This is a genomic window from Pseudomonas sp. GNP012 (assembly GCF_054343835.1).
The window spans coordinates 1577381-1633261 of sequence record NZ_JBTGUU010000001.1 but is presented as its reverse complement, the minus strand read 5'-3'; the positions used below and the strand labels follow the sequence as shown (position 1 = coordinate 1633261).

Below are 55881 nucleotides of genomic sequence, written 5' to 3'. Positions count from 1 at the left end.
GGGATCACCTCGAACTCGAACTCACAGGCGCCCGAGGCCTGAATCGCCTGAAGGATACGGATTGTGCTGTCGTACAGCGTGGGGTCGCCCCACACCAGGAAACCACCACACTGGTCGTCGGACAGTTCTTCATTGATCAGCCGTTCGAAGGTCTGTTGTTTGACCAGGTTCAAGTCGTCGACACTGCTCCTGTAGTCCACCTCACCGCGCTCGCGCTCGGGGCTGTGGGCCTGGACGAAACGGTAAGCGTGGTCGGTGATGTAGCGTTCGCAGATTTCGCGCCGCAAGTCGATGAGCTTGTCTTTGCTCTCCCCCTTGTCCATGAGGAAAAAAATATCGACCTGATTCAGCGCCTTCACCGCTTGCATCGTGATGTAGTCGGGATTGCCGGCGCCGATGCCGATGATCAGGAGTCTTTTCATCACAGCAGGTCCTCGGGGTCGGTGCCCGGCAAGCGCAACCGCCAGCGGCCATGGAACCTCAGCTCCACCGCCGACAGGGGTTCGACGTCGATCAGGCTGGACGATGCGCCCTGTAACACGTGCGTCAGCGCGGCGCGAATGACAAAGGGATGGGTAATGGCAACGATGTGTCCGGGTGTCGACTGCAATGCGGTCAACCACGCCCCCACCCGTTCGCCCAATTGCACCAGCGACTCGCCACCGTGGGGTGCCGAAGCCGGATCTTCCAGCCAATGCTCGAGCGCCCCGGGGTCGTTTTTTTGCAGAGCGCCGATGCGCTCACCACCCCAACGCCCGAAGTCGCAATCTTTCAGTGCATCGACAATTTCCGGTGCGCTGCTGAAAAGCTCAGCGGTTTGCCGGGTGCGCAGTTCCGGACCGCAGACAAGGCGTGGAACGCCCTTGAACTGATTGCAACGCGAAAGCCTGAGCGCTTGCCAATCCATCTCCAGAGGTTCGTCCAATGGAAAACGCGCCAGTTTCTGTGCGACGGTTCGAGCGTGACAAATCAGGGTTAAACGGGTCGCCTGCACCGGCAATCACTCCAGGGATGGAAAGGAACAACGGCGTCAGGGGGAGCGCCATCGTGCAATTGTGCCGCAAGCGAGCTGGCCTTGGGGGCGTTTAATTTTCCTGTTTGAAGCGGGCTCCGTCAGGCATTTCCCGGCGGATTTTCTGTTATCACTGACTGCAACCAAGGCAATTGCCTACAAGACTTTGCGACATCGGCGTAGCCCCTTGCTGTAGGCACTTCGCCCCTTTTTCGGGCACGGTCGGACCATGCGAAAATTAACTAGACAGGCAGCACGCGATAATTAAATACTCTTTTCAACGGACTGTTAAAACATGTGCCACGCTCATCCAGCAGGAGCCCGGATGCCCTTTCTCCAACACCCTATCAATGTGCCAGGCCCGGCAACGCCAGCGGCCGAACCGTCCGTTCCTCGTTTAATGCAGGCAATCCAAGGAAGCATCTGACAAGAAAAAAGTGGCGCCTGACAACGATCAGATGTCCACCGAATAAATGTGTGGAAAAACCGACAGTGATAGTCAGGTTCGGCTCAAACCGCCGGATCGTTTGATACAGGAGTGTCTCCATGCTGGTCTTGCGTCCAGTCGAGTTGGCCGACCTGCCAAGGTTGCAGAAGCTGGCTCGTGAAAGCCTGGTGGGCGTCACATCCCTGCCCGACGATAGCAAACGGTTGCGCGAAAAAATTCTCGATTCCTGCGCCTCGTTCGAGAAAGACGTCGAGGGTCATGGCCCGGAAAACTATTTCTTTGTCCTCGAAGACCCGGCGACGCAGCACCTGGTCGGCTGTTCGGAAATCCTCGCCACGGCGGGGTACGGCGAGCCGTTCTACAGCCTGCGCAACCGGCACTTCACCAGCGCCTCGCGGGAACTGAACATCGAGCACGGTGTACCGGCCTTGTCGTTGTGTCACGACCTCAGTGGCCACACCTTGCTGCGCGGCTTCCATATCGATGCCGCACGGGTACGCACCGCCCATTCCGAACTGCTGTCGCGGGCGCGCCTGTTGTTCATCGCGGCCCACCCCCGGCGTTTTTCCGCAACGGTGATCACCGAAATCGTTGGCTACAGCAGTGATGAAGGGCACTCGCCATTCTGGGATGCGGTGGGCAAGCATTTCTTCGACCTGCCCTACGTCGAGGCCGAACGGCTTTGCGGCCTGCAAAGCCGCACCTTTCTCGCCGAACTGATGCCGCAGTATCCGATTTACGTGCCCATGCTGCCCAAAGCGGCACAGGACTGCATCGGCAGCATCCACCCCGATGGCCAGGAGGCCTTCGATATCCTCGAGCGTGAAGGTTTCGAAACCAACAGCTACATCGATCTGTTCGATGGCGGCCCGACGCTCTATGCGCGCACCTCGGGCATTCGGTCGATCACCCACAGCCAGTGCGGCCTCACGCAGCCTGGCCCGGTGATTGATGCCCGGGGCAGCTATCTGGTGAGCAACGAGTCCTTGACGGATTATCGGGCCATCGTCGCCGATCTCGATTACATCGCCGGGCAACCCGTCACGCTGGACACGGCCATGTGCACGGCGTTGAAGGTCACCGAAGGCAGCCCGGTCAGGCTGATCGCCCTGTGAGTGCCCGCCTGGGTCAACGCCAACGCCCGAACACCCATGAACAAGGAACAGCCGCATGATTGTCCGACCGGTCCAGATCACCGACCTGCCCGCCTTGTTCACGCTGGTGCGCCAGGCCAGCCCCGGACTCACCAGCCTGCCGGCCGACGAAGAACGCCTGGCCTACCGGATCCGCTGGGCCCAACGTACCTTCGCCGGGCAGGTCGATCGGGCCGATGCCGATTACCTGTTCGTGCTCGAGGACGACGAGCAGCAGGTGGTGGGCGTCAGCGCCCTGACGGGTGGAATCGGTCTGCGCGAGCCCTGGTACAACTACCGGGTCGGGCTGACGGTCAATGCTTGCGCGGACCTGGGTATCCAGCGCCAGATCCCGACCCTGTTCCTGAGCAACGAATTGACCGGGCAATCGGAAGTCTGCTCGTTGTACCTGCGCCCGGATCAACGCCAGGGAAGCAACGGCCGTTTGCTTTCGCTCGGGCGTTTGTTGTTCGTGGCCGAGTTTACGCAGCTGTTCGGCAACCGGCTGATCGCCGAATTACGCGGCAGTACCGACGAACGAGGCGGCTCACCGTTCTGGGACAGCCTCGGCCGGCATTTTTTCAAGATGGATTTCAGCCATGCCGACCACCTGTCCGGGCTGGGCAACAAATCGTTCATCGCCGAACTCATGCCACGCCAACCGCTGTACACCTGCCTGCTCACCGAACAGGCCCAGGCGGTGATCGGCAAGGCCCACCCGAACACCGAGCCGGCCCTGAAAATCCTCAGCGCCGAAGGTTTTGCCCACAACGGCCATATCGATATCTTCGACGGCGGACCGGTCATCGAGGCCCCGGTTTCCGGGATCCGCACCGTGTGCGACAGTCGACCGCTGCAACTGGCCATCGGCTCGCCGGACGCTAACGATCCGCTCTGGCTGATTCACAATCGGCGCCTGGAAAACTGCCGCATTACCTGCGTCCCGGCCCGACTGGCGGGCAACAGCCTGGTGGTCGATCGCCTGACCGCCAAGCGCTTGCAGCTGCAGCCCGGCGACTCGGTGCGCGCCGTGCCGCTGCTCAACCAGCGGCACCAGGCCGCAGCGGCGTGACCTATCAGCTTCCTGTCTCAGGCGTCAATCCGGCTTACCCGGCAAATTCGTCATCATTCTGCCCCTGCGCGCGTGATAGCCTTTTATCTCTTCGGCGTTGACACTTTTGCTCAAGCCCTTCCATTCCATTGGTGGAACTCATATGTCCAGGCTTTCCCATCAAGATTTGCGCCGCAATTTTCGCCAACTGTTCGCCTCCAACACCTGCTACCACACGGCCTCGGTGTTCGACCCGATGTCGGCGCGCATCGCCGCCGACCTGGGCTTCGAAGTCGGGATCCTGGGTGGCTCGGTCGCCTCGCTGCAGGTGCTGGGCGCCCCTGACTTTGCCCTGATCACCCTCAGCGAGTTCGCTGAACAGGCCACCCGCATCGGCCGCGTTGCCCAGTTGCCGGTGATTGCCGATGCCGACCACGGCTACGGCAATGCGCTCAACGTCATGCGCACCATCGTCGAGCTCGAGCGGGCCGGCGTCGCCGCGCTGACCATCGAAGACACCCTGCTGCCCGCGCAGTTCGGCCGCAAATCCACCGACCTGATCACGGTCGCCGAAGGCGTCGGCAAGATCCGCGCGGCACTGGAAGCGCGCTGCGATAAGGAAATGGCGATCATCGCCCGCACCCACGCCGGGATTCTGCCGGTGCAGGAAATCATCAGCCGCACCCGGCAATACCAGCAAGCCGGGGCCGACGGGATCTGCATGGTGGGCGTCAAGGATTTCGACCATCTGGAGCAGATCGCCGAGCACCTGAGCGTCCCGCTGATGCTGGTGACCTACGGCAACCCGCTGCTGCGCGACGACAAGCGCCTGGCCGAACTGGGTGTGCGCGTGACCATCGACGGCCATGGCGCCTACTTCGCCGCGATCAAGGCGACCTACGACAGCCTGCGCGAACAGCGCCAGATCCTCACCCAGACGTCGGACCTGAGCGCGACCGAGCTGACTCACACCTACACGCAACCTGAGGAATACATCCGCTACGCGGAAGAGTTCATGAGCGTGAAGGAATGACGGTTTAACCCGATACACCGCCTTCGCGAGCAGGCTCGCTCCCACAGTGGATCTGCGGTGAACACATCATTTGCATCCACCAGTGATCATTTGTGGGAGCGAGCCTGCTCGCGAAGAGGCCATCACTGCCAACATCCCCGCTGCCTGACACTGCGCCATCGCGGGCAAGCCCGCTCCCACAGGTCACGCCGAGTCGAGCAGTTCGCGATGGGGTTTGCCATTGCCGCAACAGATCACGCGGTTACGCCCGGTGGTCTTGGCTTCGTATAGCGCATGATCGGCGTCGTTGAGCCAAAGCGTCGCGTCGGTATGCGTCGGGTCGAATGACGCCAGGCCAATGCTCAGGCTGACTTTCAGCGCCGGACTCTGCTCGTAGCCCAAGGTGGCGAAGCGATCACGCAGGGCATCCATGACCATGGCGGCGCGGTTCAGGGGCAGGTCCGGAAGGATCACGCAGAACTCGTCACCGCCGTAGCGCCCGGCCACATCGGTCGCTCGCAGGTTCTGCTTGAGCATTTTGCTCAACTGACGCAGGACGATATCACCGGCAACATGGCCGTAGGTGTCGTTGATGGCCTTGAAATGGTCGATGTCGATCAGGGCAATCGCCCCGCCTTTTTGCTGGCGTTTGCAGCGCTGGAACTCGACTTCCAGCTGGTCCTTCCAGGTGCCATGGTTGAACAGGCCCGTCAGGCTGTCGGTGCGGCTCAGAGCCAGCAGTTCACGCTTCTGACGGCCGAGGGTATGGGCCTGGCGGAAGCAGATCCAGCCCAGCGCCAACGGATACAGGCACAGCAAGGGCAAACAGGCATAGAGCTGCAGCGGGCTGGTCGCTGGAATGAACGCCGGGGCGAAAATCTGCAAACCGACACCGATGCCCAGCACTTGCGCGGCCGTCCCGGCCAACAGGAAGCGCATGCCGCCGATGGCCACGTTGTTCATGGCCATCATGGAAATGGTGGTCGCGCTGGGCAGTGGGTTGAAATGCATCGCGGCAATCCAGAAGCCGCCGAGAAAGGCATCGATCAGCAGATTGCGGTGTTCGGCGTGATAAGGCCTTTTCGCCCGACGCGCCCATTGGTAAGCCACGTGCGGCCAGACCAGGCCATTGAACCACATGAAACCCCAGACCCAGGGCGCCGGATCGAGTGGATACATCGCCGCGCTCACGCACACCAATCCCAGGGCCAACCCCAGGATTCGCGATGTATAGAGCCTCCTGGCCAATGAGAACGCCTTTCCTCCCGCTTTTTCCATAAGGCCTCTGTGCCACTCGACGAAATGCGATAACAGCCTGTGCCTGTGCGCTGGAGTCTATCAGGGCGAGATTAAATAGCCATCACCGGCTGGCGGGCTGAATATCGCGACATCACCCTCGCATAAAAGCAAAAGCCTCACCCCAGAAACGGCTATACATGAAAGAAGGGGTTGATCAATGACCATAAGAGGAGGCCCATTGCAGACCTTTCAAGTATTGATCATCGGCAGCGGGTTTGGCGGCCAATGTGCAGCAATCAATTTGCTCAAGGCCGGCATCGACGATTTTCGCCTGCTGGAGCGGCGGGATTTCTTCGGCGGCACCTGGTGCCAGAACACCTACCCCGGCGCGGCCGTCGACGTGCCTTCGCCGCTGTATTCGTTGTCTTTCGCGCCCTATCGCTGGACGCAGATGTTCGCCGAACAGGCCGAGCTGCATCGCTACACCCGCCACGTGGTGGAACACTTCGGCCTGCGCGACAAGGTGGAACTGGACGCGAATGTCGAACGCATCGAATGGGACGACACCAGCAAGCGCTGGACCGTCTACACCGCCGGCAAGGGCACGTATTGCGCGCAGTTCCTGATCAACGCGACCGGGCCGCTGAGCCAACCGGTGGTGCCGCGCTTCGAGGGACAGGAGCGTTTTCAAGGTAAAACGTTTCACACCAACAACTGGGATCACGGCTACGACTATCGGCAAAAACGCGTGGCCATCGTCGGCAGCGGCGCCAGTGCGGCCCAGGTGATTCCGGCCATTGCCCCGGATGTCGGGCACTTGCATGTGTTCCAGCGCACGCCCCACTGGGTGTTGCCCCGGGCTGACCGCAGCTTTGGCCGTTTCCAGCGCTGGCTGCTGGGACTCAAGCCGGCCTACAAACTGCTGCGCTGGGGGATCTACTGGCAGTTCGAAACCCGGGTGATTGCCTTCAAGTATTCGAAGCCGGCGATACACATGGTCCAGCGCCAGGCCCTGCGTTTTCTCAAACGCCAGGTGCCGGACGCCGAACTGCGGCGTCAACTGACGCCGGACTACACCATCGGCTGCAAACGGGTGATCCTGTCCAGCACGCTGTACCCGGCACTGGCGCGGCGCAACGTGACGCTGCACAGCCGCGAGCAAGGCATCGCCGCCATCGACGAAACCGGCATCGTCACCCTGGATGGCCAGCACATCGACCTGGACCTGATCGTCTGGTCCACCGGCTACGACGCCACCGACGGGGTGATTTCCTACCCGGTAACGGGAAAAAACGGCACCCGCCTCAAGGAGGTCTGGGCGCAATACCCTCGGGCCTACCTCGGCACCGCCCTGCCCGACTTTCCCAACCTGTTTATCGTCACCGGGCCGAACACCGGGATCGGCCACACCTCGGCGCTGTTCATCATCGAATCGCAGATGAATTACATCCTCGACTGCATTCGCACCTTGCAGGCTCAAGGTTTACGCAGCATCGAAGTTCGCCATGAGGCGGAACGTACCTACACTGAAATGATCCACCGGGAAATGGAACGTACCGTGTGGAAGTCCGGTGGTTGCCACAGTTGGTATCAAAGCAAGAGCGGTCATGTGATTGCGATGTTTCCGGGGTTCAGTTTCAGCTTTCATCGCTTGACCCGAGCGCTGAAACCCGCCGATCACATTTTGTCCTGAGCAGATAGAAGGGAGACGCGTGATGCTTTTGTTGTTCGTGGTTCTCGCAGTGTTCGTCGCCTGGAGCTGGTTGACCTACCCGGCCATCGGCTACTGGCTCTATGACTTGAGCATGGCGGCCGAGGCCAAGCTGTACCGGCTGCATAAAATCGTCGTGCCCATCCCCGAGATGACCGTCTCGACCTGGCAAGGCGGGCCGTACGAGGCCACCAGCAGTGTGCTGATGCTCCATGGTTTCAGCGCCGACAAGAACCTCTGGCTGCGTTTCGCCCGGCACTTTGTCGGCAGCCACCGGGTGATCATCCCGGACATCGCCGGCCATGGCGAAACCGGCTTCAAGGCCGGCGGCGGCTACGACATCCCGCTGCAGGCCAAGCGCATGATCCAGCTGCTGGACGTGTGCGGCGTCGAGAAAGTCCATGTCATCGGCAACTCCATGGGTGGCTACATGGCGGCATGGCTCGCGGCCAATTACCCGGAGCGCATTGTGTCCCTGGCCCTGATCGACCCGGCCGGGGTCACCTCGCCCGAGCCCAGTGACCTGGAGCGGCATTTGGCCAAGGGCCACAACCCGTTTCTGATTCATTCGCGGGAAGAATTCCGGCGTTTCTACGCCATGACCATGGCGTCCCCGCCCTGGGTGCCGAAGCTCGTGCTCGATGCCGTGGCCCAGCGCTATGAACAGTCCCGCGAGGAGCTGGAAGAAATCTTCCGCGATTTCCGCGCCAGCCCGCCGATGGAGCCCCGCCTGCCCGACATCACCGTCCCGGCGCTGTTGCTGTGGGGGCGCAAGGACCGGCTGATCGACGTCAGCAGCGTGGCGGTCTGGAGCAAGGGCATCGCCGACCTGCGCGTGCATATCTGGGACGCCATCGGGCACATGCCCATGGTGGAAGCGCCCTCCGGTTCGGCGCGCCTGTATCGGGATTTTTTGGCATCACTGCGCTCGGAGAGTCCACAGGATCAACGACTGCATTAGGTTTGCAGTCCTTTGCAGAATGAAGTTCGTCAGAAACTTCGTTTGTCGGCGTCGCTCAAGGCTGCGATCTTTTGACCATCCTTTACGTCACCGCGCCAGGAATCCTGTTCATGACCCCCCCGAATTTCGTCAGCCCTGACCTGATCCGCCAACGCTTCTCCAAAGCGATGTCCGACATGTACCGCGAGGAAGTGCCGTTGTACGGCGCGTTGATGGAACTGGTGGAGCAGACCAACCGTCATGTGCTGCAAAGCGATCCGCAGATCCTGCAACAGCTCACCAGCACCGGCGAAATCGAACGCCTGGATCTGGAGCGCCATGGGGCGATCCGCGTCGGTACGGCCGATGAGCTGGCGACCCTCGCCCGCCTGTTTGCGGTGATGGGTATGCAACCGGTGGGTTACTACGACCTGACACCGGCCGGCGTACCGGTGCATTCCACGGCGTTTCGCGCAGTGCATGAAGCGTCCTTGCAGATCAGTCCGTTCCGGGTATTCACTTCGCTGCTGCGCCTGGAGTTGATCGAAGACCTGGAACTGCGAGCGTTCGCCCAGTCGATGCTCGACCGGCGCTCGATCTTCACCGCCCAAGCCCTCACGCTCATCGAGCGTGCCGAATCCGAGGGTGGCCTGACCGAACCGCAAGCCCTGGAATTCGTCGAACAGGCCCTGGAAACCTTCCGCTGGCACCACAGCGCCACCGTCACCGCCGAGCAGTATCAGAAGCTCAGCGCCCAGCATCGGCTGATCGCCGACGTGGTGGCGTTCAAGGGCCCGCACATCAACCACCTGACGCCACGGACCCTGGACATTGACATCGTCCAGGCGCAAATGCCCGCCCACGGCATTACCCCCAAAGCGGTGATCGAAGGTCCGCCCCGCCGCCAGTGCCCGATCCTGCTGCGCCAGACCAGTTTCAAGGCCCTCGACGAGCCGATTGCCTTCACCGATCAGAACGAAGCTCGCGGCAGCCACAGTGCCCGCTTCGGCGAGATCGAACAGCGCGGTGCCGCCCTCACGCCAAAAGGCCGCGCACTGTACGACCGCTTGCTCAATGCCGCGCGGGACGAACTCAAGGATTTCCCCAACGAAGCCAACGCCGCGCGCTATAACGCCTTGATGGCGCAGCATTTCAGCGAGTTTCCCGACACCTGGGAAGGCATGCGCCAACAGGGCCTGGCTTACTTCCGCTACTTTGTGACGGAAAAAGGCCTGGCGGCGGGCAACCTGAAAAATACCGCCCTGGAAGACCTGCTCGGCAGCGGTTACCTGCGAGTTGAACCGTTGGTGTACGAAGACTTCCTGCCGGTCAGCGCGGCGGGGATTTTTCAGTCAAACCTGGGGGACGCGGCGCAAACCCGTTACGGCGTGCACTCCAATCAGCAGGCGTTCGAAAAGGCCCTTGGGCGTTCGACGATCGATGAGTTGGCGTTGTATGCCGAGAGCCAGCGGCGTTCGATCGAACAGTGTTTCGCGGCGTTGGCCGATGTTGTTCCAGCCGATGAAAAAGGCTCTTCACGCAATCCCGGGCAACACCGATAACGCAATACCTGTAGGAGCCAGCCTGCTGGCGATGGCCTCAGATGCGCCGCGTTTATCCAGCTCACCCGCGTTATCGTTAACGACCATCGCTGGCAAGCCAGCTCCCACAAGGGACCGCGCCTACGCTGAAACTGTAGGAGCCAGCCTGCTGGCGATGGATTCAAGTGCGCCGCGTTTATCCAGCTCATACGCGATATCGTTAACGACCATCGCTGGCAAGCCAGCTCCCACAAGGGACCATGCCCACGCTGAAACTCCAAACAAAAACGGGCGACCCGCAGGTCGCCCGTTTTTTTTTATATCCGAAACTTTCAATACAACCAATAAAGTGTTCGCCCAGTGCGATGGCCTCGGCAATCCATGCACTGGTAAAGAGCCGTACACTGGGCGAACGGAAAGCATTTTAGTAGATGAGAATCAATATGTCCGCACTGCAAAGATGAAATTTATCGACACAATGTTTAAGGAAATGTCGACTTGAATACGAGGCTGCACAGCGCTTTAAACGCGCCAGTTAAACGCTATGAGCTGATTATTCCTGTACAAGACTTTTACAAAAACAATCAGCCCATATAACTCAATCTCAATGCTTGCTGGTCACCGTCAATATGTCGGTGTAAACCACGTTTACGCTTTGTCCGACTTTCAAGTCCTTGAGTTTGGCCTGGACTTCAGGTCGCTTGACGTCAACCGTCTTGGACTTGCCTTCCGGGTTTTCAAAAGTCACCTGGTGTTTTTTCAGGTCGATGTGGGTGATTTTCAGCTGCACTTTCACCTGACGGTAAGCTTCGCCGCCGGGGTTGTCGCTACCGGGTGCTGCGCGCACTTCGCCAGTGACTTCGGCAGTGCCCGGCAAGCCTTTGTCGACATCGGTGTCGAGGAAGGCGGCAACGGCGCTGGTCACCCTGATGTCAACCGTGTCGCCGGCCTTGAGGTTGTCGAGGTTTTTCGCCTTTTCGGTCAGTTGCACAGGGAATTCATTACCCTGCGGACCTTTGAGGACCACGATACGGTTTGCGGTATCGACCGAAACGACTTGGGTGGCAACCTGATCGACCACCACAACTTCGGACAACGGGAGTTCGGCGGCAACCGCACCGAAACTGGCGGCAGACAACAAGGTTGCGAGGGTGATGGCTTTGGTCAGTGCGTGGCGTTTCATAGGCAGAACTTTCCCTGTGATGAATGACAACAGACGGCGTTGACGCAAAGCGCAATGCCATGTGTGCGATGAGCATAGACGCTGTTCAGCGAGTGGTCGCAGCAGGCCGCTGATTTTCTAATACCCGGTCATTTCCAGATAGCCGTTCCCTGCATGACTGCCACTGAGGCGCACCGGGCCTTCCCAGTACGGTATGCGCAAATCCATCCACGCCTGGGGATTGAGCGCGGTGATGGTGATATCGAGGTGTCTGGAGGGGATCTTGATCGACCAGCGAATGGGCATCTCGCGCCCGGCCACGCTGGCCCTGTCTTGCGGCGTCAGGCTGATGTCGCCGGCGTGCAGCAACTGTGTCTGCCCCCGGGCGTCGATCCAGGTGCCGGTGAGGTAAGGCTCGCCGTCCTTTTGCCGCATGCGATACAGCATCACCTGCTCGCCGCTGTCCAGATGCAGGGATAACCAGTCCCAACCGCTCTGGTTGGCCGTAAGGGGCTGGCTGCTCCATTCGCGGTCGAGCCAGGCCGGGCCACTGACCTGAAAGGTCTGGCCGTCGATTTCCAGGGCGCCGCTGGCCTGGAAAAACGGCTGGCTGTAGTAATAAGAGGCCTGACCCTGTTCGGATTTCTGGCTGAACCCCTTGTCCCCTTGCAGCACCAGCGGACCTGTCGAGATCAACCGCAGCCGGTAGCTGAAACGCTTGTCGCGGGCGCTGAGCAGCAGGTCGGCCAAGGGATCGTCGGCTGTCGCTTGGCTGCTCAACTGCCAGTCGTCGATCCATGCATTGAACGGCGCAACGCTGACACCGGCCTGACCGACGCCGCCACGGGCGTAGCGTTCCGCCGCGTGATGCACCGTCGCCGACGTCACCGCCGCGTGACCGAGCCAGATCGTCTGGTTCTGCCAGCCGGCTATCTCGGGGGTAGCTTTCAAGGCGCTGCGGAACAGCGTCCATTGCGCGCCGAACTCATGCCCCTGAGCGTCCTTCAGGTTGGCGGTGATGTACCACCATTCGATGCGAAAGCCATCGTGGGGGCCGTGATCCGCCGGGAAGCTGAACACCCGACCGGGCACCACCTTGGTAAACGCAGCGGCCTGGTTGCCCAGCCCGGCAAAACCTTTTTCTACCGGCGCCGGTTGATCGCAGCCATTCAACAGCAGCACCAGCAGCGCCAGGAGCAAGACGCCGAGATTAATTTTCATGGGTAAAGGTGCGCAGCAAGTCCGCCGGCTGCGTGCGGTACAAACGCAACAACGGCCAGGCCGAAGCCAGCAATGTCGCCACCAGCGCCAGGCCCATCAATTGCAACAGTTGCAACGGGAACACCCGCAACGGCAGGCGCCAGCCAAAGGCCTGAACATTGATCACCGTGTCCAGGCACCACGCCAGGGCGATGCCCAACGGCAACGCCAGCACCAGGGTCAGCAGCGCCAGCAACCAGGTTTGCCCGAGGTTGAGCAACATCAAATGCCGGCGTGTCACGCCCAGCGCCCACAGCGGCGCCAGTTGCCCGAGACGGCTCTGGCTTTGGGTCAACAGGCTGATGAACAGCGCCACGCCGGCCACGCACAACGTCAGGCTATTGAGCGCAGCGGTGGCGGCGAAGGTGCGTTCGAAGACTTGCGTGGACCAGCCCTTGAGCCGCGCCTGATCGACGATGCGGCTGTCGTCCAGGGTAAAACGCGCCTGCAGCGCCGTGACGAACGCCGGGATCGACGCCGGTTCGATGCGCAGGTTGAAGCGGTTCGGTGTCAGTTGCGGCCAGCCGCGCAGCAGGTGGTGGATGTTGACCAGAATATGTCCCTTGGGATTGCCGTAGTCGGCGTAGATCCCGACGATCCGTGGTGACCACGGGCCAGTGGGCGTCGGCAGCGTCAGGTGGTCGCCCGGTTGCACGCGCAGGCGCCGGGCCAGTTGTTCGCTGAGCATCACCGCATCGTCCTTGGCCAGTCGTTCCCAAGGGTTGTCGCCCAGGGCTTCGAGCAACGGCCAGTGCTGGCGGTAGGTCGGGTGGTCGATGATCCCGGACAGGTCCGTCGGCCAGCCCTGCAACTGGATCGACACCTGCCAGTTGGGCAGCACCGCCGCCAGTTGCGGCTGCTGGTCGAGCCAGCTGTGCAGCTCCCTGGCCTGGGCCGGGTTCTGTGGGTTGAGGTAAAGCTCGGCCGTCAGCCGTTGCTCGAGCCAGTCGTTGAAGGTCTGACGAAAGCCTGCGGTCATGCTGCCGGCACCGATATTGGCGGCCATGGCCAACAGCAGCGCCATCAATGCCAGGCTCAACGCGGGAAGTTGCTGGCGGCAATCGGCGACAAACCATTGGCCCAGTACCGAGCGACTGCGCTGTGAAGCGAGACTGAGCAGCGAACTGAGCACCACCGGCAACGCCAGTGCGGCGCCGATCAACAGCGCCGCCATCAGCACGAAGCCACTGACCAGGCTGTCGCCGAAGATCAGCGCCAGCAGCGCGATCACCCCGGCCATTGCCGCCACCCAAGCCTGGCGTCGCAACCAGCGTGCATGGGCCTGATGCCAGGCCTGCGGGTCGGCCAGCGCCAGCAATGGCAAACGCGCCGCCCGCAGCAGACTGTTGACACCGGCCAGCAACGCGCCGATCAGACTCAGACCGATACCACTGAACCACCATGACAGGCCGAGGTTCAACTGCCCCGCCACTTCGGCGCCATACAAGCCACGCAGGCTGGCGGCGACATCCGGCAACAGCACGCCGGCCAGCAGGTAGCCGCTGACCACCCCGGCCACACCGCCGATCAGGGCCAATCCACCCAATTCGACGGCGAGACAGGCGATAAGCATGCGCGCACTCACCCCACAGGCACGCAGCGTGCGCAGCAAACCCCGGCGTTGCTCCAGCGCCAGCCCGATGGCGGCATGCACGATAAACAGACCAACCACGAACGACAGCACCCCCAGGGCCGCGAGGTTCAGGTGAAAGCTTTCGGTCAGGCGAGTGAGGTTGTTTTCTTCGCCAGCGCTCTTGAGTTGCAGCTGTCCATGGAGGGCGTGCGGCAGCGGCGCAGTGAAATCCTTCGGTAGCAGCAGTCGCGACAGTTGATCCGGCATCCCGAGAATCTGCTGGGCAAAACCGATGTCCACCAGCAGCACACCGGGCGCCATGTCGGCCTGCTCCTGCAGCGGCGGCAGTGCCACGCCCGCCAGGTTCAGTGGCCGGTCACCTTCGCGCAAGCCCAGTGCCTGCATGGTTTGCAACGATATCCAGGTACTGCCCGGCGGGCTGAAAAAGCCGACCACCTGCTCAATCGCCAAGGCCTGACCCGCCACCGCCGCGCCCGCCGGCAGCGACACCGGCTCGATGCCCATCAATTGCAGGCGCTGATCTTCATGCCCCTTGAGCGTGACCCGGCCTTGCAGCACCGGTGACACGGGCCAGCCCGCGCGGCGCAGATCGACAAACCATTGCTGCGCGAAGGTGCCGCCACCGGGCGCACTGAGACTGGCCTGGGGCTCGCCGCCGATCAACTGACTGGCGCGGGCATAGCTGTCGCGGGCCTGGCTGTTGAGTGCCTGGACGCCGGTCAACAGGCCGGTGGCCAGCCACAACCCGGTCAGCACACTGAAAAACTGCACCGGATGCTGGCGCCAGTGGCTGAGCAGCGCGCGCAGGGTCTGGCCAAAGATGCCCATGTCAGCGCTCGCCCACAGCGACCAGGCGACCACCGCACAGCAAGGCCTTTTCCACCAGCCGCGCCGCCACGCCAGGACTGTGGGTGACCATCAGCAAGCTGGTGGGACTGTCGTCGAGCAGTTCCAGCAGCAACTGCAACACCTCGGCGCCGGTGGTTTCATCGAGGCTGCCGGTGGGTTCGTCGGCCAACAACAATGGCGGGCGCGACGCCAGCGCCCGGCCCAGCGCGACCCGTTGCTGCTGGCCGCCGGACAGTTGCTCGGGGTAGCGCCGCAACAGCTCGCCCAAGCCCAGGCGCCGCACCAGATGGGCTTGCCAGCGTGGGTCATGACGCCCGGCCAGACGCGCCTGAATCGCCAGGTTGTCTTCGACCCGCAGGCTGCCGATCAGGTTGAATTGCTGAAACACCAGGCCGATTTCCGTTCGGCGCCAGCTCGCCAGTTGCCCTTCGTTCATCTGTTCCAGGCGATGCCCGCCACTGCGGATGCTGCCGCGGTCGACCTTGTCCAGCCCGGCGATCAGGTGCAGCAAAGTGCTTTTGCCACTGCCTGACTCGCCCATCAGCGCCAGGCTGCTGCCGGGCCTGAGCGTCAGGTCGACGCCTTGCAGCACCGGCAGCGGCCCCTGCGGTGTGGCGTAGCTTTTGAAAACGCCATGGACTTCAAGCATGGGTCAACCTGCTGGGTATGCGTGGCTCAAGGATAGCGGCCCTGAATGTTTTTTGTCCGTTGCCGATGATCGCCCTGCCCGTGCCCCGCCCTACCCTCGAAGCTGGTCTAGCCATAACGATAAAAAACGGAGACGCCATGCCTCGTTTCACCTTGAGCCCTCGTGGGCTGCTCGCTTGCCTGATCACTGCCTGCCTGGCGCAACCGGTGGTCGCCGCCGATGCACCGGTCGCGGCCAGCCCGCAAACCATGGCCAGTAACGCCGCCGTGCTGAAACAACTGCCCTTCACCGACCGCACCGACTACGAGTCGGTCACCAAGGGGCTGATCGCGCCCTTCAAGGGCCAGGTCAAGGACGCCTCGGGCAAGGTCATCTGGGATATCCAGGCCTATGACTTCCTCGCCAAGGACCAGGCCCCCGAGTCGGTCAACCCGAGCCTCTGGCGCCTGGCCCAACTCAGCGCCCATGCCGGATTGTTCGAAGTCAGCCCGCGCTTGTATCAGGTGCGCGGCCTTGATCTCGCGAACATGACCATCATCGAAGGCGACGACGGGCTGATCATCATCGACCCGCTGACCATGGCCGAAACCGCCAAGGCAGCACTGGAGCTGTACTACCAGAACCGCCCGCACAAACCGGTGGTGGCGGTGATCTACAGCCACACCCACGTCGACCACTTCGGTGGCGTGCGCGGGGTCATCGACGAAGCCGACGTCAAGGCCGGCAAGGTCAAGGTGTTCGCCCCTGCCGGGTTCATGGAACACGTGATGAGCGAGAACGTCTACGCCGGCAACGCCATGAGCCGCCGTGCACAGTTCCAGTTCGGCAGCCTGCTGCCCCGTGGCGAAAAAGGCCAGGTCGATGCCGGCCTGGGCAAGAGCACGCCGAGCGGTGGCACCGTCACCCTGATCCCGCCCACCGACCTGATCGACAAGGCACTGGAAACCCGCACCATCGCCGGCCTCGAGGTGGAATTCCAGTTGACCCCGGGCACCGAGGCGCCCGCGGAAATGAACCTGTACCTGCCGCAGTTACGCGCCTTGTGCATGGCGGAAAACGCCACGCAAATGATGCACAACATCCTCACCCCGCGCGGCGCGCAAGTGCGGGACGCCAAGGCCTGGGCCGAGTACCTGGACGGCAGCCTGGCGCGATATGGCGACAAGAGCGACGTGTTGTTCGCCCAGCACAACTGGCCGACCTGGGGCGGCGAACGCATCCGCACCTTCCTCGCCGACCAGCGCGACATGTACGCCTTCCTCAATGACCGCACCCTGCACCTGCTGAACCAGGGCCTGACGCCGCTGGAAATCGCCGACTCGATCAAGAAACTGCCAGGCAGCCTGGACCAGAAGTGGTACACCCGTGGCTACTACGGCTCGCTGAGCTTCAACACCCGTGCGGTGTATCAGCGCTACATGGGTTTCTATGACGGCAACCCGGCCAACCTCAATCCACTGCCACCTGTGGAAACGGCGAAGTACACGGTCGAGGCCATGGGTGGCGAAGCGGCGGTACTGGAGAAAATGCGCGCGGCGATGAACAAGGGTGAGTACCGCTGGGCCGCGCAACTGGGCAATCAATTGCTGTTCGCCAACCCGGACAACGGCGATGCGCGCAAAGCCCAGGCCGAGGCGCTGGAGCAGATGGGCTATCAAAGCGAAAACGCCACCTGGCGCAACATGTACCTGACCGGCGCCATGGAACTGCGCAACGGCGTACCGCCCCATGCGGGCACTTCGGTGTCGGTCGACATGGTGCGGGCGATGAGCCCGCAGATGTTCTTCGACTTCCTGGCCGTGCGCCTGGACAGCGAAAAGGCCGCAGGCCATGACCTGACCCTGAACTGGACCTTCGAGGACCTGAACAAGGACTTCAACCTGACCTTGCGCAACGGCGTACTTACCCACCGCGCCGGCCTCAATGCCCAGGCGGATGCCAGCGTGACCATGAGCAAGGCCACCCTGGAACAGATCAGCCTCAAGCAACTGGACATCCCCACGGCGATCCAGAAAGGCCTGATCAAGCTGCAAGGCAATGGCAAGAAGCTTGGGGAGTTGATGACCAGCCTCGATACGTTTGCGCCGCAGTTCAATATCGTTACCCCGTGAACCCAGATCCCCCGTAGGAGCGAGCTTGCTCGCGATGGAGACCAACGATGACGCGGGGAACCTGACACCCCGCGTTGCTCTCAGGTTTCTCGTCGGAACGCCGCCCGGAGCAAGCTCGCTCCTACAGGGTCAGTTCAGAGCGGCGCCACGCCTTCGACGATGATGACCTCAGCCAAAGCCACTCCCTCACGATACCCCCGCGCCTCCTGATACAACGTCGAGTGATAGCACGCCACCGCCTGCTCGTAGGAATCAAACTCGATCACCACACTGCGCTGCGGCGTCGCCCGACCTTCCATCGCCTCGCTACGCCCTCCCCGCGCCAGAATCCGACCGCCATACAGAGCAAACGCCTGTGGCGCCCGCCGGGTGTATTGGCTGTACTGATCAGAGTCAGTGACATCCACATGAGCAATCCAGTACGCCTTCATAGTGACCTCTCGGTTTATTTTGTATTATGGTATACCATACTACCCATCCCACAAACACTGAGACTCCAGCATGGCCTTCAACAGCATCGAAGAAATCATCGAAGACTACCGCCTCGGCAAAATGGTCCTGCTGGTCGACGATGAAGACCGGGAAAACGAAGGCGACCTGTTGCTGGCCGCCGACTGCTGCACACCCGAGGAAATCAGCTTCATGGCCCGTGAAGCCCGTGGCCTGATCTGCCTGACCCTGACCGACGAACACTGCAAACGCCTGGGCCTGGAGCAAATGGTGCCGAGCAACGGCAGCGTGTTCAGCACCGCGTTCACCGTGTCCATCGAGGCCGCCGTCGGCGTGACCACCGGTATCTCCGCCGCCGATCGTGCCTGCACCGTGGCCGCCGCCGTCGCCGCCAACGCAGGCCCTGCCGACATCGTGCAACCGGGCCACATCTTCCCGCTGCGCGCCCGGGAAGGCGGCGTGCTGACCCGCGCCGGTCACACCGAAGCCGGTTGCGACCTGGCCCGCCTGGCCGGCCATACGCCCGCCTCGGTGATCGTCGAAGTGATGAACGACGACGGTACCATGGCCCGCCGCCCGGACCTGGAAGTGTTCGCGCACAAGCACGGGATCAAGATCGGCACCATCGCCGACCTGATCCACTACCGCCTGAGCACCGAACACACCATCGTGCGTATTGGTGAACGTGACTTGCCGACGGTGCACGGCACCTTCCGTCTGATCACCTTTGAGGATCGCATCGAAGGCGGTGTCCACATGGCCATGGTCATGGGCGATCTGCGCCGCGATGAGCCGACGCTGGTGCGCGTGCATGTGATCGATCCGTTGCGCGACCTGGTTGGCGCCGAATACAGCGGGCCGACCAACTGGACCTTGTGGGCCGCCTTGCAGCGTGTCGCCGCCGAAGGCCATGGCGTGGTGGTGGTGCTGGCCAATCACGAATCCTCCCAGGCGCTTCTGGAACGCGTGCCGCAATTGACCCAGTCGCCCCGGCAGTTCAGCCGTTCGCAGTCGCGGATTTATTCAGAGGTGGGCACCGGCGCGCAGATCCTGCAGAACCTGGGTGTCGGCAAGCTGCGCCATCTCGGTCCACCGTTGAAATATGCGGGCTTGACCGGGTATGACCTGGAGGTGGTGGAGAGCATTGCGTTCACCGAGTGATCCTCGGTTTAGCGCAATTCCCTGTGGGAGCGGGCTTGCTCGCGAAGAGGGAGTGTCAGTCGGCCCAAAGTTGTCTGACACACCGCTTTCGCGAGCAAGCCCGCTCCCACAGGGGGAATGCGTCGACACTGAAAAACCACTTTTGGCAGATAGCCGGTACGGCAAAGTGCTTGCACAAAGTTTGGAATACCATAATATGATATTCCATAGACCGGACAGTCAGCACTGACTCGACGGACCTACTGCTCCCGATAGGCGGGCACTCGAAAGCCCCGCTCATAAACACAACAATGAGGGCGTGAAAATGGTGTTGAACAAACGTGCGACCGCAGTTCTTTTTGCGGGACTGCTGAGTGTGACCAGCCAGGCATTGCTGGCGGCCGAAAGCGTCAACTTCGTGAGTTGGGGCGGCAGCACCCAGGATGCGCAGAAGCAGGCCTGGGCCGATCCGTTCAGCAAGGCCAGCGGCATCACCGTGGTGCAGGATGGCCCGACCGACTACGGCAAGCTCAAGGCCATGGTCGAAAGCGGCAACGTGCAATGGGACGTGGTCGATGTCGAAGCCGACTTCGCCCTGCGCGCCGCCGCCGAAGGCTTGCTCGAACCCCTCGATTTCAAAGTCATTGATCGCGACAAGATCGACCCGCGCTTCGTCACCGATCACGGCGTCGGCTCGTTCTTCTTCTCCTTCGTCCTCGGTTACAACGAAGGCAAGCTCGGCGCCAACAAGCCCCAGGACTGGTCCGCGCTGTTCGACACCAAGACCTACCCCGGCAAACGCGCCCTCTACAAATGGCCAAGCCCTGGCGTGCTCGAACTGGCGCTGCTGGCCGACGGTGTAGCGCCAGACAAGCTCTATCCGCTGGACCTGGATCGCGCGTTCAAGAAACTCGACACCATCAAGAAAGACATCGTCTGGTGGGGCGGCGGCGCGCAGTCGCAGCAACTGCTGGCCTCCGGTGAAGCGAGCATGGGCCAGTTCTGGAACGGCCGGATTCATGCCCTACAGGAAGACGGCGCCCCGGTCGGCGTAAGCTGGAAGCAGAACCTGGTCATGGCCGACATCCTGGTCATTCCCAAGGGTTCGAAAAACAAGGACGCGGCGATGAAGTTCCTGGCCAACGCCAGCAGCGCCAAAGGACAGGCCGACTTCTCCAACCTGACCGCCTACGCCCCGGTCAACGTCGACAGCGTGGCACGCCTGGACTCGGCGCTGGCCCCGAACCTGCCGACGGCCTACGCAAAGGATCAGATCACTCTTGATTTCGCATACTGGGCCAAGAACGGTCCGGCCATTGCGACACGGTGGAACGAATGGCTGGTCAAATGAAAATGACGGCAACCGCGCCTCGTCCTTCCACGGCCTCCGGGAGCGCCATTGGCGCTGCCGGTTCGGCAGTCGGCCAGACCCTTGCAAAGCAACCCTCGCCTTCGCTGAAACAGCGTTGGCGTGGCGCCAGCAACCTGGTCCCCGCCCTGCTGTTTCTCGGCCTGTTCTTTCTCGCGCCGCTGATTGGCCTGCTGCTGCGCGGCGTGCTGGAACCGGTGCCGGGCCTGGGCAACTACGAGCAACTGTTCGCCAACTCGGCCTATGCGCGGGTCCTGCTCAACACCTTCTCGGTGGCGGGCCTGGTGACGCTGTTCAGCCTGTTGCTGGGCTTCCCGCTGGCCTGGGCTATCACCCTGGTGCCCCGTGGCTGGGGGCGCTGGATCCTCAACATCGTGCTGTTGTCGATGTGGACCAGCCTGCTCGCCCGCACCTACTCCTGGCTGGTGTTGCTGCAAGCCTCCGGGGTGATCAACAAGGCGTTGATGGCGATGGGCATCATCGATCAACCACTGGAGATGGTGCACAACCTCACCGGTGTGGTGATCGGCATGAGCTACATCATGATCCCGTTCATCGTGCTGCCGTTGCAGGCGACCATGCAGGCCATCGACCCGATGATCCTGCAGGCCGGTTCGATCTGCGGCGCCAGCCCCTGGACCAACTTCTTCCGGGTGTTCCTGCCGCTGTGCCGGCCGGGGCTGTTCTCCGGCGGTCTGATGGTGTTCGTGATGTCCCTCGGTTACTACGTGACTCCGGCGCTGCTGGGCGGTGCGCAGAACATGATGCTGCCCGAGTTCATCATTCAGCAGGTGCAGTCGTTCCTCAACTGGGGCCTGGCCAGCGCCGGCGCCGCGTTGTTGATCGTGATCACGCTGGTGCTGTTCTACTTCTACCTGAAGCTCCAGCCGGAATCCCCGGTTGGCGCCAGCAACGCGAGGTAAGCCGTCATGCTCCTGACCCCCAATGCCATGAGCCGCCGGATGCGCTTCGGCCTCTATGCCACCACCGGGCTGATCGGTCTGTTCCTGCTGCTGCCGATCGTGTTCATCGTGCTGCTGTCGTTCGGCTCGTCGCAATGGCTGGTGTTCCCGCCGCCGGGCTGGACGCTGAAATGGTACGGCCAGTTCTTCTCCAACGCCGACTGGATGAACGCGGCCATGGCCAGCCTCAAGGTCGCGGTGCTGACCACGTTCTTCGCCGTCGCGCTGGGCCTGCCGACCGCGTTCGCCCTGGTGCGTGGTCGCTTCCCTGGCCGGGAAATGCTCTACGGCCTGTTCACCCTGCCGATGATCGTGCCCCTGGTGATCATCGCCGTGGCGGTGTACGCGCTGTTCCTGAAACTGGGCTACACCGGGACCATGTTCGCCTTCGTGGTCAGCCATGTGATCGTGGCATTGCCGTTCACCATCATCTCGATCATCAACTCGCTGAAGCTGTTCGATCAGTCGATCGAGGATGCGGCGGTGATCTGCGGCGCCTCGCGCCTGCAAGCGGTGTTCAAGGTGACCTTCCCGGCGATCCGCCCGGGCATGGTCGCCGGCGCCCTCTTCGCCTTCCTCGTCTCGTGGGATGAAGTGGTGCTGAGCGTGATGATGGCAAGCCCGACCCTGCAAACCCTTCCCGTGAAAATGTGGACCACCCTGCGCCAGGACCTGACGCCCGTGATCGCCGTCGCCTCGACGCTGCTGATCGGCCTCTCGGTATTGGTCATGGTGATCGCCGCCGCTCTGCGCCGGCGCAACGAAATCAGCGCTTGAGCGCCAGGAGTACGACATGAGTGCAGTGATCAAAGATTCCGCGCAGCAAAATGACAAACCCCTGGTCAGCCTGCGCAACCTGAACAAGCACTACGGCGACTTCGCCGCCGTGGACAACATCTCGCTGGACATCAAGGACGGTGAATTCCTCACCTTCCTCGGCTCCAGCGGCTCGGGCAAAAGCACCACGCTGTCGATGCTCGCCGGCTTCGAAACGCCGAGCAGCGGCGAGATCCTGGTCAACGGCCAGTCGCTGGTCAACGTGCCCCCGCACAAACGCGACATCGGCATGGTGTTCCAGCGCTACTCGCTGTTCCCGCACCTGTCGGTGCGCGACAACATCGCCTTCCCGCTGACCATCCGCAAACTGGCTGCCGCCGAACGCGAACGCCGGGTCGATGCGATGCTCAAGCTGGTGCAGCTTGAGCAATTTGCCCATCGCCGCCCTTCGCAACTGTCCGGTGGCCAGCAGCAACGCGTCGCCATTGCCCGCGCACTGGTTTACGAGCCACGCATCCTGTTGATGGACGAACCCCTCGGCGCGCTGGACAAGAAACTGCGCGAAGACTTGCAGGATGAACTGCGCCAGCTGCATCGGCGCCTGGGCATCACCATCGTCTACGTGACCCATGATCAGGAAGAGGCCATGCGCCTGTCTCAGCGCATCGCGATCTTCAGCCACGGCAAGATCGTTGGCCTGGGCAGCGGTTATGACCTGTACCAGAACCCGCCGAACGCCTTTGTCGCCTCGTTCCTGGGCAACTCCAACTTCCTCAAGCTCAAGGCCCAGGGCAATGCGGTGGCGACCTTCGAGGGGCAACCGCTGTCGATCCGACTCACCGCCGGCCTGCAAACCGACCAGGACGTGCTGCTGATGGTGCGCCCGGAAAAAGCCCTGGCCCTGAGCAATGAACAAGCCCTCGCCGAACCGCTGGCCGCCGGCTGGAACGAAGTCTCGGCCAAGGTCGTGGAAGTGTTGTTCCTCGGCGAAAGCCAGACCTGCAGCGTGATCACCGCAGGCGGCACCTCGATGACGGTCAAGGCACTCTCCGCCGCTGGCATGCCGCTCAAGGCCGGCGACCCGGTACGAGTGCGCTGGGCCACCGCGGATGCCTGCGTCTACACCGAATGGGCCGAAAGCGACCTGAACAAGGCTGCCGGCGCGCACTGATCCATTGGCCTGCGCGCGCGGGCCACTATAATGCGTCACCCTCGGGCCACCACAACGTCGGGTTGTGGTGGCCTTTTTTCTGTCGCCTGTAAGATAAATTGGACAACGGATTCCTAAAATCCCGGTTTAATGCTAAATAGTGCTCAGTATTTTTAACACCCGACCCTGTCGTGCCACACAGTGCAACGAGAATAACGATATGAAAGTCCATTTCGAGAAAAGTGAAGTGTTTGGGACCCTCCACCTGCAAGCGGCGGTGGCAGCATGATCGAAGTTACCGAAGTTTCCATTGCCGAGCTGCGCGCCGCGCTCGAATCCGGCCAGACCACCTCGGTTGAACTGGTCCAGGCCTATCTCGCGCGGATCGACGCCTATGACGGCCCCGAGACGCCCACGGCACTGAACGCGGTGGTGGTGCGCAACCCCGAGGCTCTCGCCGAAGCACAGGCCGCCGACGCCCGTCGCGCCAAGGGCCAGACGCTGGGTCCGCTGGACGGCATCCCTTACACCGCCAAGGACAGTTATCTGGTCAAGGGCCTCACCGCCGCTTCCGGCAGCCCGGCCTTCAAGGACCTGATCGCCTATCGCGATGCGTTCACCATCGAGCGCCTGCGCGCCGCCGGGGCGATCTGCCTGGGCAAGACCAACATGCCGCCGATGGCCAACGGCGGGATGCAGCGCGGCGTCTACGGCCGTGCCGAGAGCCCCTACAACGCTGACTACCTCACCGCCCCTTTCGCCTCCGGTTCGTCGAACGGTGCCGGCACGGCCACCGCGGCCAGTTTCGCCGCTTTCGGCCTGGCGGAAGAAACCTGGTCGAGTGGTCGCGGCCCGGCTTCGAACAACGGTTTGTGCGCCTACACCCCTTCGCGCGGAGTGATCTCGGTACGCGGCAACTGGCCGCTGACCCCGACCATGGACGTGGTCGTGCCGTTTGCCCGGACCATGGCCGACCTGCTCGAAGTGCTCGACGTGGTGGTGGCCGATGACGCGGATACCCGCGGTGACCTGTGGCGCTTGCAGCCTTGGGTGCCCATTCCGAAATCGTCCGAGGTACGCCCGCAATCCTATGCCGCGCTGGCGGCGAACAGCGAAGCGCTCAAAGGCAAGAAGTTCGGCATTCCGCGCATGTACATCAACGCCGACCCTGAAGCCGGCACCAGCGAAGCGCCGGGCATCGGTGGCCCGACCGGCCAGCGCATCAACACCCGTCCTTCGGTGATCGGTCTGTGGGAACAGGCGCGCAAGGCCCTCGAAGACGCAGGGGCGCAAGTGATCGATGTGGACTTCCCGCTGGTCTCCAATTGCGAAGGCGATCGCCCTGGCGCGCCGACCGTGTTCAATCGCGGCATCGTCTCCAAGGAATTCCTGCACCATGAACTGTGGGACCTGACCGCCTGGGCGTTCGATGACTTCCTGCAGGCCAATGGCGATCCGAAATTGAATCGCCTGGCGGATGTCGACGGCCCGCAGATCTTCCCTCACGACCCGGGCACCCTGCCCAACCGTGAGGGCGACCTGGTCGCCGGCATGGACGAATACGTGCGCATGGCCGAGCGCGGCATCACGCCGTGGGACCAGATCAGCACAGTGCCCGACGGCCTGCGTGGGCTTGAGAAGACCCGCAAGCTCGATCTGGAAGACTGGATGGATCGCCTGGGCCTCGACGCGGTGCTGTTCCCGACGGTCGCCGATGTAGCGCCTGCGAATGCCGATGTCGATCCGCAGTCGGCGGATATCGCCTGGAGCAACGGTATATGGGTCGCCAACGGCAACCTCGCCATCCGCCACCTCGGCGTGCCAACGGTCACCGTGCCGATGGGCGTGATGCCGGACATCGGCATGCCGGTCGGCCTGACCTTTGCCGGGCGCGCCTATGACGACTCGTCACTGCTGCACCTGGCATCGGCGTTCGAGTCCACCGGCAGCAAACGCATGATCCCGCCGCGCACCCCGCCATTGGCGGCTGGCAAGCGCTAATGCAGGCGCTGGCTTAGCAAGCTCGCTCCTACAGACGCGGTCTCCTGTAGGAGCGAGCTTGCTCGCGATGGTCGTTAACGATAACGCGTGTGATCTGGATGAACGCGGCGCTCTTGAGTCCATCGCCAGCAGGCTGGCTCCTACAGTTTTCCGGGATTTTCAGGGATCGACCTGAGCCATCAGTTCCGGAATCGATTCCGGCCGATTGGCAAAACGCTGCGCCAGCACCGCACAGACCATCAGTTGAATCTGATGGAACAGCATCAACGGCAGGATCAACACACCAATGGTGCTACCGGCAAACAACACCTGCGCCATCGGCACGCCGGTCGCCAGGCTTTTCTTCGAGCCGCAGAAAAGAATGGTGATGCGGTCTTCCTGATTGAAGCCGAACGCCTTGCCCAGTACGGTCGAGGCCACCAACACCAGCGCCAGGACCACGCAGCACGCCACCACCAGCCCGACCAGGTCCAGCAACGGAATCTGGTGCCAGAGACCTTCGATCACCGCCTCGCTGAACGCGCCGTAGACCACCAGCAAAATCGAACCCTGATCGACGAACCTCAGCCAACTCTTGTTGCGCGCCACCCAGTTGCCGATCCAGCGCCGCGCGATCTGCCCGGCAATGAACGGCAGCAGCAACTGCACGCTGATCTTGAGGATGGCGTCGAGGGTCGAGCTGCCTTCGCCATGCACATTGAGCAGCAGGGTCACCAGCAAGGGCGTGAGGAAAATCCCGAACAGGCTGGACGCCGCCGCGCTGCAGATTGCCGCCGGGATGTTGCCCCGCGCCAGCGAAGTAAAGGCAATCGCCGACTGCACCGTGGCGGGCAGCGCACACAGGTACAGCATGCCCATGTACAGGTCGTTGCCGATCAGCGGTGACAGTACGGGTTTGAGCGCCAGGCCGAGCAGCGGGAACAGCACGAAGGTCAGGCTGAACACCAGCAAATGCAGGCGCCAGTGCCCGGCACCGGCAATGATCGACTCGCGGGACAGCTTGGCGCCATGCAGGAAAAACAGCAGCGCGATGGCGATGTTGGTCAGCCAGCCAAAACCGACCGCGACCTGACCGCTGGCAGGCAGCAGGCTGGCGAGCGCGACCACGCCAATCAGGGTCAGGGTGAAGTTGTCGGGTAACAAACGGGGGCGCGTCATGGGTTGATCATCCGGGGGTTGCCAGTACGTGAAAGCGACTCTAACGTGACTGGATATTACCGACTAACGCCGATGAGCCCACCGATGCCGCCTAAAGGACATGACAAAAGTATCCGGCGCAGTATTCCCGGGCTGTCCAGCCTGCCCAGGCCGCTCTACGGCCGTACCGAATCGCTGCCCAATCGCGCCCTGACCCGGCGCCACAGCCACCCGTGGGTGCAGTTGTCCTATGCGATCCAGGGCGTGCTCGAAATCCAGACCGGCATCGGGCGCTTCGTCGCCCCGCCGGAGCGTGCGGTGTGGATTCCGGCGGGCATGCCGCACCGGGTGTTCAGTTCGCCGCGCACGGAAATGCGCAGCCTGTACATCGATTGCAGCGTCTCGACCTGGGCGCCGCCGGGCTGTCATGTGTTGGCGGTCAGCGATCTGTTGCGCGAGTTGATCCGTGCCTTCAGTCAGATTCCGGTGGAATACGATCAGGACGGAGCGCACGGCCGGTTGGCCCAGGTAATTCTCGATCAGTTGGCTGAGGCCCCCCAGATCGACCTGATGCTGCCGCTGCCCCAGGACAGCCGATTGCGGCAAATCGCGCAAAGCCTGGAGTCGCACCCCGAGCAACAAACCACCCTCAGTCACTGGAGCGAGCAATTCGGCGTCACCGAGAAAACCCTCAGTCGCCTGTTCCTGCGCGACACCGGCCTGACCTTTCGCGCCTGGCGCCAGCGCTTGCGCCTGCTCGGCGCGCTGACACCGCTGGAACAGGGCGAGCGAGTGACCGACGTGGCACTGGCCTGCGGCTACGACTCGACGTCGGCGTTTATCGCGGCGTTTCGTCAGCAGTTTGGTGAAACGCCGGGGGAGTTCTTCCGCTAGGCCTGCACCGTACAACCTGTGTGAGCGGGCATGGGATTTGTGCTCGACATCAATCAAATGTGGGAGCGGGCTTGCTCGCGAATGCGGAGTGTCAGTCGACACATTCTTGACTGACACTCCGCATTCGCGAGCAAGCCCGCTCCCACAATGGATGTTCGTCGCCCGCAGGATTTGTGTTCGACTCTCGGTGTTACTGATCGGACTTGATGCTGGTCCACACCCGCGTGCGCACCCGCTCAAGCTTTTGCGGCAATGGCTGCACGACGTACAGCGTCTTCAATGCCTCACTGGTCGGTGTCAGGTTCGGGTTGCCGGTGATGTCCTTGTTGATCAGCGCCAGCGAGTCCTTGTTGGCATTCGGATAACCGAGGAAGTCGCTGATGGGCGCGATGACTTTCGGGTCCAGCAGGTTGTTGAGGAATTCGTGGGCCTCTTCGACGTTCCTGGCGCTTTTGGGGATGGCGAAGGTGTCGAACCAGATCGGCGCGCCCTCTTTGGGCAGGCGCCAGTCGACGACCACACCGTTGCCCGCCTCTTTGGCGCGGTTGCCGAACTGATAGAAGCTGCCGGAATACCCGATGGCCACGCAGATATCGCCGTTGGCGATGTCGGTCATGTACTTGGCGGAGTTGAAGTAGGTGACGTAAGGACGGACCTTGAGCATCAGCGCCTTGGCTTTTTCGTAGTCATCCGGGTTCTGGCTGTTCGGGTCCAGCCCCAGGTAATGCAGGGCCAGCGGCAGGATCTCCGACGGCGAGTCGAGCATCGCGACGCCACAGGCCTTGAGCTTCTCCATGTTCTCGGGCTTGAAAACCAGGTCCCAGCTGTCCACCGGCGCATTCTCGCCCAGCGCCGCCTTGACCTTGGCCGGGTTGAAACCGATCAGCACGGTGCCGTACATGTAGGGCACGCCGTACTGGTTGCCCGGGTCGTTCTTGTCCAGCAGCTTGAGCAACGCCGGGTCCTGGTGCGACCAGTTCGGCAGTTTGGACTTGTCGAGTTTCTGGAACACGCCCGCCTTGATCTGGGTTTCGATGAACTGGTTCGAGGGCACCACCAGGTCGTAGCCCGAGTTGCCGGTGAGCAGCTTGGCTTCCAGGGACTCGTTGGTGTCGAAGGTGTCCCAGGTCACCTTGATCCCGGTGTCCCGGGCAAAATCCTTGGGTACGGACGGCAGGATGTAGTCTGCCCAGTTGTACACCCGCAATTCGCGCGGTTCGGCGTGCACCGCGCTGGCCAGCAGCGACAGTCCGCAAACGGTGGCGCCCAGTATGCGTTTCATTGAGTCCATGGATCATTTCCCCAAGTGTGGCGTGAGTTCGATGGTTTTTATGTTCTGTACACGGCAGCGGCCTTGAAAATAGCCAAGGGCAAGGAAGTCAGCTTCTGGTTGTGATTCTTGCCGAGGGCGGGGCTGGTTCACAGCGTGAGTCAGGCCAAAAGGAGATCGAAACGGCCAAAATACCTGTCCGCATTGATCAGCGTCGCGAGGCGTTTCACCGACAGTGCGGCGGCCAACCCGTAAATCGTTTTTTCTGTGGGAGCGAGCCTGCTCGCGAATGCGGTGTATCAGACACATTGATGTCGACTGGCACACCGTCTTCGCGAGCAGGCTCGCTCCCACATGGGCGCGAAGTCGCAGGTGTATTGCCCGGCAGGCTATTATCAAACGCGGTGAAAGTCGTTTTCGTAGAGGGATACGGCATGTCGCGCAGGGGTATGGACGATCACTGTTGTTGAATATCGGTGCGGCGGATTTTCATCATACTGACCTCATCGGCAGTGTTCACTGGCTGCCTGTGTGCACTCAAGGAGCAATGCCCATGAACGATCGGATAGAGCTGTTCGGCGCCAATACCGGCAACAGTCTGCGGGCTGCGATCGCCCTGGAAGAGTCGGGCATCGCCTACACGGCACGCAAGCTCGACCTGTATGCACAGGAGCACCGCGGGCCGGACTTCCTGGCGCTTAACCCGGCCGGGAAAGTGCCGACCCTGATCGATCACGGCACGACACCCCCGCTGGTCATCAACCAGTCCAACGCCATCATCCAGTACGCCGACTCCATTGCCCCCGGAAAGCTGGCACCGGCGCAGCCGGGACCTGTGCGCACCCGGGTGATCGACCGCTATTTCTTTTTCGTGACCGATGTCATCGCCCCCAGCCATGCCGCGTTTTTTCTGCACCAGGCAGGGCAAGACAAAGCGGCGGCAATCATCGATCTGCGGGTGATCGAACAACTGACCTACTCGGAAAGTTTTTTGACCGGCGAATTCATGGCCGGCGAACAGTTTTCCATGGCCGACATCTCGGCGTTCACCATTGCCATGGCATTCCGTGACCGGCTGGACTGGAAGCTGCTGCCACAGCTATCGCGCTGGTTCAACTCGGTTGAAGCCAGGCTGGCAGTACAACGCGGCCTGAATGTGTTCAAGCATTCCTGAGCGATCAGCGAACACAAAAATGCCCGACACGCCGCCGTCATTGTGGGAGCGAGCTTGCTCGCGATGGACTCAAGAGCGCTGCGTTTAGTCAGTAAACACGCGGTATCGTTAACGACCATCGCGAGCAAGCTCGCTCCTACAATGACGGCGACGCGCCGGGCATTTTCAATCGAGCACCCAACGATTTTGCCTCAGTCGGTATAGCCGAACTTCACCGCACGGTTTTCCTGCGCCTGGCTGCGCGTAGCGAGGCAGTAATACAACGGGCATGTCACCACCAGCCCCACCAGCCACGACAGGTCCGCGCCGTCTACCAGATTGGCGTATGGCCCGACATACAGTGAAGTGTTGGCGAATGGCAACTGCACGATGATGCCGATGAAGTAGGCGATGATCGCGTGCAGGTTGAAACGCCCGTAGACGCCGCCGTCTGCGCGGAAGATCGAGGCGATGTCGTAGCGGCGACGCTTGATCAGGTAGAAGTCGATCAGGTTGATCGACGCCCAGGGCACCAGCACCAGCAACAGCGCCAGAATCAGGTCGATGAACTGCGAAATGAAGTTCGCCGAGGCACCCAGCGCCACCACGCAGCAACCCGCCAGGATGATGCCCGACAACACCACGCGCACCTTGATGCTCGGTGTCCACTGGCTGGCGAAGGTCTGGATCGAGGTGATGATCGACAGCACCGCGCCATACAGATTCAGGGCGTTGTGGCTGATGATGTTGAGCAGGAACAGCACCATCAGGATCGGCCCCAGCCAACCGGTGGACTGCTTGACCGCCGCCATCGCCTCGGTGCCTTCGGGCGTCGCCAGTACCGCCACGGCACCGAAGGCGAACGACAGGATCGTGCCCAGGGTCGCCCCCAGGTAAGTGGCGAAGAACGGCCGGGTGATGCCGATGTCCGCCGGCAGGTAGCGCGAGTAGTCCGACACATACGGCGAGAAGCTGATCTGCCAGATGATGCCCAGCGAGACCGTGGCCAGCCAGCCCGACAGGTTGAACCCGCCGCGAGTGAAGAAGTCCGCCGGCAGGTCATGGGCGAAGATGTAGAGGAAACCGGCGAGCAACGCGCTGCCCATGACCCAGGTGCCGATGCGGTTGAGGGTGTGGATGAAGCGATAACCGATCACCCCGATGGCCGTGGCGCTGAGTGCGCCGATCAGAATGCTCGCCGGTACCGGAACCGACGGCGCAATGCCGACAATCGATTTGCCAGCCAACACGATGTTGGAAATGAAGAAACCGATGTAGATCAATGCGGCGAAGAACACGATCAGCAGCGCGCCATAGCGGCCGAACTGACCACGACTCTGGACCATTTGCGGAATGCCCATGCACGGCCCCTGGGCCGACGCCAGCGCAATCACCACGCCGCCGACCAAGTGCCCGAGGGCAATCGCCAGCAGGCCCCAGAACAGGTTGAGGTGGAACACCTGGACCACCATGGCACCGGTGACGATGGGCAGTGGCGCGATGTTGGTGCTGAACCACAGGGTGAAAAGATCGCGGGCCTTCCCATGGCGCTCTGCGAGTGGAACGTAATCGACCGTATGGTTCTCGATCAACGGATCTTGCCGGGACATCTGGGACATGTGCATGAACTCGAGTTTGTCTGTTCTTATCTTTGTATGAAGCCAAACCGGGGGGACTCTCTGGTCGCCCCTCAGATGCGGACCATATTATGGTATTCCAAACTTTAAACAAGACTGATCCGGTCTTTGAACAAGCATCTGAGCCGGTATCCTGCCCGATTCACGCCCACACTGGCTAGCCGATAGCCCCGTATCCATTGGGTTTGCGACGCCAGCCGTACGTTTATCGGTTCACTCAAAAAGACCTTGCAATCGATGTATTACGGTATACCATCAGACCTACAAACACATAAAAACGCGTCACACCACCCGAGGACCGTCCAATGATCGATGCCGCCATCTACAAACAAGTCATGGGCTCGTTCCCTTCCGGAGTGACCGTGATCACTACGCTCGATGAAGATGGGCAAATCGTCGGCCTGACTGCCAGCGCCTTCAGTTCGTTGTCGATGGACCCGGCCCTGGTGCTGTTCTGCCCCAACTACAGCTCCGACTCCTATCCTGTCCTGATCAAGAACAAGCGTTTTGCGATCCACGTGCTTTCCGGCGGTCAGCAAAGCGAAGCCTATGCCTTCGCGCGCAAAGGCAAGGACAAGGCCCAGGGGATCGAGTGGACGCTCAGCGAGTTGGGCAACCCGATCCTGGCCAACGCCACGGCGGTCATCGAATGCGAGTTGTGGCGCGAATATGAAGGCGGCGACCACGCCATCATGGTCGGCGCGGTGAAGAACCTGATCGTGCCCCGGCAGAGCAGCGGGCCACTGGTGTATTGCCACGGCAAGATGGGCGCCCTGCCTGTTCTGGCCTGACCTGCGGTATTGCGCATACCTTGTGGGAGCGAGCCTGCTCGCGAAGGCGGTTTGTCAGTCACATCCATCTCGCCCGGCAGACCGCTTTCGCGAGCAGGCTCGCTCCCACAGGTTGCTCACCAGAGAGAAAGATTTGCACAGATTTCGTATTATGGTATACCAATAACCATCAGGCCCGCAGTCGACAGGCCAACAACAAAAGATCCGAGGTAAGCGTCATGAAGTTTTCCCTGTTCGTACACATGGAACGTTGGGACGAAAGCGTCAGCCACCGCCAGCTGTTCGAAGACCTGACCGAACTGACGCTGATGGCCGAAGCCGGTGGTTTCAGCACCGTCTGGATCGGTGAACACCACTCCATGGAGTACACCATTTCGCCAAGCCCGATGCCGTTGCTGGCTTATCTGGCGGGCAAGACCACCACCATTCACCTGGGTGCCGGCACCATCATCGCGCCGTTCTGGCATCCACTGCGGGTGGCCGGTGAATGCGCGTTGCTCGACGTGATCAGCAACGGCCGCATGGAAGTCGGTTTGGCCCGTGGGGCCTACCAGATCGAATTCGACCGCATGGCCGGCGGCATGCCAGCCTCCTCCGGCGGCCAGGCGTTGCGGGAAATGGTTCCGGTGGTGCGGGCCTTGTGGAACGGCGACTACGCCCATGACGGCGACATCTGGAAATTCCCGACCTCCACCAGCGTGCCCAAGCCGATCCAGCAACCGAACCCGCCGATGTGGATCGCCGCCCGCGACCCGGACTCGCACAACTTCGCGGTGGCCAACGGCTGCAACGTCATGGTCACGCCGCTGATGAAAGGCGACGAGGAAGTCCTCGACCTGAAGAACAAATTCCAGGCCGCCCTGGACAACAACCCGGACGTGCCACGCCCGCAACTGATGGTGTTGCGACACACCCACGTGCACACCGCCGACGATCCAGAAGGCTGGAAAGTCGGGGCCAAGGCGATCTCGAAGTTCTATCGCACCTTCGATGCCTGGTTCGGCAACAAGACCACCCCGGTCAACGGCTTCCTTGCGCCGAGTCCGGAAGAGAAATTCGCCGGGCGCCCCGAGTTCGAACTCGAGAGCCTGCACAAGACCGCCATGATCGGCACCCCGGAAGAAATCATTCCGCGCATCAAGTACTACCAGGAACTGGGCGTGGACGAATTCAGCTTCTGGTGCGATAACAGCCTGCCCCACGCGCAGAAGAAAAAATCCCTGGAGCTGTTTATCAAGCATGTGGTGCCAGCGTTCCGCTGATTGCGCCGCCCTGCTCCCGAATGCGAGGCCGGGGGTCAGCCCACCTCAACTGTGGGAGCGGGCTTGCTCGCGAAAGCGCCGGGTCAGTCAACATGGATGCTGGCTGTGATGACGCCTTCGCGGGCAAGCCCGCTCCCACAGGGATTGGTGTACCGGACACACCGCGTTCGCGAGCAAGCGCGCCCCCACAAGAGTCGATTCCAATGATCACTGATCGTCTCCCATCACTCGCCCTTCCCTCCGGCGCCGCGCGGGCTTACCTGCGCGGTGAATGGACCGCCTCGCACCTGCATTTCAAGCGCCTGCGCGCCAGCGTTTCGGCCAAGCAGAACGGTTTCTGGCAAATAGTTCACTGAGCCCACCCGAACAGCCAATCACGCACCCCGCGTCTCGCCATGGCATGGCGCGTGCGGTGTCTTGTATTCGCCTTTGATCAGGTTTGCCCAATGAACAATAACAACGCGCTGTTGATCATCGACATGCAGCAGGAGGACGGCTTCGTCCTGGAAAACGTCGACAGGGTGGTCGCCCATACCGCCGCCCTGCTCGATACCGCCCGCAATCAGCGGATACCTGTCATCTATACCCGCCACATCAATCAGGCCGACGGCAGTGACCTGCCCCACGGCGAACCCCTGGCCGCCGACGGTGGCCCCGGCGGTTACCGCGCCGGCACCCGGCAGGTGGAAATCATCGAGTCACTGTCGCCGCAACCCGGTGAATGGATTATCGACAAGGGCCGGTACAGTGCCTTCCACCGCACCGACCTCGATGCCCGACTCAAGGCAATGGAGGTCGACACGCTGATCATCTGCGGCGTGTTGACCGACGTCTGCGTACTGACCAGCGTGTTCGATGCCTTTGCCCTGGGTTATCGCGTACGCCTGGTCAGCGATGCCTGCACCACGACCACCGAGGCCGGGCATTATTCGGCCCTGCTGATCATGGCCAACTGGGTCTACTCGCTGGAAATCCTCACCACGACCGAATGCCTGCGCGCCCTGGAACACCGCGACTACCTGAGCCTGATCCCCGAGCGTCCGGACCTGTTTGCCCACCAGCCCCATGAGCTGCCCGGCACCATCGCCCGTCTGCAATCCCGTCTCGTCCGGACTCAGGAGTGATCGCCATGCAAGTCGAAAAAAGAAGCATCGATTTCATCCCCGAAACCGAACGCCACGGCAAGCCGGGTTCGCTGTTCTATATCTGGTTCGGCGCCAACATGAACATCACCACCATCGCCTCCGGCGTGTTGCCGGTGGTGATGGGGCTCAACCTGTTCTGGAGTGCGCTGGCGATCATCGTCGGATCGTTGCTGGGGGCGATTTTCATGGCCTCCCACTCGGCCCAGGGACCGAAGCTGGGCATTCCGCAAATGATCCAGAGCCGGGCACAATTCGGCGTATTGGGGGCGGTGTTGCCGCTGCTGTTCGTGATGCTGATTTACCTGGGCTTTTTCGTCAGCAACACCCTGCTCGCGGCCCAGGCGCTGGAGTCCGTCAGCCCACTGCCGATGTCCGGCAACATCTACCTGATCGGCGCGTTGTGCTTCGTCGTCGCCCTCTATGGCTATCGGTTGATTCACCGTTTGCAGAAGCTGCTGTCGATCCTGTCGCTGGTGGTGTTCATGGCCGCCACGGTGCTCGCCTTGCAGTTGCCGATCCCGGCCGAACAATGGCTGCCGACCGGCTTCTCGTTGTCGAAGTTCCTGGTGGCGGTGAGCATCGCCGTGACCTGGCAACTGTCCTACGCGCCTTACGTCGCCGACTACTCGCGCTACCTGCCGAGCAATACGCCGACCGCCCAGGTGTTCTGGTACAGCTACGCCGGCACGGTCAGCGGCGGCGCGTGGATGATGATTCTCGGGGCGATCCTGAGCGTCGGCATCGGCGACTTTTCCAGCAACGTCGGCAGGCATGTCGCCGGTCTGTTCGGCACTGGTGCGGTGCTGCTGTTCGCCTTCATTGTCTATGGCCAGGTGTCGATCAACGTGTTCAACCTGTACGGCGCGTTCATGTCGACCATCACCGTGATCGAGCCTTTCGCCCGACTCAAGGTGACGCCGCGGGTGCGCGGTGTGTTCATGCTGCTGATCAGCCTGGTGGCCACGGCCCTGTGCACCATCAGTCAGGACGACTTCATCAACTTCTTCTTGAACTTCATCTTCTTCATGAGCTACTTCCTGATCCCGTGGACGGCGATCAATCTGGTGGACTACTACTGCCTGCGCAAAGGGCAATACCAGATTGATGACATCTTCGACCTGAACGGGATCTATGGGCGCGTCAACCGGATTGCCTGCGGCAGTTTCCTGCTGGCGATCGTCCTGGAAATCCCGTTCATGAACACCACGCTGTACGTCGGCCCGGTGGCCACGGCGCTGGATGGGGTGGATCTGGCGTGGGTGGTCGGGTTGCTGGTTCCGGCGTTGAGTTATTACTGGCTGATGAAAATGACCGCACGCGCCAGCGTACCTGCTTAGTCATCAGCATTTGACGGCAAAAAGATCGCAGCCTGCGGCAGCTCCTACAAAGGTGAGACGTACATCCCTGTAGGAGCTGCCGCAGGCTGCGATCTTTTGATTCTCAACGGCCGACCAAATTGCAGGCAAAAAAAATCCCGGGCAGCTGATGGACGCCCGGGACTTAAAAATGCATAAACCGTGGTGGTGAACGCGGCGCGGATATTACGGAATATTTCGGCCTGTAACAAGATATTTTTTATTCACTATCCAGTTACTAAACGCTCTAAGCCCTTATATATCCACATGTTTTTTAAGGGCGACTACAAGAACCAGCGGTACTCACGCGCGCTGATGTCATGCAGAAATGCCAGATGATCCTGACGTTTGTTTTCGCAATAGACGTCCACAAACTCCGCCCCCAAGCCTTCGCGCACGGCTGAATGATGTTGCATGGACTGCACCGCTTCGAGCATTTCCAACGGGAAATCGATGCCACTGCTGCGGTCTTCGTTGAGCGGTGCAATCGGCTCGCGCTCCCCTACCAGGCCCTGCTCCAACCCCACCAGGATCGCCGCCAGCGCCAGATACGGGTTGGCATCGGCGCCCGCCAGGCGATGTTCGATGCGCAGGTTCTTGACGTCCGACTCCGGAATACGCAAGCACGCATCGCGATCCTCGAAGCCCCAACTGGCGCGGGACGCGACGTTCACCGTGCCGCTCAAGCGGCGCATGGCATTGTGGTTCGGGGCAAAGATCGGCATGCAGTGCGGCAACACCTCCAGGCAACCGGCCACGGCATGGCGCAGCGCCCGCTGACCGTTCGCCGCCAGCAGGTTGTTGCCGGCCTGGTCATACAGGCTGACGTGCACGTGCATGCCGCTGCCGGGGTGTTGCAGGTAAGGTTTGGCCATGAAGCTGGCGCGCAGGTTGTGCTTGAGCGCCACGCCCCGGGTGCTGCGACAGAACAGGGCGGCCCAGTCGGCGGCGCGCAGGCCGTCATCGCAATGGCCGAAGTTGATTTCGAACTGGCCCGGGCCGAGTTCGGCGGTAATCACCGTGGCATCGATGCCTTGGGCTCGCGCGGTCTCGACCATTTCATCGAGCACCGGCGCGAAGCGCGACAAGCGTTCGATGTGCATGTTCGGTTGATCATCGGCGTCGCCAGTCAATTCATCGCGGGGGAACTGCGGGAGGCCGTCCTTCAAGCGGCTGTCGAACAGGTAAAACTCCAGCTCGAAGGCCACCACCGGGAAAATCCCTTTGCGGTGCAGGCGGTTCAGCACCTGGGCCAGCACTTCACGGGGTTCGAATTCGATGGGTTTTTCCGTGCCGTCGGAGGTGATCAGCATCTGGCCCAGAGGCTGCTTTTCCCAGGTCACCAGCTTCAAGGTGCCAGGCACCAAACGCCGCAGCGCATCCGGGTCACCATCGTTGAAGCAGTAGTCACCAATCTTGAACAGCCCGCCCTGGGTGCCGAGCAGCACGCAGTTTTGCGGCAGTTTCAGTGCACTGCCGACAGCGACTTTCTCCAGCATTTCGATCGGGTAGCGCTTGCCGTAGAAATGCCCCGGAATGTCCAGGGAGATCAGGTCGACGTATCGCACTTCGGGGTTGCTGTGGCGGAAGTTGCGAACTTCGGCCAGCAGTTCAGAGCACACGGCATCCATCGTCTTGTTCCTTGTTGTTATCAGGTGTAAACCCAAAGCACGCGGGTCAGTTGGTCGGACAGGTTGCCGTAGCGGCAGTGCGCATGGCTGGCCAGTTGAAAGCTGTCGCCGGGATGCAGGGTCACCGGTTCGTTGTCGTCGAGCCACAGGGTCAGTTGCCCTTCGAGGACATAACCGCCCTGCTCCGAGCTGTCCTTCATGTGCCGGTCGCCGCTGCTGGCGCCGGGTTCGAGCTGGCTTTCAAGCATCGAGAACGACGCACGCATTTTTGGCGAAACGAGGATGTCGGTGATGCCGTCGGCGTAGTACAGCGTGCGACGCTCGTCCGGGCGGGTGACCCAGGACAACGCCATGGGTTTGGGCAGGCTGTAGAAATAGGTGGTCGGCACGCCGAGGGTTTCGCTGATCGCGGTCAGATCCGCCACCGTCGGGCGCGACAGGCCGCGCTCGACCTGGGACAGAAAACCGACGGAGCGGCCGATTTTGTCCGCCAGTTCCTTCAGGGTGTACTTCTTGTGCTTGCGCAGGTCCTGGATCAGGATCGCCAGCGCCGAGATCTCTTCTTGCATGTCCATCTTGAGGCTTCCAGAAAGTGTCGCTTCAAATGCTGTCGCGCAGTCGATACCAGGCCTTGCCGATGGCTTCCAGCGGCGCGGCCAGGTATTTGCCGCCGGGGAAACTGCCGTTGTTCAGGCCCTGGTACAGGGACAGTTCGTCGGGCTGACCGAGTACCGCGTCGGACACCGCCCGCGCCGCGGCCAGTGTCGGCAGCACGCCATGCCCGGAATAGCCCTGCATCCAGTACAGATCGCCGCGCCGCCCGATATCCGGCGTGCGCTTGAGGGTCAGGTCGATGTGTCCGCCCCAGGCAAACTCCAGCGCCACGCCCGTGAGTTGCGGGAACACTCGCTCCAGGAACGGCCGGGTCGCCGCGGCGATGTCCTTGGGCATCCCGCCCAGGTAAGTGCAACCGCCGCCGAACAGCAGGCGGTTATCCGGGGTGCGGCGGAAATAATCGAGCACGAACTGGTTGTCGGTCACGCACACGTTACTCGGCAGCAGCGCAGTGGCCTGGTCCCTGGTGAGCGGCGCGGTCGCGACCTGATACGTGCCGACCGGCAACACGCAACTGGCCAATTGCGGGTCGAGCCGATCGAGGTAGGCGTTGCACGCCAGCACCAGCACATCGGCGCGAATACGACCGCGCTCGGTCGTCACCACAAAGCCTTCGCCCTCCTCGCCATAGCTCAGCGCCTTGCTTTGCTCGTAGATACGGCCGCCAGCCCGCTCAACCGCATCCGCGAGGCCCAGCGCCAGTTTCAGCGGGTTCAAATGCCCGCCCTCGGGGTCGAACAGGCCGGCCTGATAACGCTCGCTGGCCACCCATTCCGGCAGCTGTTGCCGGGGGATGAATTGCAGTTTGTCGTGACCCCACTTGTGGCTGGCCTCGTGCTGCCACTCGGTCAGCAGCCCCACTCGCCGCGGCATCACCGAAGTCCAGAGATGGCCGGCGCGATAGTCGCAATCGAACTCATGGCGGCCAGGCAGATCACGCAATTCGCGCGAGGCCCAGCGCATGCCGTCCCACAATCGCCGCGCCCGCTCGTATCCCAGCGCTGCTTCCAGCGGTGGCATGTCGCACGACCAGCCGAGAATCGCCTGCCCGCCATTACGCCCGGACGCGGCCCAGGCCACCCGGCTGGCTTCGAGCAAGGTCACCCGCTTGCCGGCCAGCGCCAGGCGCAACGCCGTGTGCAATCCACTGAAACCGGCCCCGATGATCAGCACTTCGGTGTCTTGCTCACCTTCCAGTGTGGTCCGATTGACCAGTCGATCGGCGCAGCTATGGGCGTAGTAACTGGCGACATGTCGGGTGGATTGCTGAAACATACGGCCTCGTGAAATTTTGTATTTTTAATTTCATGAAAAAATACACGGTTAATTTCATGCAGGCAATCGAGACGTAAAAAATCCCGCTTCGGCGAACCCGAGCGGGATTGTTTTGTTCAGGCGCGATGTTCGAATCAATCAGGCCACGGGAATCATCGGATCCGCCGAAGCCAGTGCGGTGACTCGATCTGCCGCCGGTGGGTAGATCCACTGGGTGTTGATCTGGGTCTTCAGTGCCTTGGCCTCTTGCTTGATCAACTTGACCTGACGGTCCCAACCCTCGGTGTAGACCGCGCCCCAGGCGCCGAGGTCCAGGCAGGTCACGTATTTGGGCTGGCTGTACGGCGTCGGGTCGACACCGAGGATCTGCGCCGCCACGTTGTTGCCGGCGTGACGGCCCAGCGAAATCGCGTGCTGACAGGTCATCAGGGCGTAGTTGCCGATCTCGTCACTGGCTGCGTAGGCCACGTCGCCGGTGGCGAAGATGTCGTCCTGGCCAATCACTTTCAGGTGGGCGTCGACATGCAGGCGGCCCAGGCGATCGCGTTCGGCCGGGATCTGTTCGGTCAGGGAGCTGGCGCGAACGCCGGTGGTCCAGACCACGGTCCTGGCATCGATACGCGCACCGTCGGACAGAGTGACGCCGTTGGCATCGACCGACACAACCGAGGCTTTCAGGTGCCATTTCACGCCGGTCGCCACACTGGCCTCGACGATCGATTCAGCGATTTCCTCGCCCATCGAGCCGCCGATTTTATCGCCACGGTCAACGATGATCACATTGATGTCGGCTCGGTCGCCGAGGATGGCCCGCAGGCGGGTCGGCATTTCAGTCGCCGTTTCGATCCCGGTGAAACCGCCACCGGCCACCACCACCGTGTTGCGCGCGTTGCTTTCGGGTTGATTGGCCAGCGCCTTGAGGTGGTTTTCCAGGCGCACGGCCTGTTCGATCTGGTCGACGTCGAACGCATGTTCGGCCACGCCCGGAATGTTTGGCGAAGCCAGGCCGCTGCCGGTGGCCAGAACGAGTTTGTCGTAGCTGCAGACCTGTCGGGCACCGGCGGCATCGACATAGCCGACCTGCTTTTGCTCGATATCGATGGTCTGCGCCGCGCCCTTGATGAACTTGACCCCGACAACATCGAACAGATCGCCGATCGGCGCAGCCAGTTGGTGGGCGTTCGGTTCGTAGAAGCGCGGGCGCACACGCAGCTCGGCCTGGGGCGCCAGCACGGTTACCTCAACGTCGTTGTGGCCGTGAATGTCGAACAGGCGCGTGGCGCTCAAAGCTGTCCACATACCACCGAAACCTGCGCCGATCACCAGAATGTGCTGTTTCATTTTTAACTCCAGGGGATAAACAAGGGTTGTGAGTCAAGCTCATCGGGAGCAAGCATGAGGTCGGTGTTTTTCGAGAGTCGTCGACCTATGCCGCTCGAACAACTACGACTCTATTGATCCGAGTTAAATCCTGCAACCCGTTTTTTTTGATGGCTGCCATCGAACGCGTCGATGCCTGCGCAGAAAAGCCTCAAGAACGTACATGACAAGGGTTTTTCGAGCTGAAAAAGAAAATTCAGGACACGACGATTCGTTGCCTGGCTTAGGCTCGGCTGCTAGAATTGGCGACTAATCAAGTCGGAGATCTGTATGTCTCTTTACAGCGCAGGTGTCGAGTACGGCATCCACTGCCTGCTTTTTCTCGTCGGCAACGGCGGCGATTCGCGCGAAGCGAGTGTCCGCGACCTTGCCGAACTGCAAGGCGTTCCCCTGGACTATCTGGCGAAAATCTTCACCAAGCTGGCCAAAAGCAAGCTGGTGGTCGCCACCGAAGGCATGCGCGGAGGCTTCAAGCTGGCCCGGCCCGCCGACGAAATAACCCTGCTGGATATCGTCAACGCCATCGACGGCCGCAAGTCGATCTTCGATTGTCGGGAGATCCGCGGCCGTTGCGCAGTGTTTGACGGCACCCCGCCGGCCTGGGCACTGGACGGTCCGTGCGCGGTCCATGGGGCGATGATGGTTGCGCAAAAACGCATGGAAGAGGCCCTCGCCCAGCAAACCATCCTCGACATCGCCAGGAAATTCGGGCGCAAGGCCCCGGCAGAATTCGGCGTCAAGGTGGAGAGCTGGATGAACGAGCGTCGGGAAAGGAAAAGCAGCGCCCAGGCCAATGAGCAGATCATTCCTGCGACCAACCTTTCAGACTGCCCCCCATAAAAAAACCGGATGCACGCCAGGCATCCGGTTTTTCTCGGTTCAGGCGAAAAACGGTGGGTGACCGATTTTCACCCTCTCGCACTTACAGGCAGTCGCGCACGATTTTGCGCAGGTCGCCGGATTTGGCCCAAGGCGGCCCCTGATACAACGAAACCCGGCTGCCGTCCTTGTGTTTCACGATATCCAGCACTTCATCGGCCGTTATCACGCTCGGTGCGGTGATCCGGTAGCCGTTGGAAATCGAAATCTGGGTCGTATTCGATACTTCCGTCTGCCAGGCGGGCAAAACGCACGCCGCATACTCTTTTGGCGTCTTCTCGCTGTGCTTGCTGACATTCGGCTCGCCCGGTACCAGCGACGCCGGCAACGAACATCCGCCCAGCAATGCCAGCGCGACTCCCCCCATCAACATCCGCATGCTGCTTCCTTAAATTCGAAAAGAGAAAATGTAGCTTGCCGTCGACCGTACATCCATCCCGACGATTCGGCGAGTCATTGATATCACTTCGCCCAATTAGTTCCTTGCAGGCTGTCATTTGACATTGTCCTGCCGTGAACCAGAGCAGACAGCGCATTTTCCCGTTCGCTTTTCCCGACCAAAGGAAACCTCGCTGATTCAGATGAACACAACATCCGCTCCGGTAAACGGGTCTAAAATTGCGGAATGCAGCGTTCAGGAGGTCATCATGTGGCTTAACGAATCGGAACAGCAACTTCGGCGTGATCTGCAAGGGCTTGCGTCAGATTTGCGCTGGTCGGCGGTGGAGCTTTTGCGCATAGAGCAGCAGTTGCGCCAGCTCGGCAGCGAAGTCGACGCGCAAGCCGTGCAAAGGCTGTGTGCCTTGTTTCAGGGTGATGAAGAAAAACTGTCCGGCTATGCCGAGGAAGTGAAAGCCAAGGTCATTAGCCGCAACAAGGCTCAATAGCGGGGGCGCTGCCATGAACAGGCCACTATTGACGCTGGTCGTCGCACTGACCGCGTTGGCAGGCTGCAGCACCCACTCGATCTATCAGAACCAGCCGCTGGTGGCGAAAGTCGACACCGGCATGACCCACGAGCAAGTCCGGCAAATCGGCGGCCAGCCCCTGGCGGTCACCGATCGTACCGTTGAACCCGGTACCTGCTTTGACTACAAACTGACTCACGAAGGCCATCAGCAGGCGTACAACGTCAGTTTCGATGGCCGCGGCATGGTCGACCACAAGGGCTTCATGACCTGCGCGCAATGGAGTCACACGCAGCAAAAGGCCCGGGAACCCTCCCGGCCCAGTGGAGGCGGTGGCTATTAACACTGTAGGAGCGAGCTTGCTCGCGATAAACGTCCGGACAACGCGTTCATTCAAACAGGGCGCGTCATCGTTGACGTCCATCGCGAGCAAGCTCGCTCCTACAGGAGATTGACGTCATTTTGTTTGATGGCGGCCGGCGCGCGCCCTGTAGCCGGGCAGTGACGCGGCAAACGCCAGTGCCTCCTCTCGACTGTTGAACGAGCCAAGCCGGTCACTCCGGGTGCATACCCGCCAGGGGCCGTTGTTCACGCTGAGTACGTCATAGCCGTTCATATGCATCTTGTTCAGCATCGAAACGTTCATGGTCACCTCCTCCTGGGCAGTGCTATCAGGTCGACTTGTTCACCTTACACCCGCCCTTCTCCAAAATACCGACCAGACGTCGCCATGGAAATTCCCTTGCCATCCCTGGATGCGTTGTAGCCCCTAGGGGGCGTTAGCCAACGCCGTCGCAGCCCTGTCGATCAAGGCCGCCACTTCGGCGGGCATCGACGCCAATGACGCATGACTGGCGTTCAAGGTCAGAATCTCCCGGGCGTTGAGCCGCGCGGCCATCCATTGCTGGTTCTGTGGCGCGATCATCCGGTCGGCGGTCGAGATCTGATACCAGGATGGCTTGTTCTTCCAGGCCACCGTGCCAATGGTATCGCCGAAGGTACTCGCCAGCGGCGCTTTCTGGGTGAGGCCCATGACCAACCCTTCGGTCGCCGGCAAGTCCTGACAGAAGCTCTCGTGGTAGAGCTCGGGCTTGACCCACAGATAACCGTCGCTGTCCGGCGTCAGGTTGGCCGCTGCCGCAGGCAGGTGCCGTTGCGTGATACCGCCGGGGCTTTCACCAGCGTCCGGGGCGAACGCGGCGATGTACACCAGCCCGACCACATTCGGCAAATCACCCGCTTCAGTGATGACTGCGCCGCCATAGGAATGCCCCACCAGCAGCACCGGACCGGACACCTGGGCGACCATCTTGCGCGTACGCTCGGCATCCTCGGCCAGGGACGTCAGCGGTAACTCGACGGCACGAATGTGCGTGTCGCCCCGGCTGAGCAATTTGACGATGACCTTGTTCCAGTGGGCGGCACCGCCCCAGAAACCATGGACCAGCACGATCGTGGGTTTGTCACTCATCACCATGACTCCGTTTGCCGATGGGGTTGCTCGTCGCTCGTGTCAGCCCTGATCGCCGCCGCCCACGGGCATGACCATGCCGGTGATATAGGACGCTTCGTCGCTGGCCAGAAACAGAATAGCCCCCGCCTGCTCATCCAGGGTGCCGTAGCGTTTCATCAAACTGCTGTCGAGGGTCTGGTCGACGATCTGCTGGTACCAGAGTTTTTCCTGCTCGCTTTGCTCGGCACCATTGCGGGGTATGCGTCGCGGCGGTGCTTCAGTGCCGCCAGGCGCCGTGGCGTTGACCCGCACGCCACGACCGGCGGTTTCGAACGCCAGACAGGCGGTCAAGGCATTGACCCCACCCTTTGCCGCACCGTAGGGCACGCGATTGAGGCTGCGGGTGGCGATGGAAGAGACGTTGACGATCGCCCCGCTGCCCTGCTCCAGCATGAACGGCAGCGCAGCATGGCAACACCACAAGGTCGGGAACAGCGAACGACGGACCTCGGCCTCGATCTGCGACGCCTCGTAGTGCTCGAACGGTTTGGCCCAGATGGTGCCGCCGACGTTGTTGACCAGCACATCGAGGCGCCCGAAGCGCTCGACGGCGGTTTGCATCACCCGGCTGCATTCGTCGTATTGCTCAAGGTCGGCGGTCAGGGCCAACACCTGAGTGGTCGCGGCCAATTGTTGCTGCACTTCGAACACCAGCTCGGAACGATCCACCAGGATCAGCCTCGCCCCTTCGGCTGCCATGCGCTCGGCCACCCGCTGCCCGATGCCTTGGGCAGCGCCGGTGATCAGCGCGACTTTTTCGTGAAATCTGTTCATGTGTACCTCATGAAGAAGGTTGCAGTTCAACTGTGGGAGCGAGCCTGCTCGCGAAGAGGTTCTTCCAGTCGACACGTGGGTGTCTGCCAGACCGCTTTCGCGAGCAGGCTCGCTCCCACAGGAGGTCTTTACCCAGCCAGGGAAATCACCTGCGGCTCACGCCGCGCTGGCAGCAAACTTTTCGTAGTAGAAGTTCGCAAGCGCGATGCCTTGCTCGCCAATGAACTGGCTGACGGCCTCGACCATCGGCGGCGGGCCGCACAGGTAGACGTCGACATCACCCTCGTTCAAATGCTTTGGCTCGATGTGCTGGGTCACGTAGCCCTTGAGCGGATGCTGGCTCTCGGGGCTGGCGACGCAGGCGCTGAAGGTGAAGTTGGGGATGCGCGCGGCAAACGCTTCGAGGCGGTCGATTTCCACCAGGTCGAAATCGTGGGTCACGCCGTAGATTAGATGCAGCGGATGATCGCTGCCCTGCTCGGCGATCTTCTCCAGCATCGCGGTGAACGGCGCCAGCCCGGTGCCACCGGCCAGCAGCAACAGCGGCCGACGGATGTCACGCAAGTAGAAACTGCCCAGGGGACCTGCCAGGCTCATGCAATCGCCGGCCTTGGCCATGCCGGTGAGGAAACTGCTCATCAAGCCACCGGGCACGTTGCGGATCAGGAAGCTGACTTCGCCATCGCGCTGCAGCGAGCTGAACGAGTAGGCGCGGGTCTGTTCGCTGCCGGGGATTCCCAGGTTCACATACTGCCCAGGCAGGAACGCCAGTTTGCTCAGGGCTTCGCCCTTGATCGACAGTGCAATGGTGCTGTCGGACAGCTGGCGCACGGCGCTGATGGTCGCGTCGTAGCTGGCCTGACGGGTGCGGCAGACCTCGGAGGACGTCGGCACCCGCACCACGCAATCGCTCTGGGCGCGCATCTGGCAGGTCAGGACAAAACCCTGCGCGGCCTCTTCAGGGCTGAGGGCGTCTTCGATGTACTCCTCGCCCAAATCGTACTGACCGGCTTCGGCAAAACACTTGCAAGTGCCACAGGCGCCGTCGCGGCAGTCCAGCGGGATGTTGATGCCCTGGCGGTAAGCGGCATCGGCCACGGTCTCGCCCACGTTGGCGTCGATGAAACGGGTGACGCCGTCTTCGAAATTGAACGCAATGGAATGGGTCATGACGCCAGCCTCACAAGTGGTAAACATCGATGACCTGACGAACGTAGTCGTTCTTCAGGATCACTTTCTTGGCCTTGATCAACGGGTTTTCACCGCGCATGTCGAGGGTGTAGAAACTGCTGCCGAAATAGCTGTCGACGGTCTTGTAGCGAAAGCTCAGGGTGTGCCAGTTGAAGCGCACCTTGCACAAACCGTCGGCCTGTTCGAGCAGCTCGATGTTGCTGATGTTGTGGGAGGTGCGGGTGTCCGGCACGCTGGCGCTGGAGCGCTCGGTCTTGATGCGGAAGACGCGGTCTTCCAGGCCGGTGCGGTTGCCGTACCAGATCAGCGAGATTTCCCGCTGTGGGTCTTCGGTCAACTCGTCGTTGTCGTCCCAGGACGGCATCCAGAACGTCGCGTCCGGGGCGTAAAGTTCCAGCCACTGGTCCCACTGGCGGTCGTCCAGGTAACGCGCTTCGCGGTAGAGAAAGTCGCGCACGCTGTCGTAGGTGATGGTCATTGCACGTCCTCCACGGCGATCAGTTTCGACTGCTCAAAGGCCAGGGCCTTGAGCATGGTCTGCTGCCAGTATTTGTGTTGCAGCACGAACAGACCTTCGTCTTCGGTGCGCACACCACTGAGCAGCGGGTGCAGGTCGATCTCTTTGGCGGCTTCGTCAGCGCCTTCGATCCAGTGCTCGGCACCACGGGACATGTCGTTCCAGGTGGTGACGCTGCCCTGGTAGCTGGTCTGGCAGGAACGGAATTCCTCCAGATCGTCCGGCGTGGCCATGCCGCTGACGTTGAAGAAGTCCTCGTACTGACGAATCCGGCTGGACCGGGCGTGGTCGCTCTCGCCTTTGGGGGCGATGCAGTAGATGGTGATCTCCGTACGGTTGACCGAGATCGGCCGGGCGATGCGGATCTGCGAGCTGAACTGGTCCATCAGGTACACGTTGGGGTACAGGCACAGGTTGCGCGAGTTCTCGATCATCCAGTCGGCGCGAGCCTTGCCGAAATCCTGCGCCAGCTCATCGCGGCACTCGTACAGCGGACGGTCCTCGGGGTTGGCCCAGCGGGTCCAGAGCAGCATGTGGCCCTTGTCGAAGGAATAGAAACCACCGCCCTGCTTGGCCCAGCTGCCGGCGCTCATGGTCGGGTTGGTGTCACCGGCTTCACGCTGCTTGCGCTGGTTCTGGGTGGCCGCGTAGTTCCAGTGCACGGAGCTGACGTGGTAGCCGTCGGCGCCGTTTTCGGCAGTGAGTTTCCAGTTGCCTTCGTAGATGTAGCTGGAAGAGCCCCGCAGCACTTCCAGGCCATCGGCGGACTGGTCGACGATCATGTCGATGATCTTCGCCGACTCGCCCAGGTGCTCGACCAGTGGCACAACATCGGCCTTGAGGCTGCCGAACAGGAAGCCGCGATAGGACTCGAACCGCGCGACGCGGGTCAGGTCGTGGGAGCCTTCGCAGTTGAAGCTCGCGGGATAACCGGCGTTGGCCGGGTCCTTGACCTTGAGCAGCTTGCCGGAGTTGTTGAAGGTCCAGCCGTGGAACGGACAGGTGTAGGAACTCTTGTTGCCGGACTTGTGCCGGCACAGGGTCGCGCCACGGTGGCTGCAGGCGTTGATGAAGGCGTTGAGAACACCGTCCTTGTTGCGCGCGATGAAGATCGACTGGCGCCCCATGGTCGTGGTGTAGAAATCGTTGATATTGGGGATCTGGCTTTCGTGGGCCAGGTACAGCCAGTTGCCTTCGAAGATGTGTTCCATCTCCAGATCGAACAGACGCGGGTCGGTGAACATCTCGCGCTTGCAGCGATAGAGGCCCTGCTCGGGATCGTCTTCAAGCAGGGAATGCAAATATTCGGGTCGCAGGGTCATGGCCACCGCCTCCATTGTTATTGTTCAGGCAGGGGTCATGCTAGGACGGGGCGATGGGGCGGACTATCCGCGGGGTGCAGACCTTTATCCGTTTTGTGCAATGGGGTATTGGATGGGAAAGGCTAAACCTGTGGCGAGGGAGCTTGCTCCCGCTGGGTCGCGCAGCGGCCCCAAAACCTACAACTTCGGTGAACCAGAAACACCGCGACCACCGAATTTGCGACTGCTTCGCAGCCGAGCGGGAGCAAGCTCCCTCGCCACAAATTATCGGGTGAACTCAATACCGACGCTTGAGGGTATCGGACGGCAATTCGCCGAACTGCTTGCGGTAGCTGTCGGAGAACCGTCCCAGGTGCAGGAAGCCGTAGTCCATGGCCACTTCGGTGATGTTGCGCACGTTGCATGTGGGGTCGCTGAGGCAGGCGTTGATGGACTCAAGGCGCTTGCGGCGGATGTAGTTCTTCGGCGTGTCACCGGCATTGCGTTCGAACAACCCGTACAACGAACGCAAGCTCATGTGGGCCTGGCGCGCCAGTTCTTCGCTGTCGATGTCCTGCTTGAGGTTATTGGCGATGTAATCGGCAATCGCTTCGAACGTGGCCGCCTGCGAGCCCGGATCTAGGCGACTGACGTTGGTCTTCATCAGGCTGAGCATCTTGCTGACGATGATCTGCGTGTAATGCTCCTGCACCCTGGGGATCTGCTCGGTGGATTCGGCCTCCTGGCAGATCATCGCCAACAGGTTGACGAAACCTTCCAGTTCATTGAGCTGATAACGGTTTTCCAGAAACCGCACGCCCTGCTCCGGATAGCGCCAGCGCTGCTCATCGCAGACCGTTTCAAACAAACGGGTCGGGACCTTGAGGATGAATTTCTCGCAATCGGCGGAGTACGTCAGGTCCACCGGATCGTCGGGGTTGATCAGCAGCAATTCGCCGGGGGCGAAGTAATGCTCCTGGCCGTGTCCACGCCACAGGCAGTTGCCGCGCAGCAGCACTTGCAGGTGATAAATGCTGTCCAGCGCACCGGACGTCACGCGCACACTGGCACCGTAGCTGATGCGGCACAGGTCGAGGCTGGCGAATTTGCGATGATCAAGGCTGGCCAGCGGGCTGCCGGCACGGGGCATGAGAATGCAGTGGTTACCGACGTGCTGATTGACGTAGCCCGACACGGCGTAAGGGTCGGCATGGTCGAATACCCGGCTGCGCTGACTCAACAGTTGCGCTTGCATCATCAGGTCACTCTCGTTGTTGTTATGAGTTGCGTCGGTCCATTCTAGAGCCGAACCCCTGTAGGAGCGAGCTTGCTCGCGATGGACTTGAGGACGCCGCGGGACATCAGGCACCCAGCGTCATCGTTGACGACCATCGCGAGCAAGCTCGCTCCTACAGGGGTCGGGGGTGATCAGTCCTCCAGTGCGCGGACCCGTTCGTGGCGCTGCTGTTCTTCAGGCTGGGCAGACGACTGCAAGGTGAAGTCGAAGTCGATTTCGGCAAAGCGACCGCTCACGCCATGGGCCGCCGCGCGCTGCTGATCGTCGCTGAAGGTGATCTTGGCGATCAGTTCGTCGCGGGTGGCGTAGGCGAAATCGTCGTGCAGGTATTGATCGCCGTCGAGGTTGATTTGGGTGGTCAGGTGGCGATGATCCGGCGCGGAAATGAAGAAGTGCACATGCGCCGGGCGCTGGCCATGACGGCCCAGTTGATCGAGCAGTTGCTGGGTCGGACCGTCCGGCGGGCAGCCATAGCCCGACGGCACGATGCTGCGGAAACGGTAGCGGCCTTCAGCGTCGGTCACGATACGGCGACGCAGGTTGAATTCCGACTGCGAGGCATCGAAGTACGAGTAGGTGCCGCCGGTGTTGGCGTGCCAGACGTCCACTACAGCCCCGGCCAAGGGTTCGCCGGCGGTATTGAACACGCGACCTTGCATGAACAGGGTCACGCCTGGATCGACGCCGTCATCCAGGCGCGCCTCGCCTTCGGACAACGGCGCACCGGCCACGTACAGCGGGCCTTCGATGGTGCGCGGGGTGCCGCCGGTCTTGCCGGCCTGCTCGTCTTCGGCGTCCATCAACAGGTCGAGGTAATGCTCCAGGCCAATACCGGCCACCAACAACCCGGCTTCCTGGCGCGCGCCCAGCACGTTGAGGTAATTGACGGCTTTCCAGAACTCTTCCGGGGTCACGGCCAGGTCTTCGATGATATTCACCGAATCACGCAGGATGCGGTAGACCAGCGCCTTGGTCCGTGGATTGCCGGCGTCGTTGAGCAGGCCGCTGGCTTCTTCGAGAAATTTCTGGACTTCGGCAGTGTGGGAAATTTTGACGTTCATTTTTCAGGGTTCCTCATCTTGTAATTATTAGCGTAGCGCTGAGCAGGCAGGACTCAGCGGTCATCGTCACGGATGGAAGACGGATGTCGGCACATCGCGTCGATTTCGATGGCCATGTAGGGAAACAATGGCAATTGCATCAGCAGGTCATGCAGTTCCTGAACGCTGTCGACATCGAACACGCTGTAGTTGGCGTAGTGCCCGGCGATGCGCCACAGGTGACGCCACTTGCCCTGCTCTTGCAGGCGCTGGGCCAGGGCTTTTTCGTCAGCCTTGAGTCTGGCTGCCGCCTCCGGATTCATGTCGACCGGCAGGTTCACGGTCATTTTTACGTGAAACAGCATAATGCTCTCCTCAGGCTTGATGAGTGGTCTTGTCGCGACGGAAGAACGCCAGGCGCTCCTCATCCAGGCTCAGGCCAAGGCCCGGTGTTTTCGGCACGTGCAGTTCAAAATCGCGATACACCAGCGGTTCGCTGAGAATGTCTTCGGTCAGCAGCAACGGGCCGAACAGTTCGGTGTCCCACGCCAGTTTGTTCAGGGTGACGAAGGCATGGGCCGACGCCATCGTGCCCAGGCCGCCTTCGAGCATGGTGCCGCCGTACAGGGCGATACCGGCCGCTTCGGCGATGCAGGCAGTCCGCAACACGGCGCGCGGGCCGCCGTTCTTGGCGATCTTCAGGGCGAACACCGAGGCGGCGCCTTCGCGGGCCAGGTTGAACGCATCTTCCACGCATTCGATGGATTCGTCGGCCATGATCGGCGCCGGGCTCATGGCGTTCAGGCGGGCCATGCCGGCGCGGTTGTTGCGCGAGATCGGCTGTTCGATCAGGTCGATGCCGTTGCTGCCGAGGATTCGGCAGGCACGTATCGCGACGGCTTCGTCCCACGCCTGGTTGACGTCGACCCGCACGCTGGCGCGGTCACCCAGGGCCTTCTTGATGGCAATGACGTGGGCCAGGTCGCGGTTGACCTCGCCGGCACCGATCTTCAGCTTGAAGATGCGGTGGCGGCGCAGGTCGAGCATTTTTTCCGCTTCGGCGATGTCTTTTTCCGTGTCACCGCTGGCCAGGGTCCAGGCCACCGGCAGTGCGTCGCGAACACGGCCGCCGAGCAATTCACTGACCGGCAGGCCGAGGCGCTTGCCCTGGGCGTCGAGCAGCGCGGTTTCGATACCGGATTTGGCGAAGGTGTTGCCACGGATGCTGCGCTCCAGGCGCAGCATGGCAGCGTTGACGTTGCCGCTGTCCTGGCCGATCAACAAGGGGGCGAAGTGCGTATCGATGTTGGTCTTGATGCTGTCCGGGCTTTCATTGCCGTAGGCCAGGCCACCGATGGTGGTGGATTCGCCGATGCCTTCGATGCCGTCGGCGCAACGCACGCGAACGATCACCAGGGTCTGGTTCTGCATGGTGTGCATGGCCAGTTTGTGCGGGCGGATAGTCGGCAGATCGACGATGATCGTCTCGATCGACTCAATGGCGGTTGCAAGCATTTCGATACCCGTCAGGTTCTTGAAGTTCTGAGTCGGATTCTCATACGGCTTTTTCCGGGCGGCCAATATAGAATTGGTCTGGCTTGATACCTTAAAGGTATTCAATTGAAAATCCGGAGGCCCCATGGAACTGCGGCACCTGCGTTACTTCCAGGTATTGGCTCAAACCCTCAACTTCACCCGCGCCGCCGAGCGCCTGCACATCGCCCAACCACCATTGAGCCGGCAGATCCAGCAACTGGAGGACGAACTGGGGGTGATGTTGCTGGAGCGCGGCCGCCCGCTGAAGTTGACCGACGCCGGGCGGTTTTTCCATGAGCACTCCACCGCCCTGCTCGAACAACTGAACAAGGTCTGCGACAACACACGGCGTATTGGCCTGGGTGAAAAGACCTGGCTGGGTATCGGCTTTGCGCCATCGACACTGTATGGCGTGCTGCCGGAGCTGATCCGCCGGTTACGCAGTGGCGAACCGCTGGAGCTGGAATTGGGCCTGTCGGAAATGACCACCCTGCAACAGGTGCAGGCATTGAAGGCCGGGCGTATCGACATCGGTTTTGGGCGGATCCGCATCGACGACCCGGCCATCGTCCAGACCGTGCTCACCGAAGACCGCCTGGTTGCCGCCCTGCCCGCCGGCCATCCGTTGCTCGCCGGCCCCATCAGCCTGCGGGAACTGGCCAGGGAACCCTTTGTGCTGTACCCCGGCAATCCACGGCCGAGTTACGCCGACCATGTGATCGCGCTGTTTGAGTCCTATGGCGTGAGCATCCACGTCGCGCAGTGGACCAACGAACTGCAAACGGCGATCGGTCTGGTGGGGGCAGGAATCGGGGTCACGCTGGTGCCGGCCTCGGTGCAGTTGCTGCACCGCGACGACATCGGTTTCACACCCTTGCTGGAAGACAACGCGACCTCGCCGATCATTCTCAGCCGACGGGTGGGCGATGTTTCGCCGGGGTTGAACCATTGTTTGCGGATGATCGATGAGCTGTTGCCGCCGGCAGCGTAAGACGACGATCATTTGTGGCGAGGGGGCTTGCCCCCGTTGGGGTGCGAAGCGCCCCTCAAAAAAAGATGGTCCTTACGTTCATCTCCGAGAAACCGGGTAACGGCTTTTAGGGCCGCTACGCAGCCCAACGGGGGCAAGCCCCCTCGCCACAGGACGGTGGTTACACTCGATCAGCCGGCAAAAGCCCGGCGCCCTGCCTTCATCTCGGTACGCAACTCGCCGATAAAATCAGAGATGGCGCGCACGCTGGTCAGTTCGGCTGTCGAGACACCGCTGATCAGCAGCTCCACCCGCCGGGTGACGGGGTCGTAGACTTCGATGCTCAGCAGCCCGAGATTCTCGGTGCACTCGCACGACAGTGGCTCAAAACCGGACTCTACGATGTTGCAAAGCACTGAAATCGGAAGCATGGCCGGTCCCTCGGGCGATAGTCAGTTCGATTGGATCCGTTTCAGCATAGTTACACTTTGCCGATTTTGCGCCAGTAAATTGCCGTCAATTTTGTTATACCCCTCGCATTTCCGGCAACTCAGTGGGAATTACCACCCCAGATCCAGTTCCAGAACCCCGGCAACTCGACGGGCTGCGAGCCATCGCGCACGGTTCGCGCCATGGCCGCCCGCTGTAGCGCAGCCTGTTCGTCGTAAAACGGCTTGTCCGCGGTTTTCACGCCGGTCTCCCGGGCGCTGTCGAGCAGAATCTGCAGGTATTCACGGGTATGCCGGGCGGTATAGCGGTTGAGGTCGTGAAACGTCACCACGATCGGTATCACCCCGTCGACCACCGGCAATTCGCCACGAGCCATGCGTTCGCGCACTTCAGACATCGAGCGCAGCATGTGCGACCGGCGCCGGGGGCTGGCGTTGAAGCCCCAGATCTTACCGTCATTGGCGCTCAAGTCCGTGAGCAGCACGTGCAGGCCATGCTGCTGATAAGCGGCGAAAGTGCGCTTGTCGTAGTTCCAGAATGGCGGGCGCAGCAGGGTTGGAGGGGCGCCGGTGATCGCCGCGATGTCGGCGCTGCCATCGGTCAGGGCCTGCTCCAGTTCTTGCGGCTCCAGCGAGCGATGATTGGTGTGCCAGGGCGTTGCCGTGTGGAAGCCCAGAATGTGACCTTCGGCGTGTTCGCGCCGCATGATGTCCCGGCCCAATTCGCTGCCACCGGCGCGCGGCGCGCGGGTTTGCACGAAGAACACGGCTTTGATCCCCGGCTGCAGCGGGTTTTGCGCCAGGCTCTCAAGCACCGTGACGGTCGGGTTCCACCAGCTCGATGCACTGGGGCCGTCATCGAACGTCAGCAGAAAACGGATGGGCGGTTGCGCCTGCAAACGCTTTTCGGTCTGCGGCGTCATTGCAATGGGTGCGGCGATGCAACCCAGCAAGCCAACTGCCAGGGCGCACACCGTTAAACACTTGAACCACTGTTTCATCTTTTGCCTTGGGCCAGACCATCACGATTGAAATACAAGTTGGCAGGAATCCTTCGCCCGGGACGCCGGGCCGAGGTTGGATAAGGTACACAGGGTTTGGTTCCGGCGCTTGCCAAGCCTGTTTCGTCGCCAGCTACTAAACTGAAAAAACGCTCAACCAGAGTGTCAGGCCATGTGCGGACGACTGTCGCAATACCGCGGGATTCACGACTTCGTGGCGGTGCTGAGCATCCCCGACGCGCTGGTCAATCACGTCGGCAACGAACCCCTGGCGCACTATAACGCCGCGCCCACCACGCAACTCGCCCTGCTGCACCTCGAGAACGAGCGGCTGCACGCCGACGCCGTGCGCTGGGGTTGGCGGCCGCACTGGGCAACGGATCGCGCGGAGCCGATCAATGCCCGGGTCGAGAAAGTCGCCCACGGCCCGTACTTCCGGACAATCTGGCCGCATCGCGCAATCTGCCCGATCGATAACTGGTTTGAATGGGTGGACGCCGGTGACGGCAACAAACAACCCTGGTTGATCCGGCGACGGGACCGGGCGCCGGCTTTCTGCGCTGCCATCGGCCAGTACCCCATCGGCGGAGCCCCGCACAGGGAGCACGACGGTTTCGTGATCCTCACGGCGGACAGCGCAGGCGGCCTGCTTGATGTGCATGACCGGCGGCCGGTGCTGTTCTCGCCCGAGCTGGCGCGGGAATGGCTGGACCCGGCCACGCCCAAGGAAAGAGCCGAGGAAATGGCGTTATCCCAGGGCGAGATCAGTGATGCATTTGAGTGGTACAAGGTGGACAAGGCCGTTGGCAATGTCAGGAACCAGGGCGCTGCGTTAATTGAACAAGTACCATGAACTTATCAATAACGACAGAGCCCCACTCAATGGCGTAATGCTGCTCAGTTAAGGAAATTGTAGGAGCGAGCTTGCTCGCGATGGACTCAAGAGCGCCGCGTTCAGCCAGTAAACACGCGTTATCGTTAACGACCATCGCGAGCTCGCTCCTACAATGGCGGGGCTTTGTCGTTTGGGGTGATCAGAACTTGCGGTCAAGATCCGACAGCTCCTTACCGTCGTCAGGATGCTTCCAGTCCGGCATCGACCGCTTCTGCTGCTCAATCTCTTCTTCCGTGGGTTCGTCCACGTCTTCTTCCGGGTCCGGACGCTTGGGTTCATTGGCCATGTTCACCTCACTTCCCGAAGGGATCGGTCTTCCACTTAAAGCTTAGATCAGTTCCCCTGCTCCGCTCAGAGCCACCAGCGCAGCAAAAAGAAAAAGCCCATGCTCAGCAGCATGCTGAGCAATGTATTGCGCGTGTAAAGCACCAGTCCCACCGCCACCAACGAGCTGATCAGATAGGGGTTGTCCCAGTGCAAATTCAGCTGTTTTTCCGGCATGAA

56 protein-coding genes (2 of these 56 only partly in view) are annotated in these 55881 nt (G+C 61.5%); 26 read left to right on the top strand and 30 right to left on the bottom strand.

Annotated features, from left to right (window positions below; genetic code table 11):
* Both cobF and ACXX83_RS07370 read right to left on the bottom strand, forming a co-directional pair.
* Positions 1-422 carry the 5' portion of a precorrin-6A synthase (deacetylating) gene (gene cobF / locus ACXX83_RS07375; protein WP_458547982.1) on the bottom strand. It extends 334 nt beyond the left edge of the window, so 422 of the gene's 756 nt are visible here — the first part of the coding sequence; the start codon lies at positions 420-422; the stop codon falls past the left edge of the window.
* Complete coding sequence (locus tag ACXX83_RS07370) at positions 422-994, bottom strand: histidine phosphatase family protein (protein ID WP_458547981.1); 573 nt, start codon at positions 992-994, stop codon at positions 422-424. Before ACXX83_RS07370 ends, cobF begins: the two co-directional genes overlap by 1 nt.
* Before the next feature lie 564 nt (positions 995-1558).
* Between ACXX83_RS07370 and ACXX83_RS07365 the strand changes: the two genes are divergently transcribed.
* The 3 genes from ACXX83_RS07365 to ACXX83_RS07355 all read left to right on the top strand — a co-directional run bounded on the left by ACXX83_RS07365 (position 1559) and on the right by ACXX83_RS07355 (position 4677).
* Positions 1559-2575 (top strand): arginine N-succinyltransferase, encoded by a 1017-nt coding sequence (locus tag ACXX83_RS07365; protein ID WP_458547980.1) that lies wholly within the window; start codon positions 1559-1561, stop codon positions 2573-2575.
* Between the two features lie 55 nt (positions 2576-2630).
* Positions 2631-3665 carry an arginine N-succinyltransferase gene (gene astA / locus ACXX83_RS07360; RefSeq protein WP_102702763.1) on the top strand — a complete coding sequence of 345 codons (1035 nt, stop codon included), beginning with the start codon at positions 2631-2633 and terminating at the stop codon, positions 3663-3665.
* 142 nt (positions 3666-3807) lie between these two features.
* On the top strand, positions 3808-4677 hold the full coding sequence (locus ACXX83_RS07355) for an oxaloacetate decarboxylase (RefSeq protein WP_007975765.1): 870 nt from the start codon (positions 3808-3810) through the stop codon (positions 4675-4677).
* A gap of 183 nt (positions 4678-4860) precedes the next feature.
* Here the strand turns inward: ACXX83_RS07355 and ACXX83_RS07350 are convergent, their stop codons facing one another.
* Positions 4861-5934 (bottom strand): diguanylate cyclase, encoded by a 1074-nt coding sequence (locus ACXX83_RS07350; protein WP_458547979.1) that lies wholly within the window; start codon positions 5932-5934, stop codon positions 4861-4863.
* A gap of 199 nt (positions 5935-6133) precedes the next feature.
* Between ACXX83_RS07350 and ACXX83_RS07345 the strand changes: the two genes are divergently transcribed.
* The 4 genes from ACXX83_RS07345 (at position 6134) to ACXX83_RS07330 (ending at position 10589) form a co-directional block, all read left to right on the top strand.
* Positions 6134-7588, top strand: a complete 1455-nt coding sequence (locus ACXX83_RS07345; RefSeq protein ID WP_217837909.1) for a flavin-containing monooxygenase — start codon at positions 6134-6136, stop codon at positions 7586-7588.
* 22 nt (positions 7589-7610) lie between these two features.
* Positions 7611-8567 carry an alpha/beta fold hydrolase gene (locus ACXX83_RS07340; protein ID WP_217837908.1) on the top strand — a complete coding sequence of 319 codons (957 nt, stop codon included), beginning with the start codon at positions 7611-7613 and terminating at the stop codon, positions 8565-8567.
* 110 nt (positions 8568-8677) lie between these two features.
* Complete coding sequence (gene hglS, locus ACXX83_RS07335) at positions 8678-10108, top strand: 2-oxoadipate dioxygenase/decarboxylase HglS (protein WP_458547978.1); 1431 nt, start codon at positions 8678-8680, stop codon at positions 10106-10108.
* Positions 10053-10589 carry a hypothetical protein gene (locus ACXX83_RS07330; protein WP_458547977.1) on the top strand — a complete coding sequence of 179 codons (537 nt, stop codon included), beginning with the start codon at positions 10053-10055 and terminating at the stop codon, positions 10587-10589. Before hglS ends, ACXX83_RS07330 begins: the two co-directional genes overlap by 56 nt.
* A gap of 102 nt (positions 10590-10691) precedes the next feature.
* On the opposite strand, the gene ACXX83_RS07325 is transcribed toward ACXX83_RS07330, so the two are convergent.
* The 4 genes from ACXX83_RS07325 to ACXX83_RS07310 all read right to left on the bottom strand — a co-directional run bounded on the left by ACXX83_RS07325 (position 10692) and on the right by ACXX83_RS07310 (position 15601).
* The gene (locus ACXX83_RS07325; protein WP_458547976.1) at positions 10692-11270 is read right to left on the bottom strand and encodes a hypothetical protein; all 579 of its coding nucleotides are present in this window, start codon (positions 11268-11270) and stop codon (positions 10692-10694) included.
* A 117-nt stretch (positions 11271-11387) separates the two neighbouring features.
* Positions 11388-12470 carry a lipocalin-like domain-containing protein gene (locus ACXX83_RS07320; RefSeq protein ID WP_458547975.1) on the bottom strand — a complete coding sequence of 361 codons (1083 nt, stop codon included), beginning with the start codon at positions 12468-12470 and terminating at the stop codon, positions 11388-11390.
* Complete coding sequence (locus tag ACXX83_RS07315; RefSeq protein ID WP_458547974.1) at positions 12460-14931, bottom strand: ABC transporter permease; 2472 nt, start codon at positions 14929-14931, stop codon at positions 12460-12462. Before ACXX83_RS07315 ends, ACXX83_RS07320 begins: the two co-directional genes overlap by 11 nt.
* A 1-nt stretch (position 14932) precedes the next feature.
* A complete protein-coding gene (locus tag ACXX83_RS07310) occupies positions 14933-15601 on the bottom strand; it encodes an ABC transporter ATP-binding protein (protein ID WP_458547973.1) in 669 nt (222 codons plus the stop codon).
* A 137-nt stretch (positions 15602-15738) separates the two neighbouring features.
* Here ACXX83_RS07310 and ACXX83_RS07305 point away from each other — a divergent pair, with 137 nt between their 5' ends.
* Positions 15739-17712 (top strand): alkyl/aryl-sulfatase, encoded by a 1974-nt coding sequence (locus tag ACXX83_RS07305; protein ID WP_458547972.1) that lies wholly within the window; start codon positions 15739-15741, stop codon positions 17710-17712.
* Positions 17713-17846: 134 nt separating this feature from the next.
* Here ACXX83_RS07305 and ACXX83_RS07300 read toward each other — a convergent pair whose 3' ends face one another.
* Complete coding sequence (locus tag ACXX83_RS07300; RefSeq protein ID WP_015095692.1) at positions 17847-18143, bottom strand: DUF1330 domain-containing protein; 297 nt, start codon at positions 18141-18143, stop codon at positions 17847-17849.
* A gap of 70 nt (positions 18144-18213) precedes the next feature.
* Here ACXX83_RS07300 and ribBA point away from each other — a divergent pair, with 70 nt between their 5' ends.
* The 6 genes from ribBA to ACXX83_RS07270 all read left to right on the top strand — a co-directional run bounded on the left by ribBA (position 18214) and on the right by ACXX83_RS07270 (position 25561).
* Entirely contained in the window at positions 18214-19323 is a 1110-nt protein-coding gene (ribBA, locus tag ACXX83_RS07295) for a bifunctional 3,4-dihydroxy-2-butanone-4-phosphate synthase/GTP cyclohydrolase II (protein WP_458547971.1), read from the top strand.
* Positions 19324-19627: 304 nt separating this feature from the next.
* The gene (locus ACXX83_RS07290; RefSeq protein WP_015095694.1) at positions 19628-20653 is read left to right on the top strand and encodes an ABC transporter substrate-binding protein; all 1026 of its coding nucleotides are present in this window, start codon (positions 19628-19630) and stop codon (positions 20651-20653) included.
* Positions 20650-21594 carry an ABC transporter permease gene (locus ACXX83_RS07285; RefSeq protein WP_015095695.1) on the top strand — a complete coding sequence of 315 codons (945 nt, stop codon included), beginning with the start codon at positions 20650-20652 and terminating at the stop codon, positions 21592-21594. The genes ACXX83_RS07290 and ACXX83_RS07285 overlap by 4 nt, the downstream gene beginning before the upstream one ends.
* 6 nt (positions 21595-21600) lie before the next feature.
* Positions 21601-22410: an ABC transporter permease gene (locus ACXX83_RS07280; protein ID WP_007976227.1), complete on the top strand. Its 810-nt coding sequence runs from the start codon at positions 21601-21603 to the stop codon at positions 22408-22410.
* Between the two features lie 16 nt (positions 22411-22426).
* Entirely contained in the window at positions 22427-23581 is a 1155-nt protein-coding gene (locus tag ACXX83_RS07275; protein ID WP_126045296.1) for an ABC transporter ATP-binding protein, read from the top strand.
* A 264-nt stretch (positions 23582-23845) separates the two neighbouring features.
* The gene (locus ACXX83_RS07270; protein WP_458372880.1) at positions 23846-25561 is read left to right on the top strand and encodes an amidase; all 1716 of its coding nucleotides are present in this window, start codon (positions 23846-23848) and stop codon (positions 25559-25561) included.
* A gap of 159 nt (positions 25562-25720) precedes the next feature.
* On the opposite strand, the gene ACXX83_RS07265 is transcribed toward ACXX83_RS07270, so the two are convergent.
* On the bottom strand, positions 25721-26719 hold the full coding sequence (locus ACXX83_RS07265) for a bile acid:sodium symporter family protein (protein ID WP_458372881.1): 999 nt from the start codon (positions 26717-26719) through the stop codon (positions 25721-25723).
* Between the two features lie 84 nt (positions 26720-26803).
* On the opposite strand from ACXX83_RS07265, the gene ACXX83_RS07260 reads away from it, so the two are divergent.
* Entirely contained in the window at positions 26804-27592 is a 789-nt protein-coding gene (locus ACXX83_RS07260) for an AraC family transcriptional regulator (RefSeq protein ID WP_458547970.1), read from the top strand.
* Positions 27593-27782: 190 nt separating this feature from the next.
* On the opposite strand, the gene ACXX83_RS07255 is transcribed toward ACXX83_RS07260, so the two are convergent.
* Positions 27783-28883, bottom strand: coding sequence for a polyamine ABC transporter substrate-binding protein (locus ACXX83_RS07255; RefSeq protein ID WP_458547969.1), 1101 nt, complete (start codon positions 28881-28883; stop codon positions 27783-27785).
* Between the two features lie 532 nt (positions 28884-29415).
* Here ACXX83_RS07255 and ACXX83_RS07250 point away from each other — a divergent pair.
* Complete coding sequence (locus ACXX83_RS07250; RefSeq protein WP_458547968.1) at positions 29416-30036, top strand: glutathione S-transferase family protein; 621 nt, start codon at positions 29416-29418, stop codon at positions 30034-30036.
* 191 nt (positions 30037-30227) lie between these two features.
* On the opposite strand, the gene ACXX83_RS07245 is transcribed toward ACXX83_RS07250, so the two are convergent.
* Positions 30228-31634: a purine-cytosine permease family protein gene (locus tag ACXX83_RS07245; protein WP_458547967.1), complete on the bottom strand. Its 1407-nt coding sequence runs from the start codon at positions 31632-31634 to the stop codon at positions 30228-30230.
* Between the two features lie 323 nt (positions 31635-31957).
* Here ACXX83_RS07245 and ACXX83_RS07240 point away from each other — a divergent pair, with 323 nt between their 5' ends.
* From ACXX83_RS07240 to ACXX83_RS07220, 5 genes are all read left to right on the top strand, one after another.
* Positions 31958-32443 (top strand): flavin reductase family protein, encoded by a 486-nt coding sequence (locus ACXX83_RS07240; protein ID WP_217837894.1) that lies wholly within the window; start codon positions 31958-31960, stop codon positions 32441-32443.
* A gap of 218 nt (positions 32444-32661) precedes the next feature.
* Complete coding sequence (locus ACXX83_RS07235; RefSeq protein ID WP_458547966.1) at positions 32662-33705, top strand: LLM class flavin-dependent oxidoreductase; 1044 nt, start codon at positions 32662-32664, stop codon at positions 33703-33705.
* Positions 33706-33908: 203 nt separating this feature from the next.
* Complete coding sequence (locus ACXX83_RS07230) at positions 33909-34061, top strand: hypothetical protein (protein ID WP_172435765.1); 153 nt, start codon at positions 33909-33911, stop codon at positions 34059-34061.
* A 90-nt stretch (positions 34062-34151) separates the two neighbouring features.
* The gene (locus ACXX83_RS07225) at positions 34152-34829 is read left to right on the top strand and encodes a cysteine hydrolase family protein (RefSeq protein ID WP_458547965.1); all 678 of its coding nucleotides are present in this window, start codon (positions 34152-34154) and stop codon (positions 34827-34829) included.
* A 5-nt stretch (positions 34830-34834) separates the two neighbouring features.
* On the top strand, positions 34835-36187 hold the full coding sequence (locus ACXX83_RS07220; protein ID WP_458547964.1) for a purine-cytosine permease family protein: 1353 nt from the start codon (positions 34835-34837) through the stop codon (positions 36185-36187).
* A 302-nt stretch (positions 36188-36489) separates the two neighbouring features.
* On the opposite strand, the gene ACXX83_RS07215 is transcribed toward ACXX83_RS07220, so the two are convergent.
* The 4 genes from ACXX83_RS07215 to ACXX83_RS07200 form a co-directional block, all read right to left on the bottom strand.
* Positions 36490-37836, bottom strand: coding sequence for a glutamine synthetase family protein (locus ACXX83_RS07215; RefSeq protein ID WP_458547963.1), 1347 nt, complete (start codon positions 37834-37836; stop codon positions 36490-36492).
* Positions 37837-37856: 20 nt separating this feature from the next.
* Positions 37857-38411 (bottom strand): helix-turn-helix domain-containing protein, encoded by a 555-nt coding sequence (locus ACXX83_RS07210; RefSeq protein WP_007976194.1) that lies wholly within the window; start codon positions 38409-38411, stop codon positions 37857-37859.
* Positions 38412-38436: 25 nt separating this feature from the next.
* Positions 38437-39726: an NAD(P)/FAD-dependent oxidoreductase gene (locus ACXX83_RS07205; RefSeq protein WP_458547962.1), complete on the bottom strand. Its 1290-nt coding sequence runs from the start codon at positions 39724-39726 to the stop codon at positions 38437-38439.
* Between the two features lie 138 nt (positions 39727-39864).
* Positions 39865-41067 (bottom strand): NAD(P)/FAD-dependent oxidoreductase, encoded by a 1203-nt coding sequence (locus ACXX83_RS07200; RefSeq protein ID WP_458547961.1) that lies wholly within the window; start codon positions 41065-41067, stop codon positions 39865-39867.
* Between the two features lie 309 nt (positions 41068-41376).
* On the opposite strand from ACXX83_RS07200, the gene ACXX83_RS07195 reads away from it, so the two are divergent.
* Positions 41377-41946 (top strand): RrF2 family transcriptional regulator, encoded by a 570-nt coding sequence (locus ACXX83_RS07195; RefSeq protein ID WP_217837881.1) that lies wholly within the window; start codon positions 41377-41379, stop codon positions 41944-41946.
* Positions 41947-42028: 82 nt separating this feature from the next.
* Here the strand turns inward: ACXX83_RS07195 and ACXX83_RS07190 are convergent, their stop codons facing one another.
* On the bottom strand, positions 42029-42364 hold the full coding sequence (locus ACXX83_RS07190; protein WP_217837880.1) for a hypothetical protein: 336 nt from the start codon (positions 42362-42364) through the stop codon (positions 42029-42031).
* 268 nt (positions 42365-42632) lie between these two features.
* Here ACXX83_RS07190 and ACXX83_RS07185 point away from each other — a divergent pair, with 268 nt between their 5' ends.
* Entirely contained in the window at positions 42633-42872 is a 240-nt protein-coding gene (locus ACXX83_RS07185) for a hypothetical protein (RefSeq protein WP_095967696.1), read from the top strand.
* Between the two features lie 13 nt (positions 42873-42885).
* Complete coding sequence (gene osmE, locus ACXX83_RS07180) at positions 42886-43236, top strand: osmotically-inducible lipoprotein OsmE (protein ID WP_458547960.1); 351 nt, start codon at positions 42886-42888, stop codon at positions 43234-43236.
* 114 nt (positions 43237-43350) lie between these two features.
* Here osmE and ACXX83_RS07175 read toward each other — a convergent pair whose 3' ends face one another.
* The 10 genes from ACXX83_RS07175 to ACXX83_RS07130 form a co-directional block, all read right to left on the bottom strand.
* The gene (locus ACXX83_RS07175; protein ID WP_095967694.1) at positions 43351-43539 is read right to left on the bottom strand and encodes an SPOR domain-containing protein; all 189 of its coding nucleotides are present in this window, start codon (positions 43537-43539) and stop codon (positions 43351-43353) included.
* Positions 43540-43662: 123 nt separating this feature from the next.
* Positions 43663-44364, bottom strand: coding sequence for an alpha/beta hydrolase (locus ACXX83_RS07170; protein ID WP_458547959.1), 702 nt, complete (start codon positions 44362-44364; stop codon positions 43663-43665).
* A gap of 42 nt (positions 44365-44406) precedes the next feature.
* Entirely contained in the window at positions 44407-45180 is a 774-nt protein-coding gene (locus tag ACXX83_RS07165) for a 1,6-dihydroxycyclohexa-2,4-diene-1-carboxylate dehydrogenase (protein ID WP_458547958.1), read from the bottom strand.
* A 156-nt stretch (positions 45181-45336) separates the two neighbouring features.
* Positions 45337-46350, bottom strand: coding sequence for a benzoate 1,2-dioxygenase electron transfer component BenC (gene benC, locus ACXX83_RS07160; protein WP_458547957.1), 1014 nt, complete (start codon positions 46348-46350; stop codon positions 45337-45339).
* Positions 46351-46360: 10 nt separating this feature from the next.
* The gene (benB, locus tag ACXX83_RS07155; protein ID WP_217837875.1) at positions 46361-46849 is read right to left on the bottom strand and encodes a benzoate 1,2-dioxygenase small subunit; all 489 of its coding nucleotides are present in this window, start codon (positions 46847-46849) and stop codon (positions 46361-46363) included.
* Complete coding sequence (benA, locus tag ACXX83_RS07150) at positions 46846-48210, bottom strand: benzoate 1,2-dioxygenase large subunit (RefSeq protein ID WP_458547956.1); 1365 nt, start codon at positions 48208-48210, stop codon at positions 46846-46848. The genes benB and benA overlap by 4 nt, the downstream gene beginning before the upstream one ends.
* 277 nt (positions 48211-48487) lie before the next feature.
* On the bottom strand, positions 48488-49447 hold the full coding sequence (locus ACXX83_RS07145; RefSeq protein WP_302470003.1) for an AraC family transcriptional regulator: 960 nt from the start codon (positions 49445-49447) through the stop codon (positions 48488-48490).
* A gap of 170 nt (positions 49448-49617) precedes the next feature.
* A complete protein-coding gene (catA, locus tag ACXX83_RS07140; RefSeq protein WP_126050696.1) occupies positions 49618-50547 on the bottom strand; it encodes a catechol 1,2-dioxygenase in 930 nt (309 codons plus the stop codon).
* Positions 50548-50600: 53 nt separating this feature from the next.
* Positions 50601-50891: a muconolactone Delta-isomerase gene (gene catC / locus ACXX83_RS07135; RefSeq protein WP_007978984.1), complete on the bottom strand. Its 291-nt coding sequence runs from the start codon at positions 50889-50891 to the stop codon at positions 50601-50603.
* Between the two features lie 10 nt (positions 50892-50901).
* Complete coding sequence (locus tag ACXX83_RS07130) at positions 50902-52041, bottom strand: muconate cycloisomerase family protein (RefSeq protein ID WP_167399512.1); 1140 nt, start codon at positions 52039-52041, stop codon at positions 50902-50904.
* Positions 52042-52165: 124 nt separating this feature from the next.
* On the opposite strand from ACXX83_RS07130, the gene ACXX83_RS07125 reads away from it, so the two are divergent.
* Positions 52166-53053 (top strand): LysR family transcriptional regulator, encoded by an 888-nt coding sequence (locus ACXX83_RS07125; protein WP_429388726.1) that lies wholly within the window; start codon positions 52166-52168, stop codon positions 53051-53053.
* A gap of 170 nt (positions 53054-53223) precedes the next feature.
* Here ACXX83_RS07125 and ACXX83_RS07120 read toward each other — a convergent pair whose 3' ends face one another.
* Both ACXX83_RS07120 and ACXX83_RS07115 read right to left on the bottom strand, forming a co-directional pair.
* Positions 53224-53463, bottom strand: a complete 240-nt coding sequence (locus ACXX83_RS07120) for a DUF1652 domain-containing protein (protein WP_217837871.1) — start codon at positions 53461-53463, stop codon at positions 53224-53226.
* Positions 53464-53582: 119 nt separating this feature from the next.
* Positions 53583-54482: a polysaccharide deacetylase family protein gene (locus tag ACXX83_RS07115; protein ID WP_458547955.1), complete on the bottom strand. Its 900-nt coding sequence runs from the start codon at positions 54480-54482 to the stop codon at positions 53583-53585.
* Positions 54483-54654: 172 nt separating this feature from the next.
* Here ACXX83_RS07115 and ACXX83_RS07110 point away from each other — a divergent pair, with 172 nt between their 5' ends.
* Positions 54655-55335, top strand: a complete 681-nt coding sequence (locus tag ACXX83_RS07110; protein WP_458547954.1) for an SOS response-associated peptidase family protein — start codon at positions 54655-54657, stop codon at positions 55333-55335.
* Between the two features lie 181 nt (positions 55336-55516).
* On the opposite strand, the gene ACXX83_RS07105 is transcribed toward ACXX83_RS07110, so the two are convergent.
* On the bottom strand, positions 55517-55663 hold the full coding sequence (locus ACXX83_RS07105; protein ID WP_177325102.1) for a hypothetical protein: 147 nt from the start codon (positions 55661-55663) through the stop codon (positions 55517-55519).
* 65 nt (positions 55664-55728) lie between these two features.
* Positions 55729-55881 carry the 3' end of an AzlD domain-containing protein gene (locus ACXX83_RS07100; RefSeq protein WP_015095729.1) on the bottom strand. It continues 159 nt past the right edge of the window, so the window shows 153 of its 312 coding nt (coding positions 160-312); its start codon lies beyond the right edge, outside the window — the gene reads right to left on this strand; its stop codon occupies positions 55729-55731.

Bases quoted from the DNA above. Each gene is read 5' to 3' on its own strand.
- ACXX83_RS07365 (WP_458547980.1), top strand. From the start codon at position 1,559: ATGCTGGTCTTGCGTCCAGTCGAGTTGGCCGACCTGCCAAGGTTGCAG.
- astA (WP_102702763.1), top strand. From the start codon at position 2,631: ATGATTGTCCGACCGGTCCAGATCACCGACCTGCCCGCCTTGTTCACG.
- ACXX83_RS07355 (WP_007975765.1), top strand. From the start codon at position 3,808: ATGTCCAGGCTTTCCCATCAAGATTTGCGCCGCAATTTTCGCCAACTG.
- ACXX83_RS07350 (WP_458547979.1), bottom strand. From the start codon at position 5,934: ATGGAAAAAGCGGGAGGAAAGGCGTTCTCATTGGCCAGGAGGCTCTAT.
- ACXX83_RS07340 (WP_217837908.1), top strand. From the start codon at position 7,611: ATGCTTTTGTTGTTCGTGGTTCTCGCAGTGTTCGTCGCCTGGAGCTGG.
- hglS (WP_458547978.1), top strand. From the start codon at position 8,678: ATGACCCCCCCGAATTTCGTCAGCCCTGACCTGATCCGCCAACGCTTC.
- ACXX83_RS07330 (WP_458547977.1), top strand. From the start codon at position 10,053: ATGTTGTTCCAGCCGATGAAAAAGGCTCTTCACGCAATCCCGGGCAAC.
- ACXX83_RS07325 (WP_458547976.1), bottom strand. From the start codon at position 11,270: ATGAAACGCCACGCACTGACCAAAGCCATCACCCTCGCAACCTTGTTG.
- ACXX83_RS07320 (WP_458547975.1), bottom strand. From the start codon at position 12,470: ATGAAAATTAATCTCGGCGTCTTGCTCCTGGCGCTGCTGGTGCTGCTG.
- ACXX83_RS07315 (WP_458547974.1), bottom strand. From the start codon at position 14,931: ATGGGCATCTTTGGCCAGACCCTGCGCGCGCTGCTCAGCCACTGGCGC.
- ACXX83_RS07310 (WP_458547973.1), bottom strand. From the start codon at position 15,601: ATGCTTGAAGTCCATGGCGTTTTCAAAAGCTACGCCACACCGCAGGGG.
- ACXX83_RS07305 (WP_458547972.1), top strand. From the start codon at position 15,739: ATGCCTCGTTTCACCTTGAGCCCTCGTGGGCTGCTCGCTTGCCTGATC.
- ACXX83_RS07300 (WP_015095692.1), bottom strand. From the start codon at position 18,143: ATGAAGGCGTACTGGATTGCTCATGTGGATGTCACTGACTCTGATCAG.
- ribBA (WP_458547971.1), top strand. From the start codon at position 18,214: ATGGCCTTCAACAGCATCGAAGAAATCATCGAAGACTACCGCCTCGGC.
- ACXX83_RS07290 (WP_015095694.1), top strand. From the start codon at position 19,628: ATGGTGTTGAACAAACGTGCGACCGCAGTTCTTTTTGCGGGACTGCTG.
- ACXX83_RS07285 (WP_015095695.1), top strand. From the start codon at position 20,650: ATGAAAATGACGGCAACCGCGCCTCGTCCTTCCACGGCCTCCGGGAGC.
- ACXX83_RS07280 (WP_007976227.1), top strand. From the start codon at position 21,601: ATGCTCCTGACCCCCAATGCCATGAGCCGCCGGATGCGCTTCGGCCTC.
- ACXX83_RS07275 (WP_126045296.1), top strand. From the start codon at position 22,427: ATGAGTGCAGTGATCAAAGATTCCGCGCAGCAAAATGACAAACCCCTG.
- ACXX83_RS07270 (WP_458372880.1), top strand. From the start codon at position 23,846: ATGATCGAAGTTACCGAAGTTTCCATTGCCGAGCTGCGCGCCGCGCTC.
- ACXX83_RS07265 (WP_458372881.1), bottom strand. From the start codon at position 26,719: ATGACGCGCCCCCGTTTGTTACCCGACAACTTCACCCTGACCCTGATT.
- ACXX83_RS07260 (WP_458547970.1), top strand. From the start codon at position 26,804: ATGCCGCCTAAAGGACATGACAAAAGTATCCGGCGCAGTATTCCCGGG.
- ACXX83_RS07255 (WP_458547969.1), bottom strand. From the start codon at position 28,883: ATGGACTCAATGAAACGCATACTGGGCGCCACCGTTTGCGGACTGTCG.
- ACXX83_RS07250 (WP_458547968.1), top strand. From the start codon at position 29,416: ATGAACGATCGGATAGAGCTGTTCGGCGCCAATACCGGCAACAGTCTG.
- ACXX83_RS07245 (WP_458547967.1), bottom strand. From the start codon at position 31,634: ATGTCCCAGATGTCCCGGCAAGATCCGTTGATCGAGAACCATACGGTC.
- ACXX83_RS07240 (WP_217837894.1), top strand. From the start codon at position 31,958: ATGATCGATGCCGCCATCTACAAACAAGTCATGGGCTCGTTCCCTTCC.
- ACXX83_RS07235 (WP_458547966.1), top strand. From the start codon at position 32,662: ATGAAGTTTTCCCTGTTCGTACACATGGAACGTTGGGACGAAAGCGTC.
- ACXX83_RS07230 (WP_172435765.1), top strand. From the start codon at position 33,909: ATGATCACTGATCGTCTCCCATCACTCGCCCTTCCCTCCGGCGCCGCG.
- ACXX83_RS07225 (WP_458547965.1), top strand. From the start codon at position 34,152: ATGAACAATAACAACGCGCTGTTGATCATCGACATGCAGCAGGAGGAC.
- ACXX83_RS07220 (WP_458547964.1), top strand. From the start codon at position 34,835: ATGCAAGTCGAAAAAAGAAGCATCGATTTCATCCCCGAAACCGAACGC.
- ACXX83_RS07215 (WP_458547963.1), bottom strand. From the start codon at position 37,836: ATGGATGCCGTGTGCTCTGAACTGCTGGCCGAAGTTCGCAACTTCCGC.
- ACXX83_RS07210 (WP_007976194.1), bottom strand. From the start codon at position 38,411: ATGGACATGCAAGAAGAGATCTCGGCGCTGGCGATCCTGATCCAGGAC.
- ACXX83_RS07205 (WP_458547962.1), bottom strand. From the start codon at position 39,726: ATGTTTCAGCAATCCACCCGACATGTCGCCAGTTACTACGCCCATAGC.
- ACXX83_RS07200 (WP_458547961.1), bottom strand. From the start codon at position 41,067: ATGAAACAGCACATTCTGGTGATCGGCGCAGGTTTCGGTGGTATGTGG.
- ACXX83_RS07195 (WP_217837881.1), top strand. From the start codon at position 41,377: ATGTCTCTTTACAGCGCAGGTGTCGAGTACGGCATCCACTGCCTGCTT.
- ACXX83_RS07190 (WP_217837880.1), bottom strand. From the start codon at position 42,364: ATGCGGATGTTGATGGGGGGAGTCGCGCTGGCATTGCTGGGCGGATGT.
- ACXX83_RS07185 (WP_095967696.1), top strand. From the start codon at position 42,633: ATGTGGCTTAACGAATCGGAACAGCAACTTCGGCGTGATCTGCAAGGG.
- osmE (WP_458547960.1), top strand. From the start codon at position 42,886: ATGAACAGGCCACTATTGACGCTGGTCGTCGCACTGACCGCGTTGGCA.
- ACXX83_RS07175 (WP_095967694.1), bottom strand. From the start codon at position 43,539: ATGAACGTTTCGATGCTGAACAAGATGCATATGAACGGCTATGACGTA.
- ACXX83_RS07170 (WP_458547959.1), bottom strand. From the start codon at position 44,364: ATGAGTGACAAACCCACGATCGTGCTGGTCCATGGTTTCTGGGGCGGT.
- ACXX83_RS07165 (WP_458547958.1), bottom strand. From the start codon at position 45,180: ATGAACAGATTTCACGAAAAAGTCGCGCTGATCACCGGCGCTGCCCAA.
- benC (WP_458547957.1), bottom strand. From the start codon at position 46,350: ATGACCCATTCCATTGCGTTCAATTTCGAAGACGGCGTCACCCGTTTC.
- benB (WP_217837875.1), bottom strand. From the start codon at position 46,849: ATGACCATCACCTACGACAGCGTGCGCGACTTTCTCTACCGCGAAGCG.
- benA (WP_458547956.1), bottom strand. From the start codon at position 48,210: ATGACCCTGCGACCCGAATATTTGCATTCCCTGCTTGAAGACGATCCC.
- ACXX83_RS07145 (WP_302470003.1), bottom strand. From the start codon at position 49,447: ATGATGCAAGCGCAACTGTTGAGTCAGCGCAGCCGGGTATTCGACCAT.
- catA (WP_126050696.1), bottom strand. From the start codon at position 50,547: ATGAACGTCAAAATTTCCCACACTGCCGAAGTCCAGAAATTTCTCGAA.
- catC (WP_007978984.1), bottom strand. From the start codon at position 50,891: ATGCTGTTTCACGTAAAAATGACCGTGAACCTGCCGGTCGACATGAAT.
- ACXX83_RS07130 (WP_167399512.1), bottom strand. From the start codon at position 52,041: ATGCTTGCAACCGCCATTGAGTCGATCGAGACGATCATCGTCGATCTG.
- ACXX83_RS07125 (WP_429388726.1), top strand. From the start codon at position 52,166: ATGGAACTGCGGCACCTGCGTTACTTCCAGGTATTGGCTCAAACCCTC.
- ACXX83_RS07120 (WP_217837871.1), bottom strand. From the start codon at position 53,463: ATGCTTCCGATTTCAGTGCTTTGCAACATCGTAGAGTCCGGTTTTGAG.
- ACXX83_RS07115 (WP_458547955.1), bottom strand. From the start codon at position 54,482: ATGAAACAGTGGTTCAAGTGTTTAACGGTGTGCGCCCTGGCAGTTGGC.
- ACXX83_RS07110 (WP_458547954.1), top strand. From the start codon at position 54,655: ATGTGCGGACGACTGTCGCAATACCGCGGGATTCACGACTTCGTGGCG.
- ACXX83_RS07105 (WP_177325102.1), bottom strand. From the start codon at position 55,663: ATGGCCAATGAACCCAAGCGTCCGGACCCGGAAGAAGACGTGGACGAA.